Here is a 48,623-nt window from a genome sequence, read left to right as displayed (position 1 = left end):
ACCGCCAGCACCCGCAGCGTCGCCCAGGAGGAGGAGCGCGCCGTCTCGTCGCTCTCCGCCACCGCCGCGACGATCCGCCACCGCGGCGAGCGGGCCGGCAGAGGGCGGGGCCGGGTCCCGCAGGCGCTTGGTGCGACCCAGTGAGAGTCGACGTCACGCTCCAGGGGCTGCCGCGGCTACCGGCGCCGTGGGCGCCGGGGCCGGCCGCCTTGCGTGACGCTCCGCGTCACGCGTCGTGGTCGGTGGTGAGGAAGGTCGCGAGCTCCTCGAGCACGGCCTGCTCGTTGTCGCCCTCGACGCTGACGGTGAGCTCGTCGCCGTGCTCGATGCCGAGCGAGATGATCCCGAGGATCGACGCGGCGTTGACCGGGGTCGCGTCGCCCTTGGCAACGAGGACCTTCTGACCCGACTTCGCCGCGGCCTGGCTGAAGAGCGAGGCGGGGCGGGCGTGGAGGCCCTTCGACGATGCAACCTGCACGGTGCGCTCGACCATGAACGTTTCTCCTTGATCCTGCAGTCGCGACTGCATCAGTGGTGCCCGGAGTCGGGCTCGCCCGGACGGACCGGGCGGGTGGAGGAGTCCCCGTCCGCGCCTGCGACGACCGCGCGAGCGGCGAAGAGGACGGGCAGGGTCTCGAGCACGGCATCGGCACCGTGCGCTCCGAAGACATCGGGCGGGAGGAGGGCGGCCGCGGCTCCCACGAGCTCCGCACGGTGGCGGAGTCCGTCGAACTGCGACTCGAGGTGCGGCCCCACGAGGAGGACGTCGGCCTCGGGGAGGGAGTGGTCGAGACCGGTGAGGGTCTCGGAGCGGAACACGGCATCCATGCCGCGCTCCTTCGCGCCCGCTCGCAGCCGGTGGGCCAGGAACGTGCTCGACGCGCCTGCACCGCAGACGATCAGGATCTTCCGCACCTCGTTCGCCTCCTCGCGTCCGGGTCGTGATTCATCCAAGCATCCCCTCGGAGGGGCGGCACCCTCCAGCAGACAATCTTCCGCGGGGGCGGAAGACGGCCCCTTCCACCCGCGGCGCGGGGGCTCCCGGGCGCGTCGCCGGGGTGATTGACTGACGGGACGTACGACTCGCCGCCCGCGTCCTGCGGGCCCGCGGCAGGGTCGTGGCGCTCCCGGCGCCCGGTCCGACCGCACGCCTGGAGCCTGATGCCTGACAACCGCGAACGACTGCTGGAGTACCTCTCCCGCGCCGACGGCTGGGTGACGGCGCACGAGCTCGCCGACAGGCTCGGAGTCACCACCCGCAGCGTCCGGAGCTACGTCACCGCGGTGAAGGCGCAGGCCGCCCCGCTGGAGCCGGTCGAGTCCTCCGCGAACGGCTACCGGCTCGCGCGCGAGGCGTACGCGGCCTACCTGGAGGCGCAGCGCAGCCGCGACGTCGAGCCCGACACCCCGCGCGACCGGCTGTACAGCATCGTCCGCCGCCTGGTCGACTCCGACGAGGGCCTGGACGTCTTCGCCCTCGCCGACGCGCTGTCGGTGAGCGAGTCGACCGTCGACGCCGATCTGCGCCGGGTGAAGGCCCTCGCCGACGAGGCCGGCCTCGGGCTGGTCCGGCGCGGCCCGTCGGTGCGCCTCGAGGGCAGCGAGGAGGCCCGCCGCCGCCTGATCTCGCGGATGTTCCGCGACGAGAGCGCGCAGGGCGTCTTCACGCTCGACGACGTCCAGCGCGAGTTCGCCTCCCCCGGCCTCGGCGCCTTCAAGACCGAGCTGCTGGCCGAGCTCGAGACCCGCGGCTACTACATCAACGACTACGGCGTGAACAGCGTCCTCCTCCACATCGCGATCGCCGTCGACCGCGTCGCCCGGGGCATCGGGGACCCCTCCGGCTCCCGCCCCTCCCCCGCGATCCACGGCGAGCTCGCGGCCCTGCTGGCGGAGCTGGTGGAGCGGCACTTCGCGACGCGCCTGACCGACGCCGAGCTCGCCCAGCTCGCGATCCTGATGACGACGCGGGTGGCGACGCCCGGGCAGAACGAGCCGGTCGCCGCCGTGGTCGAGAACTACCTCGACCCGGAGGACCTCGCCGTCGTCCGCGAGCTCGTCGCCGACGTCAACCGCGAGTACCTGGTCGACCTGGACGACGAGGGCTTCATCGTCCGCCTCGCCCTGCACGTGCGGAACCTGATCGCCCGGGCCGCCGAGGGCGGCTACTCTCGCAACCCGCTCACCCGCTCGATCAAGACCAGCTACCCGATGACCTACGAGATCGCCGTGTTCCTGGCGAGCGGGCTGCAACGCCGGCGGGGCGTCGTGGTCAACGAGGACGAGATCGCCTACATCGCCCTCCACGTCGGCTCGTTCCTCGAGCGGGTGTCCCGGCGGGAGGAGCGTCTGTCCTGCGTGATCGTCTGCCCCAACTACTACGACCTCGCTCACATGCTGCGCCTGCGCGTCGAGCGCTCGCTCGGCACCGAGGTGGAGGTGCGCTCGCTGATCACGCGGAGCGACGTCGACTGGGACCGGCTCACCGCCGACCTCGTGATCACCACGATCGACGAGCGCCCCGCGTCCGATGACGTCGTGGTCGTGCAGCCGTTCCTCACCGACCACGACGTCGAGACGGTGCGCCGGGCCATCGCCCGCGTCCGCCGGCACCGCCGCCGCGCGCAGATCAAGGACGAGCTGCTGCAGTTCTTCGACGAGGAGCTGTTCTTCCGCAACGTGCACGCGCGCGACGAGGCGGCGATGATCCGGATGCTGGGCGAGCGGATGATCGCCGGCGGCATCATCGACGAGGACTACGTCGACGGCGCCATCGAGCGCGAGCGGATGAGCTCCACGGCGTTCACCGACAACCTCGCGGTCCCGCACGCGATGGCGATGAGCGCCCGCCGCACCTCCATCGCGATCGTCGTGAACGACACCGCGATGGAGTGGGGCGAGCAGCGGGTGAACGTGATCGCGATGATCGCGTTCGCCTCGGCCGGCCGCAGCACCTTCCAGTCGGTGTTCGACCAGTTCGTCGAGGTGTTCGCCGACCGGGCGGAGGTGCAGCGCCTCATCCGGCGCTCCACGGACTTCGGCGGCTTCATCGAGGAGCTGGTGCGGGTGATCGACAGCTAGCCGACACCCGCACTCCGGGTGGAGCCGGAGGGCGCTGTCGTCCTCCCGCTCCCGCGCTTCGTGGGCGCCCGACGGACCCCCGCCGGGCGCGAGAGGCCACGAGGAGCCTCCTCCGCATCGGATCGGAGGAGCTCCGCGTTGGGGCCTCTAGGCGAAGGGCGTCGGCACGATCCCGTAGGGGGCGAGGCCGGCCGCGCCGCCGTCGGCGAGCGTGGTGACCCAGATGCCGTCGTGGTGCACGGCGACGGAGTGCTCCCAGTGGGCGGCCATGCTGCTGTCCTCGGTCGCGACCGTCCACTCGTCCTCGCGGACGAAGGTCTCGGCGCTGCCCGCGGTGACCATCGGCTCGATCGCGACGACGAGTCCCGGCTTCACCTCGGGGCCGCGCTGGCGCACCCGGTAGTTGAAGACCGGCGGAGCCTCGTGCATGGTGCGCCCGATGCCGTGGCCGATGTAGTCGGTGAGGATGCCGTAGACGCGGCCCGAGCGCTCGGCCTCGTCTTCGATGTACTCCTCGATCGCCGCGCCGACCTCGTTCAGATGGCGGGCGGAGGCGAGGGCGGCGATCCCCCGCCACAGGGATCCCTCGGTCACCCGCGAGAGCTCGGCGCGTGCCGCGACCTCCTCCGGGCGGGAGGGATCGGGCAGGACCACCGTCATCGCGGAGTCGCCGTTCCAGCCGTCGATCTCGGCGCCGCTGTCGATGGAGACCAGGTCGCCCGGCTCGAGCACGCGCCCGCCGGGGATTCCGTGGACCACCTCGTCGTTGACTGAGGCGCAGATCGTGTGCCGGTAGCCCGGGACGAGCTGGAAGTTCGAGCGGCCGCCGAGCGCGACGATCGCCGCCTCGGCGATCGCGTCGAGCTCGAGCGTGGTGACGCCCGGGCGGACCGCCGCGCGGACCGCGTCGAGCGAGGCGGCCGTGGCGAGGCCCGGAGCGAGCATCGACCGCAGCTGCGCGGGCGTCTTGTAGAGCGAGGAGCGGAACGCCACGGCTCAGGCGGCCGGGGTGTCGAGGCGGCCCACGCGGTGGCCCTCGAGGGCGACGACGATCCGCTCGGTCACCTCGTCGACCGGCCCGAGGCCGTCGACCACGACCACGAGCCCGCGGGCCGCGTAGACGTCGATGAGCGGAGCGGTCTGCTCCTCGTAGAGCGCGAGTCGGCGCCGGATGACGTCCTCGGTGTCGTCGCTGCGCCCCTGCTCGAGCGAGCGCTTGAGCAGGCGGCCGACGACCTCGTCGGGATCGGCCGTGAGCTGGACGACCGCGTCGAGCCGGTTGTCGTCCGCGGCGAGGATGCGGTCGAGCTCGTCGACCTGCTCCGTGGTGCGCGGATAGCCGTCGAGCAGGAACCCGGTCGACGCGTCCGCCTCCTGGAGGCGGTCGTGCACGATCGCGTTGGTCAGCTCGTCCGGCACGTAGCGCCCGTTGTCGAGGTAGGCCTTCGCCTGGAGACCGAGCTCGGTCTCGTTGGCGACGTTCGCGCGGAAGATGTCCCCGGTCGAGATGGCGGGCACCCGGAGGATGTCGCTCAGCCGAGCGGCCTGGGTCCCCTTGCCTGCGCCCGGAGGGCCGATCAGCAGGAGACGGAAGCCGATCGGATGCGACGTCATCGGAGGAGTCCTTCGTAGTGGCGCTGCTGCAGCTGGGAGTCGATCTGCTTCACCGTCTCCAGGCCGACTCCGACGATGATCAGGATGGACGTGCCGCCGAAGGGGAAGTTCTGGTTCGCACCGACCAGCGCGAGGGCCACGAGGGGCACGAGCGCGATGAGGCCGAGGTAGACCGACCCGGGCAGCGTCACCCGGGTGAGCACGTAGTTGAGGTACTCGGCGGTCGGGCGGCCGGCGCGGATGCCGGGGATGAAGCCGCCGTAGCGCTTCATGTTGTCGGCGACCTCGTCCGGGTTGAAGGTGATCGCGACGTAGAAGTAGGTGAAGCCCACGATCAGGAGGAAGTACAGCGCCATGTAGAGCGGGTGATCGCCCTTGGTGAGGTAGTTCGTGATCCAGGTGACCCAGACCGGGGCCTCCTGGCCAGCGGCGGGCTGGTTGAACTGCGCGATGAGCGCGGGCAGGTACAGCAGCGACGAGGCGAAGATGACGGGCACGACGCCGGCCATGTTGACCTTGATCGGGATGTAGGTGTTGTTGCCGCCGTAGGTGCGGCGGCCGACCATCCGCTTGGCGTACTGCACGGGGATCCGCCGCTGAGACTGCTCCACGAAGACCACGGCGACCACGAGCACGAGGCCCACGCCGAGGACGAGGAGGAAGGTCTCGAAGCCGCGCGACTGCGCGATCGACCACAGGGAGGTGGGGAACTGGGCGGCGATCGAGGTGAAGATCAGCAGCGACATGCCGTTGCCGATGCCGCGCTCGGTGATGAGCTCGCCCATCCACATGATGATCCCGGTGCCCGCGGTCATGGTGATGACCATGAGGAGGATGGAGTACCACTCGTCGGTGATGATGAGCGCCGAGCACTCCGGGACACCTGAGTTGCCGAAGAGGGCGCCCGAGCGGGCGACGGTGATCAGCGTCGTCGACTGGAGGACGCCGAGCGCGATGGTGAGGTACCGCGTGTACTGGGTGAGCTTGCCCTGACCGGACTGCCCCTCCTTGTACAGGGTCTCGAAGTGAGGGATGACCACGCGCAGCAGCTGCACGATGATCGACGCCGTGATGTACGGCATGATCCCGAGCGCGAAGATCGACAGCTGGAGCAGTGCTCCACCGCTGAAGAGGTTCACGAGCTCGTAGAGACCCGAGGTGCCCTGGTTGCCGGCGAGACAGGCCTGCACGGCGCTGAAGTCGACGAACGGAGCAGGGATGAAGGATCCCAGCCGGAAGATCGCCACGATCGCGAGGGTGAAGCCGATCTTGCGGCGGAGGTCGGGGGTGCGGAAGATCCGCGCAACGGCGCCAAACACTACCTAAGGTCTCCTGCTCAATTCTGTGGTGCGGGATACAGGTCGAGCTTGCCACGCGCTCCCGGAGGGAGTCGGCGTGACAAGCTCGACCGACAAGCTGCTGGTGCTACTTGATGGATCCGCCCGCAGCGACGATCTTCTGCTCGGCAGAGCTGGAGACCTTGTCGACCGCGACGTTCAGCTTAACCGCAATGTCGCCGTCCCCGAGGACTTTGACCTTCTCGTTCTTGCGGACAGCACCCTTGGCGACCAGGTCGCCGATGGTGACGTCGCCGCCCTGGGGGTAGAGCTCCGCGAGAGCGGACAGGTTCACGACCTGGTACTCGACCCGGAACGGGTTCTTGAAGCCGCGCAGCTTCGGGGTGCGCATGTGCAGCGGCATCTGCCCACCCTCGAAGCCGACTCGCACCTGGTAGCGGGCCTTGGTGCCCTTGGTGCCGCGACCGGCGGTCTTTCCCTTGGAGCCCTCACCGCGACCCACGCGGGTCTTGGCCTTCTTGGCTCCGGCAGCGGGGCGGAGGTGGTGGACCTTGAGCACGTGCTCCTTGGTCGCCGGCGCCGCCGCGCCCTTCGTGGTGGTCGCCTGCGCGGGAGTCGTGGACTCCGCGGCGGCGGCCTTCTTCGTCTCAGCCATTAGTCAATCTCCTCGACCTTCACCAGGTGGGCGACGGTCTTCACGTATCCGCGGTTCTGGGCGTTGTCCTCGCGGACGACGCTCTGACCGATCTTCCTGAGGCCGAGCGAGCGCAGCGTGTCGCGCTGGTACTGCTTCTCGCTGACCTTCGACTTGATCTGGGTCACCTTGAGCTGGGCCATCAGGCACCTGCCTTCGCGTTGGACGCGGCGGCGAGGGCGTCGGCCTCGGCACGGACGAGACGTGCCGGCGCGACCTGGTCGAAGTCGAGACCACGACGAGCGGCGACGGCGCGCGGCTCCTCGAGCTGCTTCAGAGCCTCGACGGTCGCGTGGACGATGTTGATGGTGTTCGACGAGCCGAGCGACTTGCTCAGGACGTCGTGGATGCCGGCGCACTCGAGGACGGCGCGGACGGGACCGCCGGCGATGACACCGGTACCCGCGGCGGCGGGGCGCAGGAGCACCACACCGGCGGCGGCCTCACCCTGGACGGGGTGCGGGATGGTCGAGGCGACGCGGGGGACGCGGAAGAAGTTCTTCTTCGCCTCCTCGACGCCCTTGGAGATGGCGGTCGGGACCTCGCGGGCCTTGCCGTAGCCGACGCCCACCAGTCCGTTGCCGTCTCCGACGACCACGAGCGCGGTGAAGCTGAAGCGACGGCCGCCCTTGACGACCTTCGACACGCGGTTGATGGTCACGACGCGCTCGAGGAACTGGCTCTTCTCGGCGTCACGGCCACCGCGGTCGCGGCCACCCTGGTTGCGGTCGCGGCCGCCGCGGCGGGGCTCACGAGCCTCCTGCTGCGGCTGCGTGGACGCAGCGGTCTCGACGGGGGCCTCCGACACAGCGGCGACCTCGGGTTCCTTGTTCTCTGCGGCGCTCACAGGTTGAGCCCTGCCTCTCGTGCTCCATCGGCGATCGCGGCGACGCGACCGGCGTACTTGTTGCCTCCGCGGTCGAAGACGACCGCCTCGACACCGGCGTTCTTGGCGCGCTCGGCGACGAGCTCGCCGACCTTGCGAGCCTTGGCGGTCTTGTCGCCGTCGAACACGCGCAGGTCGGCCTCGAGGGTCGACGCCGACGCGAGGGTGCGGCCCTGAGCGTCGTCGACGACCTGCACGAAGACGTGGCGGGCCGAGCGGTTGACGACGAGGCGGGGGCGCTCGGCGGATCCGACGACCTTCTTGCGCAGACGGTCGTGACGACGACCGCGCGCAGCGGACTTGCTCTTTCCTCTGGTTCCGAGTCCCATGATCACTTACCGCTCTTTCCGGCCTTGCGGCGAACGACCTCGCCGGCGTAGCGCACGCCCTTGCCCTTGTAGGGCTCGGGCTTGCGGATCTTACGAATGTTGGCGGCCACCTCACCGACGGCCTGCTTCGAGATGCCGTGCACGGTGAGCTTGTTGTTGCCCTCGACCGTGAACGAGATGCCCGCGGGCGGGGTGACGACGACCGGGTGCGAGAAGCCGAGCGCGAACTCGATGTCCGAGCCCTTCGCCAGCACGCGGTAACCGGTTCCGACGACCTCGAGGCCCTTGGAGTAGCCCTGCGTGACACCGATGATGTCGTTCGCGATGAGCGTGCGGGTGAGGCCGTGGAGCGAGCGCGACTCGCGCTCGTCGTCGGGACGCGAGACCAGCACCTGGCCGTTCTCGACGGACACCTGGATGGGGCTGGCGACCGAGACGGTCAGCTCGCCCTTGGGGCCCTTGACGGTCACAGCGGATCCGGCGACGGAGACGTCGACGCCCGCCGGGATCTCGATGGGGAGTCTTCCAATACGCGACATGAGGGGTTACCACACGTAGGCGAGGACTTCCCCACCCACGCCCTTCTTCTCGGCCTGGCGGTCGGTCAGGAGACCGCTCGAGGTGGACAGGATGGCGACGCCGAGGCCGCCGAGCACGGTGGGGATCTCGGCCGACTTCGCGTACACGCGGAGTCCGGGCTTCGAGACCCGCTTGATGCCGGCGATCGAGCGCTCGCGGTTCGGGCCGTACTTGAGGGAGATGGAGAGCGTCGTGCCGACGCGCGCCTCCTCGACCTTCCAGTCGGCGATGTAGCCCTCGGTCTTGAGGATCTCGGCGATGTTCGCCTTGAGCTTCGAGCCCGGGAGGGTGATGGAGTCGTGGTGCGCGGAGTTCGCGTTACGGATTCTGGTCAGCAGATCTGCGACCGGATCAGTCATGGTCATGGCTGATGGTGCCTTTCTCGCCTGGTTTCGGCACCCTTTACAAGAGTGACGACCTGTGGTGTGGGACGGCGCCGACGACGTCGACGCCCATGCGGCCGCGCGAACGCAGGCCAACGAGCCATGCTACATGGCCGAGGTCCTGCGGTCGAGGGCCGATCGTGCACGGGATCCGGGGATCCCGCGTGGCGCCCGCCGCCGGCTCCGGACGGACCGGTCCGGCGGCGGACGCACGACGAGGCCGGAGGGCGGTTCTCACCGTCCCCCGGCCTCGTGGCTTGCTGCTTACGCGTTGTCCGACGACTTGAACGGGAAGCCGAGCTGCTTGAGCAGCGCGCGACCCTCGTCGTCGGTCTTGGCGGTGGTCACGACGGTCACGTCGAAGCCGCGGACGCGGTCGATGCGGTCCTGGTCGATCTCGTGGAAGATCGACTGCTCCGTGATGCCGAAGGTGTAGTTGCCGTTGCCGTCGAACTGGCGGTCCGACAGCCCGCGGAAGTCGCGGATGCGGGGCAGCGCCACCGAGAGCAGGCGGTCCAGGAACTCCCAGGCGCGGTCGCCCCGGAGGGTGACGTGAGCGCCGATGGCCTGACCCTCGCGCAGCTTGAACTGCGCGATGGACTTGCGGGCCTTGGTGACCTGCGGCTTCTGACCGGTGATGGCGGTGAGGTCCTTGACCGCGCCGTCGATGATCTTGCCGTCGCGGGCGGCCTCACCGACACCGGTGTTGACGACGACCTTGACCAGGCCGGGGACCTGGTGGACGTTGCCGAAGCCGAACTGCTCCTTGAGAGCGGGGATGATGTCGGCCTGGTACTTGGCCTTGAGCCGCGGCTGAACCTTCGCAGCCACTGCGGTGGTGTCAGTCATTACAGTTCCTCACCCGACGCCTTCGCGTAGCGCACGCGAACGGTCTTGGTCACGCCGTCCTTGGTGACGGCCACGTTGCGGTGGCCGACCCGGGTCGGCTTCTTGGTCTTCGGGTCGACGAGCGCGACGTTGGAGATGTGGATCGAGGCCTCGACGGTCTCGATGCCGCCCTCCTTCGAGCCGCGCTGCGTCTGGCCGACGCGGACGTGCTTCTTGACGAAGTTCACGCCCTCGACGACGACGCGGTTGCGCTCGACCAGCACCTCGAGGACCTTGCCCTGCTTGCCGCGGTCTCCACCGCGGGCCTGGGTAGCGCCCGAGATGACCTGGACGAGGTCACCCTTCTTGATCTTGGCCATGACTAGATAACCTCCGGTGCCAGCGAGACGATCTTCATGAACTTCTTGTCGCGGAGCTCGCGACCGACCGGTCCGAAGATGCGGGTGCCACGGGGGTCCCCGTCGTTCTTGAGGATGACGGCGGCGTTCTCGTCGAACTTGATGTACGAGCCGTCGGCGCGACGGGTCTGCTTGATGGTGCGGACGATGACGGCCTTGACCACGTCGCCCTTCTTCACGTTGCCACCGGGGATCGCGTCCTTGACGGTGGCGACGATGATGTCACCGAGGCCCGCGTAGCGGCGGCCGGAGCCTCCGAGGACGCGGATGGTGAGGAGCATCTTGGCACCGGTGTTGTCGGCGACCTTGACTCGGGATTCTTGCTGAAGCATGTGTCTCTCCTGCTAACTCAAGTAGGCCGCGGCCTACTTGGCCTTCTCGAGGATCTCGACCAGGCGCCAGCGCTTGGTGGCGCTGAGGGGACGGGTCTCGCTGATGACGACGGAGTCGCCGATGCCGGCGGAGTTCAGCTCGTCGTGGACCTTGACCTTGGACGTACGGCGGATGACCTTGCCGTACAGCGGGTGCTTCACCCGGTCCTCGACCTCGACGACGATGGTCTTGTCCATCTTGTCGCTGGTGACGTAGCCGCGACGGGTCTTGCGGTATCCGCGAGCGCCCGCCTCCTTCACGTCGTGGGCGGCCGACTCGTGGCCGGCGCTGTCATTGACGGTTGCCATTACTTGGCCTCCTCGTTCGACTCGGTCGCCTCGACCTCGGCCTTGGCGGCCTTCTTGGTCTTGGGCTTCTTCTCCGCCTTGGCCGGGGCCTCGACGGGTGCGGGGGTGGCGCGGATGCCCAGCTCGCGCTCACGGATGACCGTGTAGATGCGGGCGATGTCGCGCTTGACGGCACGCAGGCGGCCGTTGGTGTCCAGCTGACCGGTGGCCGACTGGAAGCGGAGGTTGAACAGCTCCTCCTTGGCCTTCTTCAGCTCGGTGACGAGACGCTCGTCCTCGTAGGTGTCGAGCTCGGCGGGGGCGAGCTCCTTGGATCCGATCGCCATTACGCGTCTCCCTCCTCGCGCTTGATGATGCGTGCCTTGAGGGGCAGCTTGTGGATGGCACGGGTCATGGCCTCACGAGCGAGCTGCTCGTCGACGCCGGCGACCTCGAAGAGGACGCGACCCGGCTTGACGTTCGCGACCCACCACTCCGGCGAGCCCTTACCGGAACCCATGCGGGTCTCGGCGGGCTTCTTGGTGAGCGGACGGTCGGGGTAGATGTTGATCCACACCTTTCCGCCACGCTTGATGTGACGCGTCATCGCGATACGAGCGGACTCGATCTGACGGTTGGTCACGTAGGCGGGGGTGAGGGCCTGGATGCCGAACTCACCGAACGACACCTTGGTGCCACCGGTGGCCTGGCCGGACCGGCCCGGGTGGTGCTGCTTGCGGTGCTTGACTCGACGCGGAATCAACATGGTTATGCCTCAACTCCTGCTGCGATGGGCGCCTCGCTCTGCTGGCGGGGTGCACGGCGCGGACGGTCGCTGCGCTCGGGGCGCGACGACTTGCTGTTCGCCTGCTCGCGGGCGAGCTCCTTGTTGGTGATGTCGCCCTTGTAGATCCAGACCTTCACGCCGATGCGGCCGAAGGTGGTCTTCGCCTCGTAGAAGCCGTAGTCGATGTTCGCGCGGAGGGTGTGCAGCGGCACGCGTCCCTCGCGGTAGAACTCCGAGCGGCTCATCTCGGCGCCGCCGAGACGGCCGGAGACCTGGATGCGGACGCCCTTGGCGCCGGCGCGCTGAGCGCCCTGCAGGCCCTTGCGCATCGCGCGGCGGAAGGCCACGCGGGCGGAGAGCTGCTCGGCGATGCCCTGCGCGACCAGCTGAGCCTCGGCCTCGGGGTTCTTGACCTCGAGGATGTTGAGCTGGATCTGCTTGCCCGTGAGCTTCTCGAGGTCGGCGCGGATGCGCTCGGCCTCGGCGCCGCGGCGGCCGATCACGATGCCCGGGCGGGCGGTGTGGATGTCGACGCGGACGCGGTCACGGGTGCGCTCGATCTCGATGCGGGCGACGCCCGCACGGTCGAGCTGCGTGGCGAGGAGTCGGCGGATCTTGACGTCCTCGGCGAGGTAGTCGCTGTACCGCTGGCCCTTCTTGGTGCTGTCGGAGAACCAGCGCGACACGTGGTCGGTGGTGATTCCCAGACGGAAACCGTAGGGGTTTACTTTCTGACCCATTACTTGGTCCCCTCCTCAGGAGTGGCCAGCACGACGGTGATGTGGCTGGTGCGCTTGTTGATGCGGAAGGCACGACCCTGAGCACGGGGCTGGAATCGCTTGAGGGTGGTTCCCTCATCGACGAAGGCGCGGGACACGATCAGGTCCTGGTCGTCGAGGTACTCGTTCGAGGCATCGGCCTTGACGCGAGCGTTGGCCATCGCCGAGGCGACGAGCTTGTAGACGGGCTCGGACGCACCCTGCGGCGCGAACTTCAGGATGGCCAGTGCCTCCTGAGCCTGCTTCCCGCGGATCAGGTTCACGACACGGCGAGCCTTCTGGGGGGTGACGCGGATGTGTCGCACGCGTGCGATCGACTCCACCATTTCTCTCCTCCTTCTCGTCGCCGCGTCAGCGGCGACGGCCCTTCTTGTCGTCCTTCTCGTGACCGCGGAAGGTCCGAGTGGGGGCGAACTCGCCGAGCTTGTGGCCGACCATGGTCTCGGTCACGAACACGGGGATGTGCTTGCGACCGTCGTGGACCGCGATGGTGTGGCCCAGCATCGCCGGGATGATCATCGAACGGCGCGACCAGGTCTTGATGACGTTCTTGTTGCCGGCTTCGTTGGCCGTGAACACCTTGCGGAGCAGGTGGTCGTCAACGAAGGGGCCCTTCTTGAGACTGCGAGGCATCTTCTACAACTCCTACTTGCGCTTCTTACCGGCGGTGCGGCGGCGAACGATGAGCTTGTCGCTCTCCTTGTTGGGGCGACGGGTGCGTCCCTCGGACTGACCCCACGGGCTGACCGGGTGGCGTCCACCGGAGGTCTTGCCCTCTCCACCACCGTGCGGGTGGTCGACCGGGTTCATCGCGACACCGCGGACGGTCGGGCGGACGCCCTTCCAGCGCATGCGGCCGGCCTTGCCCCAGTTGATGTTCGACTGCTCGGCGTTGCCGACCTCGCCGATCGTGGCGCGGCAGCGCGCATCGACGTTGCGGATCTCGCCCGACGGCAGGCGGAGCTGCGCGTAGGGGCCGTCCTTGGCGACGAGGCGGACCGAGGTGCCGGCCGAGCGGGCGAGCTTGGCGCCGCCTCCCGGCTTGATCTCGATGGCGTGGATGACCGTACCGGTCGGGATGTTGCGCAGCGGCAGGTTGTTGCCGGGCTTGATGTCGGCGCCGGCGCCCGACTCCACGACGTCGCCCTGCGAGAGCTTGTTCGGGGCCAGGATGTAGCGCTTGGTGCCGTCCACGAAGTGGAGCAGCGCGATGCGCGCCGTGCGGTTGGGGTCGTACTCGATGTGAGCGACCTTGGCGTTGACGCCGTCCTTGTCGTTGCGACGGAAGTCGATCAGACGGTACTGGCGCTTGTGGCCACCACCGATGTGACGCGTCGTGATGCGGCCGGAGTTGTTGCGGCCACCGGTCTTGGACAGCGGGCGCAGGAGCGACTTCTCGGGCGTCGAGCGGGTGATCTCGGCGAAGTCGGCAACGCTGGAGCCGCGGCGACCGGGGGTCGTGGGCTTGTACTTACGAATAGCCATTGTCTGTTTCCTCTACGCTTCTTCGGCTCAGCCGACGCTCGTGAAGATGTCGATGGAGCCGGACTTCAGCGTGACGATCGCGCGCTTGGTGTCCTTGCGCTTGCCGGTGCCGAACTTCGTGCGGCGGGTCTTGCCCTGGCGGTTCAGCGTGTTGATCGACGCGACCTCGACGCCGAAGATCTTCTCGATGGCGAGCTTGATCTCGGTCTTGTTCGAACGCGGGTCGACCACGAAGGTGTACTTGCCCTCGTCGATCAGGCCGTAGGACTTCTCCGAGACCACCGGGGAGATGATGACGTCGCGGGGGTCCTTGTTGAACGCGGCGGACTGGCTCATGCGTTCACCTCTTCCTTGTTGGACTCGACGCCCGACTTGGCCGCGATGAACGCGTCGAGCGCGCCCTTCGAGAACACGATGTCGTCGGAGACGAGCACGTCGTACGCGTTGAGCTGGTCGGCCGGCAGGATGTGCACGAACGGCACGTTGCGGAGCGAGAGCTCGGCGATGTAGTCGTCGCGCTCGAGCACCACGAGGACGTTGCGCGACACCGAGAGGGCGTCGAGCAGGACGAGGACGTCCTTGGTCCGGGGGGTGTCGCCGAGGGCGAGGGACTCGACCACGTGGATGCGGGCACCGCGGGCGCGGTCCGAGAGAGCACCGAGCAGAGCCGCGGCGATCATCTTCTTGGGGGTGCGCTGCGCGTAGCTGCGGGGAGTCGGTCCGTGGACCACGCCACCGCCGGTCATGTGCGGGGCGCGGATCGAGCCCTGACGAGCGCGACCGGTTCCCTTCTGCTTGAACGGCTTGCGACCGGCTCCGGAGACCTCACCGCGGTTCTTCGTCTTGTGGGTTCCCTGGCGCGCCGCGGCGAGCTGGGCCACGACGACCTGGTGGATGAGGGGGATGTTGGTCTGGACGTCGAAGAGCGCGGCGGGGAGCTCGACCGAGCCCGCCTTCTGGCCCTTGACGTCGATGATGTCGACAGAGGTAGCCATGGAACTACGCTCCCTTCACGGCGTTGCGAACGAACACGAGGCGACCGCGGGCACCGGGGACGGCGCCCTTGACGAGCAGCAGGCCCTTCTCGGCGTCGACGGAGTGCACCTTGAGGTTGAGCACGGTGACGCGCTCGCCACCCATGCGACCGGCCATGCGCATGCCCTTGAAGACACGGCTGGGGGTCGAGGAGGCGCCGATGGAGCCGGGCTTGCGGTGGTTGCGGTGCGAACCGTGCGAAGCCGAGACGCCCTTGAAGTTGTGACGCTTCATGACGCCGGCGAAGCCCTTGCCCTTGCTGGTGCCGACGACGTCGACCTTGGTGCCGGCCTCGAAGACGGCGTCCACGGTCAGCTCCTGGCCTGCCGAGTAGTCGGCGGCGTCGGAGGTGCGGACCTCGGTGAGGTGGCGGCGGGGGGTGACGCCCGCGGCGTCGAAGTGACCGGCGGCGGGCTTGTTCACCTTGCGCGGGTCGATCGCACCGGCGGCGAGCTGGACGGCGGTGTAGCCGTCCTTCTCCTCCGTGCGGACCTGGGTCACGACGTTGGGGCTGATCTCGATGACGGTGACCGGCACGAGCTTGTTGTTCTCGTCCCAGACCTGGGTCATTCCGAGCTTGGTGCCGAGGAGGCCCTTGCTGGTCTTCAGCGTGGGGGAAACAGTGACAGACATGGTGGCACTCCTCCTTAGAGCTTGATCTCGATGTTGACGTCGGCCGGCAGGTCGAGGCGCATGAGCGAGTCGACGGCCTTGGGCGTCGGGTCGATGATGTCGATGAGGCGCTTGTGGGTGCGCATCTCGAAGTGCTCGCGGCTGTCCTTGTACTTGTGGGGAGAACGGATCACGCAGACCACGTTCTTCTCGGTCGGCAGCGGCACGGGGCCGACCACCGTTGCACCGGCACGGGTGACCGTGTCGACGATCTTGCGCGCCGACGTGTCGATGACCTCGTGGTCGTACGACTTCAGTCGGATGCGGATCTTCTGTCCCGCCATGTGTGATCTCTCACTCTCTTGTTATTGCGTCGTACGCGACTCCCCCGGCCGGAGCCGGACTCGTCTCGCATTGGACGCGCTCGCGAAGGAACTCCGGTGACCCGGAAAAGTGCAACCAGTGTTCTTCTGTCAAAAGCACCGCACCCCTGGGGCGCTCCGATCGGCGTGCAGAACGCACGACGCACGGAGAGACCGTTGAGATGTCGGTTGTTGTCGTTCTGCTACCCGCCGCCTCGACGTCGCATCCGCGTGGCCGCCCTCTCGGGTCGAGCCTCCGCGATGCCGTCTCGGCACTGCCTGGCAGTGTCCCCCTCCGAGCAGCACGCCGCCCGAGAGGAAATTTTGAACTAGAAGAGTCTCCCACAGATGCCCCACCCCTGCAACCCGGGCGTGTCGCGCCGGAGGGCTCCTTCGCGAGCACGTCGTGACGGCCCCTGGGAGCCGGTCGCTCCGAGCAGCAGCGCGGGCCGGAGGGCCTCCCCCGCTACTCGAAGAGCAGCGCCCGGACGGCGGTCTCGGCCGACGCGGGGCGCGACGCGTCGATGGTCTCGCCGGCGCGGAAGTGGTCCAGAAGCCGCGGGTCGACGTAGCTGGCGCGGGCGACCGTCGGCGTGTTCCCGAGCACGTCCGAGGCGTCGCGCATCGCCTGGGCGATCGCGGAGTTCCGAGCGCGCTGTGTGGCCTGCGGGCCCGACTTCGCCAGGCTCAGCGCGGCCGCGACCGTGCCGTGCAGAGTGCGGAAGTCCTTCGCCGTGAAGTCGTCGCCGGCGCGCTCGCGCACGTAGTCGTTGATCTCGGGCGCCGAGATCGGCCGCCACTCCCGCCCGTCCTTCCAGGCGAGCAGGCGGGCGTTCGGCCCGCGACGCTTGAGAGCACGGACGACGCGCGAGAGGTCGTGGTCGAGGATCTCGCTCGTCCACGCCTGATGGCTCTTCCCGGGGAAGGCGAGGGCGACCCGGTCCCCGTGGGTCGTGGCGTGCGCGCACAGGAGCGTCGAGAGGCCGATGCTGCCGTGCTCCTTCGCGTACCTCTCGCTGCCGACGCGGAGCGATCCGGTGTCGAGCATCCGGAAGGCGGTGGCCAGCGCGCGCTCACGGCTGGGTCCGTCCGAGCGGAGGGCGATGGTCACGGCTCGGCGCGCCCCGGGCAGGGCCTCCGCGAGCCGCAGCGCCCGGTCGAACTTGATCCGGTCCTTCTGCTCGCGCCAGGTCGGATGGTAGATGTACTGGCGGCGGCCGGCGGAGTCGACGCCGGTGGCCTGGATGTGCCCGTTGGGGTACGGGGCGATCCAGACGTCCGTCCAGGCCGGCGGGATGCCGAGACGGTCGAAGCGCGCGCGCAGCTCCTTGTCGGCGACGGTCGCGCCCTTCGGGTCGCGGTAGCTGAAGCCGGAGCCCGCGCGCACCCGGGTGTAGCCGCGCCCGCTCGAATCGGTCCTGCGGAGTCGTTGCGCGCGAGTGTCAGCCATCGACCCGACGATAGGACGGCGGATCCGAGGCCCGCACCCGCTTGACGGCGGGGAGGAGCAGTCGGACGGCAGCCGCTACTCGTTGCCGATCCGCTTGTCGGCCTGGCGCTTCAGGTCCTCGATGCGGTCGTCGTACTTGCCGTTGGTGAGGCGGCTGGCGATCTCGCCCGCCTTCTCGAGGGTCTGGTCGGAGACCTGCTCGGCCTTCTCGCTCCGCAACGCGTCCTGGGCCTTCCGGCTGTTGAGCAGTTCGCCGGCCTGGCGTCCGAGCTTCCCGAGATCCACGATGATGCCTCCTTGTAAACGCGCACAGGGCGGCGCGTGCCTCAGTGTGGCGCTCCCGGCTGGGGGAACGGTGCGGGCGCGCCGGTCAGCCGGCCAGTGCGATCACCCGCTCCGCCGCGTCGGCCAGGGCGCGGCCGTAGGACGGACCGTGACCGGCGGCGTGGACGGCGAGCGGGTGCAGCTGGTGGAGCGGCACCCGCTCCTCGTAGCCGGCTTCCAGCGGATGCTGCTCGCGGTAGCCCTCGAGGACGGCGTCGAGGTGCGGAGCGCCGAAGAGTGCCAGCATCGCGAGATCGGTCTCGCGGTGGCCCCCGTGAGCGGCGGGGTCGATCAGGACGGCGCCGTCCGCCGACCAGAGCACGTTGCCGGTCCAGAGGTCCCCGTGGATCCTGGCGGGCCCCGCACCATCGTCGAAGGCTCCGGCCGCCACCCGGTCCAGAGCCTGCTCGACGAGCCGCGACTCGGCTGCCGTGAGGTTGCCCGCCTCCACGGCAGGGCCGAGGAACGGCCGCACCCGCTGCTCCGCGTAGAAGCGCCCCCACGAGTCGTCCGGGCGGCACGGCATCCCGCGGCGGCCGATGTACGCGGGGCCGGTCCATCCCGGGGGCGGCGCTCCGAACGCCGCGGCTCCGGCGTCGTGCGTCCGGGCGAGCGCGGCGCCGAAGGCCCGAGCCGACTCGGCGGAGGGTCGCGCGGAGCGGATCTCCTCCAGCTCGATGCGCCCGGGCGACACCCTCTCCACCCCGACACAGCGCGCACCGCCGTCCGCCTCGCGCAGCCAGTCCAGGCCGGCCGCCTCCCACTCGAAGAACTGCGGGAGGGCACGGGGGTCGCTCTTCACGAAGGGCATGCCGCCACGCTAGCCGGGCGTCCCCGGGAACGACGAGAGGGGCCGCCCGCCGAAGCGGACGACCCCTCTCGAGAGATCAGTAGGACGGACCTACTTGATGATCTTGGTGACCGTACCGGCACCCACAGTGCGTCCACCCTCACGGATGGCGAAGCCGAGGCCCTCCTCCATGGCGATCGGCTGGATCAGCGCGACCGTCATGTCGGTGGTGTCGCCGGGCATGACCATCTCGGTGCCCTCGGGCAGCGTGATGACGCCGGTGACGTCGGTGGTGCGGAAGTAGAACTGCGGACGGTAGTTCGCGTAGAACGGGTTGTGACGCCCACCCTCATCCTTGGACAGGATGTACGCGGTGCCCTCGAAGTCCGTGTGCGGCGTGACCGAACCCGGCTTGACGACGACCTGGCCGCGCTCGACGTCCTCGCGCTTGGTGCCGCGGAGGAGCAGACCGCAGTTCTCGCCGGCCCAGGCCTCGTCGAGCTGCTTGTGGAACATCTCGATTCCGGTGACCGTGGTCTTCTGCGTCGGGCGAATGCCGACGATCTCGACCTCGGAGTTCAGAGCGAGGGTTCCACGCTCCGCACGGCCGGTGACGACGGTTCCACGACCGGTGATCGTGAAGACGTCCTCGATCGGCATGAGGAACGGCTTGTCCTTGTCGCGCACCGGGTCCGGGATGGACTCGTCGACCGCGTCCATCAGGTCGAGGATCGACTGGGTCCAGGTGTCGTCGCCCTCGAGGGCCTTGAGGCCGGAGACGCGCACGACGGGGGCGTCGTCGCCGGGGAAGCCCTGCGACGAGAGGAGCTCGCGGACCTCGAGCTCGACGAGCTCCAGGATCTCCTCGTCGTCCACCATGTCGGCCTTGTTCAGCGCGACGAGGAGGTAGGGGACGCCGACCTGCTTGGCGAGGAGGACGTGCTCACGGGTCTGAGCCATCGGGCCGTCGGTGGCGGCGACCACGAGGATCGCGCCGTCCATCTGGGCCGCGCCGGTGATCATGTTCTTGATGTAGTCGGCGTGACCCGGGGCGTCGACGTGCGCGTAGTGGCGCTTCGGCGTCTCGTACTCGACGTGCGAGATGTTGATCGTGATGCCGCGCTGGCGCTCCTCGGGAGCGGAGTCGATCGACGCGAAGTCACGCTGGACGTTGGTCGCGGACGGGAACTTGTCCGCCAGAACCTTCGAGATCGCCGCGGTGAGCGTGGTCTTTCCGTGGTCGACGTGACCGATGGTTCCGATGTTGACGTGCGGCTTGGTCCGCTCGAACTTGGCCTTAGCCACTGTGGGTCCTCCTCAGGACTTAGGTGCAAGCATCCGCATCCGGGCGGCCGCACGGGGCGGCACGAGGACAGGAGGACTTGCGGGGGTTTTGTGTACGTATGTTACCGGCAGTGGTCGTGCGGCCGTCCCGCTGCGACAGGGGGCGCGCTGCACTCGGCAGCAAACCCGCACGACACTACCAGGCCGCCGCCGTTCCGGGGAACGGCGACGGCCCAGGGGCGGAGCTACTCGCCCTTGTTCTTTTGGACGATCTCCTCGGCCACGGCCTTGGGGACCTCGGCGTAGGTCTCGAACGTCATCGAGTAGACGGCGCGGCCCGAGGTCTTCGAGCGCAGGTCTCCGATGTAGCCGAACATCTCGGACAGCGGGACGTTGGCCCGGATGACCTTGATGCCGGTGGCGTCCTCCATCGACTGGATCATCCCGCGACGCGAGTTGATGTCGCCGATGACGTCGCCCATGTACTCCTCGGGAGTACGGACCTCGACGGCCATGAGCGGCTCGAGGAGGACCGGCTGCGCCTTGCGCGAGGCCTCCTTGAACGCGATCGAGCCGGCGATCTTGAACGCCATCTCGGAGGAGTCGACGTCGTGCGCCGCTCCGTCGACCAGGGTCGCCTTCACGCCGACCATGGGGTAGCCGGCGAGCACGCCGACCTGCATGGCGTCGCGGATGCCCGCGTCGACGGAGGGGATGTACTCGCGCGGGACGCGGCCACCGGTGACGCCGTTGACGAACTCGTAGGTCTTGTCGGCCTCGACCTCCATCGGCTCGATGGTGATCTGGACCTTCGCGAACTGGCCGGAGCCACCCGTCTGCTTCTTGTGGGTGTAGTCGTACTTCTCGACCGTGCGGCGGATCGTCTCGCGGTACGCGACCTGGGGCTTGCCCACGTTGGCCTCGACGTTGAACTCGCGCTTCATGCGGTCGACCAGGATGTCGAGGTGCAGCTCGCCCATTCCCTTGATGACCGTCTGACCGGTCTCCTGGTTCTGCTCGGTGCGGAAGGTGGGGTCCTCCTCCGCGAGCTTCTGGATCGCGGTGCCGAGCTTCTCCTGGTCCGCCTTCGTCTTGGGCTCGATGGCGACCTCGATGACGGGCTCCGGGAAGGTCATCGACTCGAGCACGACCTGCGCGGCCGGGTCGCTCAGGGTGTCACCGGTGGTGGTGTCCTTGAGGCCGATGACGGCGTAGATGTGGCCGGCGGTGACCGAGTCGACCGGGTTCTCCTTGTTGGAGTGCATCTGGAAGATCTTGCCGATGCGCTCCTTCTTGCCCTTGGTCGAGTTGATGACCTGGGCGCCGGAGTCGAGCTTGCCCGAGTAGACGCGGACGTAGGTCAGGCGGCCGAAGAACGGGTGCACGGCGACCTTGAACGCGAGCGCCGAGAAGGGCTCGGTCGAGTCCGCGTGGCGCATGATGACCTTCTCCTCGTCGCGGACGTCGTGCGCCTCGATGGCGGGGACGTCGAGCGGGGAGGGGAGGTAGTCCACGACAGCGTCGAGCATCGGCTGGACGCCGCGGTTCTTGAACGCCGAGCCGCAGAGCACCGGGTAGATCTCGGAGTTGACGGTCATCTTGCGGATGGCGCCCTTGATCTCCGCGACGGTGAGCTCCTCGCCGCCGAAGTACTTCTCGAGCAGCTCGTCGGAGGTCTCCGCGACGGTCTCGAGGAGCTTCTCGCGGTACTCCGCCGCCTTGTCGGCGAGGTCGGCCGGGATCTCCTCGATCTCGTACTTCGCGCCGAGCGCGACGTCGCCCTTCGAGTCGCCGCGCCACGTGAGCGCGCGCATCTCGACCAGGTCGACGACGCCCTCGAAAGAGGACTCCGCGCCGATGGGCAGCTGGATGACCAGCGGCTTCGCGCCGAGGCGCTTGATGATCGTGTCGACCGTGTAGTAGAAGTCGGCGCCGAGCTTGTCCATCTTGTTGACGAAGCAGATGCGCGGGACGTCGTACTTGTCGGCCTGACGCCAGACGGTCTCGGACTGGGGCTCGACGCCCTCCTTGCCGTCGAAGACGGCGACGGCGCCGTCGAGGACGCGGAGCGAGCGCTCGACCTCGACCGTGAAGTCGACGTGACCGGGGGTGTCGATGATGTTGATCTGGTTCTTGTTCCAGAAGCAGGTCGTCGCGGCGGACGTGATCGTGATGCCGCGCTCCTGCTCCTGCGCCATCCAGTCCATCGTCGCGGCGCCGTCGTGGACCTCGCCGATCTTGTGCGTGATACCCGTGTAGAACAGGATGCGCTCGGTGGTGGTGGTCTTGCCGGCATCGATGTGGGCCATGATGCCGATGTTGCGGACCTTGTTCAGGTCGGTGAGCACATCTTGTGCCACGGAGTTCCTCCGATAGGTGATGGAGCCAGCGCACCGGGTTCATGGCCGAATGGCTGGGATTCTGGTGGTGGCGGTCGCCCGGTCGCGGGGATCGGGCGATCCGCCGCCGGGACCGGGCCCGCAGCGGTGACGCCGCGGGCCCGGTGGTCGCGGTCGCCCGGGGGCGGCCGCGGGGTGCGCTACCAGCGGTAGTGCGCGAAGGCCTTGTTCGACTCGGCCATCTTGTGGGTGTCCTCGCGACGCTTGACAGCGGCGCCCAGACCGTTCGACGCGTCGAGGATCTCGTTCATGAGACGCTCGGTCATCGTCTTCTCGCGACGGGCCTTCGCGTAGCTGGTGAGCCAGCGGAGCGCGAGGGTGTTGGCGCGGTGGGGCTTGACCTCGACCGGGACCTGGTAGGTCGAGCCGCCGACGCGGCGGCTGCGGACCTCGAGGGTCGGGCGGACGTTGTCGAGCGCCTTCTTGAGGGTGACGACCGCGTCCTGGCCGTTCTTGCCGGCGACGCCCTCGAGGGCACCGTAGACGATGCGCTCGGCGAGGCCCTTCTTGCCGTCCAGGAGGATCTTGTTGACGAGCTGGCTGACGATGGGGGCGCCGTAGACGGGGTCTGCGACGACGGGGCGCTTGGGAGCGGGGCCCTTACGAGGCATTACTTCTTCTCCATCTTCGCGCCGTACCGGCTGCGAGCCTGCTTGCGGTTCTTGACGGCCTGGGTGTCCAGGGCGCCGCGAACGATCTTGTAGCGGACACCGGGGAGGTCCTTGACGCGACCGCCGCGCACGAGCACCATCGAGTGCTCCTGCAGGTTGTGGCCCTCGCCGGGGATGTAGGCGGTGACCTCGGTGCCGTTGGAGAGCTTCACGCGGGCCACCTTGCGGAGGGCCGAGTTCGGCTTCTTGGGCGTGGTCGTGTAGACGCGCGTGCAGACGCCGCGCTGCTGGGGGTTGGCCTTCAGGGCGGGCGCCTTGGTCTTGGTGACCTTCGGCGTGCGTCCCTTGCGGACCAACTGCTGAATCGTTGGCACTGGTTTTGCTCCTTGAATGCTGCACGGTGACAGCGGATCGATGGTCGACATTCGGCCCTCCCGTCTCCGGGAACGGCCGAGTTCATCTGGACCCGACGCACCCCGCGGCCCCGCGAGCGGGACCGGGAGGGTGAGGGGTATGCCGTGGGGGCCGCCCGATCGGACGAACCCGCGGATCCTCGCGGACCCGGTGGAGCGAAGTGCGGCGACCGCATCGACCCGGAGGCACGACACGAGCGCACGGCAAAGCGCACACCCGAATAATATTACGGGGAGTGACGGGGCCGGTCAACCGAGCGGCGTTCGCCCTGGGAGATGCCGCAGCGCCGCGACGAGCCGCGCCGGGACTCCGCCGTCACTCCCGCTCGTCGCCCTCCCAGCCCCAGTGGGGGCTGCGGCCGCCGGCGTCGCGACGGGCCAGGAGCAGGAGGAACAGGAGCTGGACGGCGGCCGCGAGCACGCCGGTCGCGATCGCGAAGACAGTGGGGGCGTGGTCGAGGATCCAGCCGAGGATCTCCCCCGGCTCCTGGCGGCCGAGCCCGTAGAGCGCTCCGCCCGTGACGAGGAAGAGCAGGTAGACGACGACCCCGGTCAGCAGCGACGGGCCGAGGACGCGGTGGACGGCGGGACGGGCGGCGAGGGTCACCATCGCGACCAGCACGGCGACGACGCAGACCGCCACCGACACCGGCCCCAGCAGCGGGCCGGCGTCGCGCTCGGGCACGACGTCCTGGTCCAGCAGGAGGCTGAGGACCCCGAACGCGCAGACGACCAGGGCGAGGTAGAGGAACGCGGCGAAGCCGGCCAGCGCGAGGCCGTAGCCCAGGCCGGCTCCGCGGCCCTGCCCCTGCCCCTCCGGAGTCACGACTGCGCGGCCGCTTCGCGCTCGGCGTTGCGGCGCTTGACGCCCCGGGCGCGGCCGGCGATCGCGGCGCCGCCCCAGACGCTCGCCTCCCGGCCGAGGACGCCGGCGGCGAGGACCGCCGCGAGGACTGCGGGATCGCGGACGTAGTCGAGCGCGAGGGAGCGGTCGATCGGCAGGGCGAGCGGTCCGACGGCGCTCCAGCCGCCGACCAGCGCGGCCGCGGCCGTGAGGAGGGCGACGAGGAAGCCGCCGAGGACGTAGGCCCACCAGCCCGCGCGGTTCACGACCAGCACGATCAGCGCCAGGCCGACCAGGAACGCGGCCACCGGGGCGAGGAAGAGCGCGGTCGGCGCAGCGTCGAGCGCGAGGGCGACCGGGTCGCCGCCGACGCGGTCGACGAGGAGGCGGATCGCCGTCAGGGCGACGAGGTACAGGACGGCGAAGACCGCGGTCGTCAGGAGGGCGAGCGCGAGGCCCGCGAGGCGGTTGCCGGAGCGCCGGACCGGCTCGGGCTCGGCCTCGACCGGCCCGAGGGCGCTGGGGGCGGACGCCGCGGCGGCCGGGGCGGCGGGCTCGACGGTCGGCTGCCGACCCGTCACGGGTTCGGGCCAGACGTACTCCCGGGTCGGCTGGGGTCCGGTTCCGCCGGACGTCTCGGTCGCGGAGGGGATCCGCGTGGTCTCGGCGTCGCTGCTCCAGGTCACCCGGACAGCATAGGCACGCCTTCCGCCGCGCCCGGTGCGCCGCGCGGCTCCCCGTCGACGGGGGACAGCGCCGACCGTCTACTCGAGCGGGTGGAGGAGGCGGTGCAGGAACTGCCGTGTGCGCGGCTCGCGCGGCTCCCGGAGGATCTCCGCAGGGGCGCCCCGCTCGACGACCACGCCGTCGGCCATGAAGACGACCTCCGAGGCCACCTGCCGGGCGAACTCGAGCTCGTGCGTCACGACGAGCATGGTCCAGCCCTCCCCCGCCAGCTCCCGCATCAGCGAGAGCACGTCGCCGACCAGCTCCGGGTCCAGCGCCGAGGTGGGCTCGTCGAAGAGGAGCAGATCGGGCCGCAGCGCGAGCGCCCGGACGATGCCCACGCGCTGCTGCTGACCGCCGGAGAGCTCGAAGGGGTAGGCGCTCCCCCGGCCGCCGAGGCCGACGCGCTCGAGCAGGCGCTCCGCCTCCGGGACCACCTCGGACGCGGGACGGCGCTGCACTCGCAGCGGCCCCTCCGTCACGTTCTGGAGGACGGTCAGGTGCGGGAAGAGGTTGAAGTGCTGGAAGACCATCGCGGAGTGGTCGCGCAGCCCGGTCAGCGCCTTCCGTCCGACGCCGCGGTCGAAGTCGAGGACACTGCCGTCGGCGAGCTCGACCAACCCGCCGTCCGGCACCTCGAGGCTGTTCAGCGAGCGCAGGACGGTGGTCTTGCCCGAGCCGGACGGCCCGATCAGGGCGACGACCTCGCCGCGGTGGACCTCCAGGTCGATGCCGCGCAGCACCTCCACCCCGCCGAACGACTTGCGGAGGCCGCGGGCCGTGAGCACGGGCCGGGCGTCGGTCGGAGTGTCAGCGGGCGACATAGCGGTCCAATCGCTTCTCGAGCAGGCCCTGGCCGCTGGAGAGCACCAGGCAGATGAGCCAGTAGATCAGAGCGGCCTCGAGGTAGAGGAGCATGAACTCGCTCGACGCGGTGGCGATCTTCTGCGCCTGCCGGAAGAGCTCGGTCACCAGGATGAGGGAGGCCAGCGAGGTGTCCTTCACCAGCGAGATGAAGGTGTTCGACAGCGGGGGGACGGAGACGCGCGCGGCCTGCGGGAGGATGATGCGCCGCAGCGAGAGCGAGCGGCTCATGCCGATCGTGTGCGCCGCCTCCCACTGCCCCTTCGGGACGCTGAGGATCGCCGCGCGGATCACCTCCGCCGCGTAGCCGCCCACGTTGAGGGCGAACGCGATGGTGGCGCTGGGCCAGGGGTCGATCTTCAGTCCGAGGCTCGGCAGCCCGTAGAAGATCACGAACAGCTGCACCAGGAGCGGCGTGCCCCGGATGACGGAGATGTAGGCACGCGCGATCCAGGAGAGGATCCGCACCCGGGAGAGCCTCATCAGGGCGACCGCCAGCGCGAGCACGAGCCCGATGGCGAAGCTCGCCAGCGCGAGCGGGATCGTCCCGACGATGCCCCCGGAGAGGATCGGCCAGAACGACCGGAGGACGAGGTCCATTGTGTTCTCCCGCCTTCGCGGGAGGATCCGCGGTCGGCTCGATCGGGTGGTGGCGTCGGGGGCGGATCGTCTCCGCCTCCTGGGGAATGCTGGCACGCTTCGCTCCGGGGCGGGCGCCCTTGCGGGCGGACCCGCTGCCTGAGCCGCTCCGCCGCTCCCCCGCGTCGGGGCCGCTCACGCACGAGACGGCCCCTCCCGGAAGGGGAGGAGCCGCCTCGGGGTGGGGCTACTGGGAGACGTCGGCTCCGAAGTAGCGCTCGGAGATGGAGGCGAGGGTGCCGTCCTCGCGCAGCTCGTCGAGGGCGGAGTCGAAGGCCTCGACGAGGTCGTCCGAGCCCTTCGGGAAGGTGAAGGCGCTCTCGGAGGTGTCGTCGGTGGTGACGGCGACCTTGAGGCCCGCGGCCTGGTCGGGGTAGGTCGTGGACCAGTCGAGCCAGGTGAGGCGGTCGTTCACGGTCGCGTCCACGCGGCCCTGCTCGACGAGGGCGATGGCCTGCGCCCAGCCCTCGACGCCCTCGACCTCGGCGCCGTTCTCCTGCGCGACGGTGTACCAGTTGCTCGAGAGCGACTGCGCGGTGGTCTTGCCGGAGAGGCCGGCGAGGTCGGTGATCGAGGTGTCGCTCGAGGGGACGATCACGACGCCGGGGCTGACCGAGTACGGCTCCGAGAAGTCGTACTTCGCCTCGCGCTCGTCGTTGATCGAGACCTGGTTCGCGATCACGTCGAAGCGCGCTCCGTCCAGGCCCGCGAACATCGCGTCCCACTGCGTCTCCTGGAAGTCGGGCTCGACGCCCAGCTTCTCGGCCACGGCGGTGATCACGTCGACGTCGTAGCCGGTGAGAGCTCCGGTCCCGCCGTCGGCGTGGAAGGAGAAGGGCGGGTAGGTGCCCTCGGTGCCGATGGTGAGCTTCCCCGACTCCTCGACCTCGGCCAGGGTCAGGCCGGAGCTCGCGGAGGCGGTGCCCTCGCCGCTCGAGCCGGAGACCACGTCGTCGGTCGAGGCGGGCGCGCAGCCGGCGAGGACCAGGGCGGCGGCGGCGGCGGTCGTGCCGAGCAGGACGCGCAGGGAGGTGCGGGCGGAGAGGGTCACGGTGTTGTCCTTCGGTGCATCACGGAGTCGTGGCGGTCCCGCTGCGCCGGATGCGGCGCGGGGATCGACGAGGGGACGGGTCGTCCCGGGGCGGACCGCTGCTCGGCGGAACCGCCCGGAGTGACGATAACCAGTGGAGGGGGCGGCCCTATTCCCGGATGTCGCCGTGTGACGCCGGGAGTCCGGCCAGGAAGTGCTCGGCGCCGGCGACCTCGTCGCTCGTGAGGCCCGTCGCCGACTCCGGACGCACCAGGTGGAAGGGGGTGCTCTGCTCGCGGGCCCAGTCGTAGGCGTCCTCGTGGAGGTTGTCGTCGATCCACACCACGGCGTCGATCGCGCCGCGCTCGGCGGCCGCCTCCAGCCACACCGCGACGGGCTGGAGCTTGCCCGTCCGGCCAGGGAACCGCGGGTCGCGCGGGAGGCCGCCGTCGAAGACGATCGCCTCCGTGCCCGCCGGCAGCCCGAGGTCCTGGGCGAGGACCCGCGTCAAGCGCGGCGGCCAGGTCGTGGCCCACACGATCGTGCCGACCGCGGCCAGGCGGGCGACGAGCGCCGCCCGCTCCGGCTCGAGCTCCAGGCGGTGCGAGCCCGAGGCGCGATCGCTGCGGACGGAGGGGTTCAGGACGCCGTCGACGTCGAGCAGGATCAGGGCGGCCATGCCTGTCACCGTAGCGGCGGCGGGGCGGATCGCGCGAGGAGCGCTAGCGTGACGGGATGCCTTCGTCCCTCCTGCTGCCGGGAGGCCGCACAGCCGTGCTGGGGCCGGATCCCGTGCGTCCGGAGGCGCTGCTGCTCACGGTCGACGGCGCGGAGCAGTCGCTGATCGATCCGGGCGATCCCCGTGCTCTGCTCCTCGAGTACCTCGCGCGCCTCGGCGCGGTGGTCGACGCCGCCGCCCCGCCCGGCGAGCCGCTGCGCGTGCTGCACCTCGGAGCCGGAGCCCTGGCCCTGGCCCGGTACGTCGCCGCGACCCGGCCGGGCTCCGAGCAGCTCGCGGTGGAGAGCGCGGCAGGACTCGTGGAGTTCGTGCTCGAGCACGCGCCGCTCCCCCGCGGCGCGCGCGTCCGACTCCTCACGGCCGACGCCGCAGGGCCCCTGCCGCCCTGGAGCGCCGACCTCGTCGTGCTCGACGTCTACGACGGGGACGAGATCCCGGAGCCGTTCTACCGCGCGTCCGTCCTCGCTCCGCTCGCCGCCCGCGTCGGCGCCGACGGGCTCCTCGCGGTCAACGTCGCCGACGACGCCGACCACCGGAGGCTGGACCGCCTGCGCGGGGTCGTCCGGGAGCTGCTCCCGGTCACCGCAGCGGTCGGATCGACGGCCTTCGTCGAGGGGCGCACCGGCGGGAACGCGATCCTGCTCGCCTCAGGCTCGGCGCTCGCCGACCACGTCGCCGGCCGCCTGCTGCGCGCCGGCCCGCACCCGGTCTCCGCCGCGGCGGATGGCGACGTCGTGGTCGCCGAGGTGGCGGTAGAAGTCGACCCGTGAGTCGAGAGTGACGCCGGTCTCGAGGTACTTGGCGCGGATCCGCTTGATGTAGGTGCGGACGGTGTGCTCGGCGACGCTGAGGTCGACCGCGACGGTGCGGACCGCGGCACCCGCTCCGTAGGCGCGCATCACCCGGCTCTCCTGCGGGCTCAGCACCGGGCGGCGCTCCTCGCGCCCGTGCACGAGCCGGTGGCGGGCGGTGTCCGAGATCCAGGTGCGGCCGGAGGCGACCGAGACGACCGCCGCCGCGAGCTCGCTGGGGTCGTCGCCCTTCCAGACGTACGCCGCCCTCTCCCGTCGCAGCACGGCCCGCACCGGCTCCAGGGAGTCGGAGGAGGAGAGCACGACGAGGCCGACGGTCCAAGCCGCCGCACGCTCGAGGGCGTCGGCCACCTCCTCGCCGGGCACGCCGTCCAGGTCGAGGACCGCGATGCGGTCGACGCCCTCCTCGTCGTGCGAGAACTGCGGCAGCAGCTGCGCGAGCAGCGCCTGCAGCGCGGCACGCTCGATCGCTGGTCCGTCGACGACGGCCAGCGTGAACCGATCGAATCCGGTCACGGGGGTCCCCTAGCAGGGGCAGGTTCGGGTCCGCCCCGGCTGCACCGTAGCGGTCCGCGACGTCGTCGTGCACGTGATGGGACATTCCGTCTCAGTGGGAGGACGCCCCAGAGCACTCCGGATCGGCTCACGGAGCGCGTGGAGGACCACCCGCGGCACCGTCTCCGGCTAGTGTCCCTCTCCATGGACGACAGCGCAGAGGGCTCCCGGCGGGCCCGGAGGATCCCCGCGGAGCAGGTCCGCAGCCGCATGATCGCCACGGCGCGCGACGTCGTCTCGAACCACGGCCTCACGGTGAGCTTCGCGCACCTGCCCATGGAGGAGTACATCCGCCTGGCCGGCGTGCCGCGCAGCTCCGTCTACCGGATCTGGAGCACGCGCGAGGAGTTCGTGGCCGACCTGGTCGGCGAGGTCTTCGTGCGGGACCGGTACGCGGAGGGCGCCGATCCCGAGGCCCAGCAGGAGATGCGCGAAGTCTACGAGCGCTCCACCGATCTGCTCTCCACGGCCGCCGGCCGCCGCCGGGTCGCCTGGGAGACCATCCGCATCGGCGCGCGGGCCAATGCCGAATCGCTCCGCCGCTCCGCCGACTGGTCGTCGTACAACGCGCTGCTCGCCTGCACCTTCTCGATGGAGGAGGGGCCTGCACGCGACGCCGTGCGCGCCACGGCGAAGCGGATCGAGGGCATGCTCACGCGCCGGATGCGCGACTTCTACGAGGAGACGCTGCAGGTCTTCGGCGGGACGATGCGCCCGGGATTCACGACGCTCCAGCTCGCCCACCTCACCGCGATCGTGATCGACGGGCTCGCCCACCGCGGCCGGCTCCTCGACGACGACCTCGACGCTCCGGTGACCGCCCCCGGCCTCGACGGCGAGCCGGTCGAGTGGACCCTGGCGGCCTGGACGATCCGCTCGATCGTCGACGGGATGCTGGAGCCGGTCGCGGAGGACTGAGCGGACCCCGCGACCCGGATCACTCGTCCGGTTCGGTGAACCCGTCGATCAGCAGCAGCACCGACACCACCGCCAGTGACGGTCCGTCGGGATCGGCCGGGTCGAGCGGGCCGGTCACCAGCTCCGGTGCCGCGATCCGCGCGATGCACAGACCCTCGATCAGGGCCGAGACGGCGGAGGCGAGAGCGGCGGCGCCGCGGTCCGGGCGCAGCCGGAGCCCCGCCTCGGCGAGGGTGTGCTCGTAGTACTTCGCCATGTTGTCGATGAAGTGCAGCTGGCGGGACCGCAGAGCGGATCCGATGGCGGTCCGCGCCGGCTCCTCGTGCGAGCCCACCGCGCCGGCGAGAGCGATGAAGTTGCGCCAGTGCTGCGACGAGAAGATGTTGTCGACGTTCGCGTCGACGGCGACCCGGACGGAGGCGATCAGGGCCTCGCGGCGCTGCGCCGGGGTCGGCTCGGGGTCGAGGCTGCGGTGGAGGTGGGAGTTCCCGGCCCGCAGGGACGGCTGGTCGAGGCGGGTGGCGAGGACCCGCTCCGGGATCGCGGCGATCAGCTCGTCGTAGAACGACTGGCGAGTGGGCCAGATCCGGTAGACGGTGCTGCGCGGAACACCCGCCGAGCGGATGACGTCCTCGAGGGGCAGGTGGGCGACTCCGACGCGCAGGCCCTCGGCGCGGACGACCGCGAGAGCGGCGTCCAGCAGGCGGGTGCGGACCTGCTCGCGGGTCAGGCGGGGAGGACGCGCCGGCTCCTCCGCATCGAGGGGGTCGTCGCTCATCAGGCCTCCGGCGCCGGGATGCACGGAGGAGCCTCCGACATCTACTGTCCAGCCGAGCGTACCCGGAGGGAGCGCGGAACGTGAGAGGAGATCGGAGACGGGCGCGGCCCGCGCATGCGGCTCGGGTGCCGCGCGGGCCGCGCTGCCTGTCCCCCAGGCGGCCTCCCCATGGGCCGGTCCGACCGTATGCTTCCCGACAGACGTCCGTCAACTGACGCGACATGGTGTCTCCTCGGCGGTGTCCGCCGACCGGTCACGAGGACCGCCTCCGGGACTCCTCCGCCGCCGGGAGCGCCCTCGCCGCGGTCTGCGCTCGAGAGGCGTGCGGAGCGGACAGCTCGCCCGCGACGACGTCCGACACGACGACGGTGGCGTGCTCGACGAGGTCGACGTTCCGGGTCAGCCGCGCGTGGTGGCACGGGCTCGCGTCGACGTCGACCACGAGCTTCGCGAAGCGCAGAGCATCGCCGAGCCGCGCGAACGGCGAGAGCTCGGCGACGAGGGACGGCACGTCCGCCGCGGCGAGGTAGGTGTAGCGGCAGGTCGAGACCACGTAGTCGTCGACTCCGGCCGTCGCCGATCCGGTCGCGACCATGATGTCGCCGAGGTCGACCGGCGCGGTGGCGAGGCCGAGCGCCACCGCGGCGGTCACCTGGATGTCACCCACCAGCGCCGTCACGTGCACGCCGGCGGGCCAGGGCGGCAGGGAGCCGAGCTCGGTCGATCCCGTCCGCAGGCCCTTGCCCGCCGCCGAGGCGAGGGCGTCGATCATCGGCACTCCCGTGCACTCCCCCGCGTGCTCGGCGTCCTCCGAGACGGCGTCCCCGCAGGAGGCGAGCATCGCCGAGACGCTCAGCCGGCTCTGCGGGTCCAGTCCTGCGATCACCGCGGGGCTGACCTGGCCGGAGTCGTCGACCATTCGTCCGAGGCGCTCCGCGACGTCGGATCCCGTGTTCGGGGTGCCGAAGGTGAGGACGGACGAGACCATCGAGGCGACGGCGGTCCCGTCGACCGAGCCGCTCAGCGCCTGGCGGGCGGCGAGCCCTCCCATCGAGTGCGCGACGACGACGGCGCGGTGCCCGGTCGCGGAGACGAGGCAGGCGATCGAGGAGGCGAGCGCGTCGCTGATCCCCGGGTCGGTGACCCAGCGCGCGGCGAGCCGGCGGTAGTCGAAGGTGTAGACCGCGGCGCCGTCGATCTGCTGCAGCCGGCCGAGGAGGGACGGCTCGGAAGCGTCGAGCGGAGCGGTCGCCGACTCCGACGACACCATGTCGACGAGATGGGAGAAGGCCCCTGTGCGGTCGGCGTCGTGCGTCGCCGTGCCCAGCCAGCCGTGCAGCATCACGATGGGGACCAGCGCGGCGGCGGAGCGCGGCCGGACGTCGTCGCCCGCGAGCACGGGAGCCAGCTCCGCGACGCCGCAGGACGAGGGTGCGACCGCCTCTGCCGCCTCCGCCCGCCCCGCGGGCACCACGACGACGCCGACCACCACGAGCAGTGCGGCCAGCACGACGATCACGAGTCTCATCCGCGCGTTTCCTCACGTGCCGCGACCAGGACGGGGAACGGGTACAGGCTCGACCCGACGAGCACCCATCGAGTCAATCACCCCGCTCCTGCGGGGAAGGCCGCTCGTCGCGAACGGGCGGCCCCCCGTGCGGGTGACCGCGGGTCGGGGACGACGAAGGCCCCGCCGGTGTCCCGACGGGGCCTTCGATCGTTCAGCTCACCTGGATCAGCTGTAGTTGCCCGGCTCGTAGCCGTCGCTCGAGAACGAGTCGAAGTCGACGAACGAGAGGTCGGCGTCGCTGAACGCGGCGTCGTCCGCGAAGATGCGGTTGGGGTACCGCTCGGCCTTCGCCTCCTCGGTCGCCTCGACCGACACGTTCCGGTACTTGGGCAGACCGGTTCCCGCCGGGATCAGCTTTCCGATGATCACGTTCTCCTTCAGGCCCATCAGCGGGTCGCGCTTGCCCTCCATGGCCGCCTGCGTCAGGACGCGGGTGGTCTCCTGGAAGGACGCGGCCGACAGCCACGACTCGGTCGCGAGCGAGGCCTTGGTGATGCCCATGACCTCCTGGCGGGCGGACGCGGTCCGCTTGCCCTCGGTCAGAGCCGCACGGTTGACCTCGCTGTAGCGCGAGCGGTCGACGAGCTCGCCCGGCAGCAGCTCCGTGTCGCCGTGGTCGACCACGGTGACCTTGCGGAGCATCTGACGCACGATGACCTCGATGTGCTTGTCGTGGATCGGCACACCCTGCGAGCGGTAGACGCCCTGGACGCCGCCCACCAGGTGCTTCTGGACCTCGCGGACGCCCAGCACGCGCAGGACCTCCTTGGGGTCGACCGTTCCGACGTGCAGCTGCTGCCCGAGCTCGACGTGCTGGCCGTCCTCGATGAGGAGCTGCGAGCGCTTGAGCACCGGGTAGATGACCGCCTCGTCGCCGTTGTCCGGCTGGAGGATGACGCGGCGGGCACGGTCGGTGTCCTCGATGGTGATCCGGCCGGCGGCCTCCGCGATCGGCGACGCGCCCTTGGGGGTGCGGGCCTCGAAGAGCTCCTGCACGCGGGGAAGACCCTGCGTGATGTCGTCGGCCGAGGCCGATCCACCGGTGTGGAAGGTGCGCATCGTGAGCTGCGTGCCGGGCTCGCCGATCGACTGAGCCGCGATGATGCCGACGGCCTCTCCGATGTCGACGAGCTTGCCGGTGGCGAGCGAGCGGCCGTAGCAGGCCGCGCAGACGCCGACGGCGGACTCGCAGGTCAGGACGGAGCGCACCTTGATGTGGCGCACGCCCGCTCCGACCAGCTTCTCGATGAGCACGTCGCCCACGTCCTCGCCGGCCTCGGCGACGAGCTCGCCGGCCTCGTTCGACGCCGGGGTGGCGAGCGAACGGGCGTAGACGGAGTTCTCGACGTTGGAGTCCTTGATCCAGGCGCCGGTGGCGTCCTGGAGCATGATCGGCAGGTCGAGGCCCTTCGAGGTGCCGCAGTCCTCCTCGCGGATGATGACGTCCTGCGAGACGTCGACGAGTCGACGCGTCAGGTAGCCCGAGTCCGCGGTGCGGAGCGCGGTGTCGGCCAGGCCCTTGCGGGCACCGTGCGTGGCGATGAAGTACTCGGCGACCGACAGGCCCTCGCGGTACGAGGAGATGATCGGTCGGGCGATGATCTCGCCCTTCGGGTTGTTCACCAGGCCTCGCATGCCGGCGATGTTGCGCACCTGCAGCCAGTTGCCGCGGGCACCGGAGGTGACCATGCGGTTGATGGTGTTGTCCGTCGGGAAGTTCGCGCGCATGGCCTTGGCGACCTCGTCGGTCGCCTCGGTCCAGATCTTCACGAGCTCCTGGCGGCGCTCGGCCTGAGTGGTCAGACCCTTGTCGTACTCGGACTCGACCTTCGCGGCCTTCTTCTCGTAGCCCGCGATGATCTCGGGCTTCGACGGCGGCGTGAGGATGTCGGACAGCGCCACGGTGACACCCGAGCGGGTGGCCCAGTAGAAGCCGGCGTCCTTGATCCGGTCGAGGGAGGCGGCGACCTCCACCTTCGGGTAGCGCTCCGCGAGGTCGTTGACGATCCCGGAGATGGTCGTCTTGTCGGCGACCTGCTCGAAGTAGGGGTAGTCGACCGGCAGCGCCTCGTTGAAGAGGGCGCGGCCGAGCGTGGTCTCGAGGAGGACCGGCGCGGTGACCTTGCCGTTCTCGTCGATCTCGACGCCCTCGGGTGCCTGACCCTGCGCGAAGTACACGTCCGACATGCGGATCCTGACCTTCGAGTTCAGGTGCAGCGAGCCCTGGTCCTTCGCGAGGATCGCCTCCGAGACGGAGGAGAACGCGCGGCCCTCGCCGGCGGCGCCCTCGCGGATCGTCGTCAGGTGGTGGAGGCCGATGATCATGTCCTGCGTGGGCAGGGTGACCGGACGGCCGTCCGAGGGCTTGAGGATGTTGTTCGACGCGAGCATCAGGATGCGCGCCTCGGCCTGGGCCTCGACGGACAGCGGCAGGTGGACGGCCATCTGGTCGCCGTCGAAGTCCGCGTTGAACGCGGCGCAGACGAGCGGGTGCAGCTGGATCGCCTTGCCCTCGACCAGCTGGGGCTCGAAGGCCTGGATGCCGAGACGGTGCAGCGTGGGCGCGCGGTTCAGCAGGACGGGGCGCTCGCGGATGATCTCCTCGAGCACGTCCCACACCTGCGGGCGCGAGCGCTCCACCATGCGCTTGGCGGCCTTGATGTTCTGCGCGTGCGACAGGTCGATCAGGCGCTTGATCACGAACGGCTTGAACAGCTCCAGCGCCATCTGCTTGGGCAGACCGCACTGGTGCAGCTTGAGCTGCGGGCCGACGATGATGACCGAGCGGCCCGAGTAGTCGACGCGCTTGCCCAGCAGGTTCTGGCGGAAGCGACCCTGCTTTCCCTTGAGCATGTCGCTCAGGGACTTCAGGGCGCGGTTGCCGGTTCCGGTGACGGGGCGGCCGCGGCGGCCGTTGTCGAAGAGGGCGTCGACCGCCTCCTGGAGCATGCGCTTCTCGTTGTTCACGATGATCTCGGGGGCACCGAGGTCGAGCAGGCGGCGGAGTCGGTTGTTGCGGTTGATCACGCGACGGTAGAGGTCGTTCAGGTCGCTGGTCGCGAACCGGCCTCCGTCGAGCTGCACCATCGGGCGCAGCTCCGGCGGGATGACCGGGACGACGTCGAGGACCATCGCGGCCGGCGAGTTGCCGGTGGCGAGGAACGAGTTGACGACGCGCAGGCGCTTGATGGCGCGGATCTTCTTCTGACCCTTGCCCTCGGCGATCTGCAGGTGCAGCGTCTCGGCCTCGGCCTGGAGGTCGAACTGCTCGAGGCGCTTCTTGATCGCCTCGGCGCCCATGTAGGCCTCGAAGTAGACGCCGTACCGGTCGACGAGCTCGTTGAAGACCGCGTCCTCGGGCTTGAGGTCGCCGACCTTGAGGGTGCGGAACTGCTCCCACACGCTCTCGAGCCGCGCGATGTCCTCGTCGAAGGACTTGCGGATCTGGCCCATCTCCTTCTCGGCGCCGTCCTTCGTGCGGCGCTTCTGGTCGCTCTTGGCGCCCTCCGCCTCCAGGGCGGCGAGGTCGGTCTCCAGGCGCGCCAGGCGGTCCGCGATGCGGGAGTCGCGCTGGTCCGAGAGGGTCTTGATCTCGAGCCGGAGCTCGTTCTCGAGCCCGGGCATGTCGGCGTGACGGCCGTCGTCGTCCACGTCGATGATCATGTACGCCGCGAAGTAGATGACCTTCTCGAGGTCCTTCGGCGCCATGTCCAGCAGGTATCCGAGGCGCGAGGGGACGCCCTTGAAGTACCAGATGTGGGTGACGGGGGCGGCGAGCTCGATGTGGCCCATCCGCTCGCGGCGGACCGAGGACTTGGTGACCTCGACGCCGCAGCGCTCGCAGACGATGCCCTTGAAGCGGACTCGCTTGTACTTGCCGCAGGAGCACTCCCAGTCGCGAGAGGGTCCGAAGATCTGCTCGCCGAACAGGCCGTCCTTCTCGGGCTTCAGGGTGCGGTAGTTGATGGTCTCGGGCTTCTTCACTTCACCGTGCGACCAGCGACGGATGTCATCGGCCGTTGCGAGGCCGATGCGCAGCTCATCGAAAGTGGTTACGTCGAGCAATGTTTTCTCCTTGTCGGAAAACAGGGTGTCTCGTCAGAGACGGGAGGTCGTCAGATGCTGGCGCGGATCAGATGTCGTCGACGGAGGACGACTCGAACCGGGAGGAGATGTTGATGCCGAGCTCTTCCGCGGCGCGGTAGACCTCGTCATCGGTGTCGCGCAGGCTGACCGCGGTGCCGTCGGCCGAGAGGACCTCGACGTTCAGGCACAGGGACTGCATCTCCTTGATGAGGACCTTGAAGGACTCCGGGATGCCGGGCTCCTGGATGTTCTCGCCCTTGACGATGGCCTCGTACACCTTCACGCGGCCGAGGATGTCGTCCGACTTGATGGTGAGGAGCTCCTGGAGGGCGTAGGCGGCGCCGTAGGCCTCGAGGGCCCACACCTCCATCTCGCCGAAGCGCTGTCCGCCGAACTGCGCCTTACCACCGAGCGGCTGCTGGGTGATCATCGAGTACGGGCCCGTCGAGCGCGCGTGGATCTTGTCGTCGACGAGGTGGTGCAGCTTCAGGATGTACATGTAGCCGACCGAGACCGGGTCCGGGAAGGGCTCCCCGGAGCGGCCGTCGAACAGCTGCGTCTTGCCGGACGAGCCGATCAGGCGCTCTCCGTCGCGCGTCGGGGTGGTGGAGTCGAGGAGCCCTGCGAGCTCCTCCTCCGCCGCGCCGTCGAAGACGGGGGTCGCGACCTTGGTGCCGGGCGCCGCCTCGCGGGCGTGCTCGGGCAGGCGCGCGGCCCACTCCGGCTGACCCTCGACCTTCCAGCCCTGCTTCGCGATCCACCCGAGGTGGATCTCGAGGACCTGGCCGAAGTTCATGCGGCCGGGGACGCCGAGCGGGTTGAGGACGATGTCGACCGGGGTGCCGTCGGCGAGGAACGGCATGTCCTCGACCGGCAGGATCTTCGAGATGACGCCCTTGTTGCCGTGGCGGCCGGCGAGCTTGTCGCCCTCGGTGATCTTGCGCTTCTGGGCGATGTAGACGACCACGCGCTGGTTGACGCCCGAGCCGAGCTCGTCGTCGCCGTCCTGCGCGTCGAACACCTTGACGCCGATGATCGTGCCCTGCTCGCCGTGGGGCACCTTCAGCGACGTGTCGCGGACCTCGCGGCTCTTCTCGTTGAAGATCGCGCGGAGCAGGCGCTCCTCGGCCGAGAGCTCGGTCTCGCCCTTGGGCGTGACCTTGCCGACGAGGATGTCGCCGGGGCGGACCTCGGCGCCGATGCGGATGATGCCGCGCTCGTCCAGGTCGGCCAGGAGCTCCGGGCTGACGTTGGGGAGGTCGCGGGTGATCTCCTCCTTGCCGAGCTTGGTGTCGCGGGCGTCGACCTCGTACTCCTCGATGTGGATCGAGGAGAGGACGTCGTCCTTCACCAGGTTCTGGCTGAGGATGATCGCGTCCTCGAAGTTGTGGCCCTCCCACGGCATGAACGCGACGAGCAGGTTCTTGCCCAGCGCGAGCTCGCCGTTCTCGGTGGCGGGGCCGTCGGCGACGACCTCGCCGACCTCGATGCGCTCGCCGGCCGAGACGACCACGCGGTTGTTGTACGAGGTGCCCTGGTTGGAGCGGTCGAACTTGCGGAGGAAGTAGGTCTGCGTGCCGCCCTCGTCCAGCTGGACGGTGACGGAGTCGGCGGAGACCTCCTGGACGACACCGGCCTTGTCGGCGGTGATGACGTCGCCGGCGTCGATGGCCGCGAAGCCCTCCATGCCGGTTCCGACGACGGGCGACTCGCTGCGCAGCAGCGGGACGGCCTGACGCTGCATGTTCGCGCCCATGAGCGCGCGGTTCGCGTCGTCGTGCTCGAGGAACGGGATCAGCGAGGTCGCGACCGAGACCATCTGGCGCGGCGAGACGTCCATGTAGTGGACGCGCTCGGCGTCGACGAGCTCGACCTCTCCGCCCTTGGGGCGGACCAGGACCTTGCCCTCCGCGAAGCGGAAGTCCTTCGTGAGGGGGGCGTTCGCCTGGGCGACCAGGTACTCGTCCTCCTCGGACGCGGTGAGGTAGTCGATCTGCGAGGTGACGGTGCCGTCGACGACCTTGCGGTACGGGGTCTCGATGAAGCCGAACGAGTTGATGCGCGCGAAGGACGCGAGCGATCCGATCAGGCCGATGTTCGGGCCTTCCGGGGTCTCGATCGGGCACATACGGCCGTAGTGCGAGGGGTGGACGTCGCGGACCTCGACGCCGGCGCGCTCGCGGGAGAGTCCGCCGGGGCCGAGCGCCGACAGGCGGCGCTTGTGGGTCAGACCCGCGAGCGGGTTGTTCTGGTCCATGAACTGCGACAGCTGGCTGGTCCCGAAGAACTCCTTGATCGCGGCGACGACGGGGCGCACGTTGATCAGGGTCTGCGGGGTGATCGCCTCGATGTCCTGCGTGGTCATGCGCTCGCGGACGACGCGCTCCATGCGGGACAGTCCGGTGCGGACCTGGTTCTGGATCAGCTCGCCGACCGCGCGGATTCGGCGGTTGCCGAAGTGGTCGATGTCGTCGACGTCGAGACGCAGCTCGACCGACTCGCCGTCGCGCACGCCGGGGAGGGCGGTGCGGCCGTCGTGCAGGGCGACCAGGTACTTTATGGTCGCGATGATGTCCTCGACCGTGAGCACCGAGTCGGACAGCGCCTTGTCGATGCCGAGCTTGCGGTTGATCTTGTAGCGGCCGACCTTCGCGAGGTCGTAGCGCTTGGAGTTGAAGTAGAAGTTGTCCAGCAGCGCGCGGGCGGCCTCGGCGGCGACCTGCTCGCCCGGACGGAGCTTGCGGTAGATGTCGCGGAGGGCGTCCTCCTTGGTGAGGATGTTGTCCTTCTCGAGGGTCAGCTCGATCGACTCGTAGCCGGCGAACTGCTCGAGGATCTCCTCGCTCGTGAGGCCGAGGGCCTTGAGGAACACGGTGACCGACTGCTTGCGCTTGCGGTCGATGCGCACGCCGACCTGGTCGCGCTTGTCGATCTCGAACTCGAGCCAGGCGCCGCGGCTCGGGATGACGCGGGCGGAGTAGATGTCCTTGTCGGACGTCTTCTCCTGCTGGCGCTCGAAGTAGACGCCGGGGCTGCGCACGAGCTGGGACACGACGACACGCTCGGTGCCGTTGATGATGAACGTGCCCTTCTCGGTCATCAGCGGGAAGTCGCCCATGAAGACCGTCTGGGTCTTGATCTCACCCGTGAGGTGGTTCATGAACTCGGCCTCGACGTACAGCGGAGCGGCGTAGGTCTTGCCGCGCTCCTTGCACTCCTCGATCGTGTACTTCTCGGGCTCGAGGTACGGGTTCGTGAAGCTCAGCTGCATCGTCTCGCTGAGGTCCTCGATCGGGGAGATCTCCTCGAAGATCTCGTCGAGGCCGGAGTTGGCGGGGAGGTCCTCCCGGCCGGCGGCCTTCGCCTCGGCGACGCGGGTCTTCCACGCCTCCGAGCCGACGAGCCAGTCGAAGCTCTCGGTCTGCAGCGCGAGCAGATCCGGAACGGTCAGGGTGTCGCTGATCTTGGCGAACGAGAGACGCGAAGCTCCGCGTCCGTTCTTGGGTGAGGTGGTGGTCGCGGTGGACGCAGCAGCCAAGGAAGGAACCTCCGTAGACCCTCGCGGGTCTCAATCTGTGGGATGTGTGGAGTGGGCTCCCGCCGGACGGGCCGCCACCCCTGCCCGCACGCCGTGCGGACCGAGGCGACTCGGTCTTGGGGGCGGGGCTAGAGTGTGGCAACGGCATCCACCATCTGATGCCGGGTTCCGGTGACCTGCCGACCGCGATATGAGGGCATGGGTACTCGGGAGCGCAAAGTACGAATATAGCCGCATCGCGCCACGCCGCGCAAGTGCGGATGCTTGCGCCGCCCCGCGGGGTCCGGTATACGAGGCCACGGCCTCCCGGACCGATAAGACCGGGCCGGGCGCGGAGCCCCGCCGTCCCGCCGCCGCGGCAGACTGGTCGGATGCAGGAACGCACCGGCCGCCGACGCGGAGACGACTCCGAGCACCCCCGCGCCGTGCTCGCCAGCGGGTACACCGCGCGGATCGAGCCCGACCGCCACTCGCCCGAGGCGGCGACCCTGGTCGTCGACGGCACTCCGCAGTCGCACGTCGACCTCGCGGATCCGACGCACCTCTCGTTCGAGTACGTCCGCCGGATCGGCCACGCGATCGACCTCGTCGCCCCCGAGGGCGAGAGCGTCACGGCGCTCCACCTGGGCGCCGGAGCGCTGACCCTCCCCCGCTACGTCGCCGCGACCCGGTCGGGCTCGCGCCAGCAGGTCGTCGAGATCGAGGGCGCTCTGGTCGAGCTGGTGCGCGAGGCGCTCCCGCTCCCCCGCGGGGCGCAGATCCGCATCCGCCAGGGCGACGCCCGCGAGGTGCTCGGCAAGCTGCCGCCCGGGCTGCGCGGCACGGTCGACGTGGTCGTCGTCGACATCTTCTCGGGCGCGCGCACTCCCGCGCACGTGACCAGCGCCGAGTTCTACGGGGCGATCGCGCCGCTGCTCGCCCCCGGCGGCCTGGTCGCGGTGAACGTGGCCGACGGCGGCGCGCTCGCCTTCGCCCGCGCCCAGGCCGCGACGCTCGCCTCCGTCTTCGCGCACACCGCGATCATGACCGACACCCAGATGCTCAAGGCCAAGCGCTTCGGGAACGTGGTGATGCTCGCCTCGGCCGATCCGCTGCCGCTCGACGGCCTGCCGCGGCGCCTCGCCTCCGACCCCGCGCCCTCCAAGCTGGTGCAGGGGCGGGAGCTCGAGAACTTCATCGCCGGCGCCCTCGTCGTCACGGACGAGACCGCCACCCCGTCGCCGCTGCCGGCGCGGAGCGTCTTCCAGGTGCGACGGGGCTGACCCGGGCCGCGCGTCGGGGCGCCGTCCGGGGACCCGCCGGTACACTCGACGCCGGGGTCAGCGACCCCGACCGTCCTCTCGTCCGCCGCGCGCGACGATCCGGATCCGCACTCCACGAGGAAGCATCGCCCTGAGCATCATCATCCGCCACGACCCCGCGACCCTCCACGAGGAGATCGACGTCGACGCCGCCCAGGAGCGCCTGGAGGAGATCGGCGCGCTGCGCAGCCTCGCCGCGCTCACCGAGAAGGCGGAGCTGCTGCGCCTGCTCGGGCGCGTCGACGAGGCGTGGGACCTCGCGAACGAGGCCGTCCGCCGCACCCGCTTCTCCGGCGACCGCGCCGAGCTGCTCACCGCCCGCGTCCGCCGCGCCCGCCTCATGCAGCTGCGGGGCCGCACCGACGAGGCCCTCTCGGAGCTCGCGCTCTGCGTCGAGGAGGCCCGCACGCACGAGTGGCACCTCGAGCACTCCTTCGCGCTCAAGCACCGCGGCCTCACCTTCTTCGAGCTGGGCGAGTACGGCCGGGCGATGCGCGACTTCGACGCCGCGACCGCCCTCGGCGAGCGCGTCGGGGTCCCCGAGGAGGAGCTCGAGGTCGCCCGCCTGGGCTACGCCGCCGCCTCCGAGTTCCAGGACGGGACCGACCGCGAAGCCCGCACCGACGGCACCGCCCGCGGCCGCCGCCGCGCCGACGGCGACGAGTCCTAGGCAGCGCCACCGTTGGCCGACCTCGAGGACGTGGCCCGCTGGGCCGACGCGCTGATCGAGGAGCACCTCGACCCCTCCTGGTCCTTCGCGCTCGACCACGCGCGCACCCGCGGCGGCGCCTGCCACTGGACGCGCCGCCGGATCACGGTCTCGCGCCACCTCGCCGCCCGCTGGAGCGACGAGGAGGTCCGGCAGACCCTCCTGCACGAGGTCGCTCACGCGCTCGCGGGGCCCGACGCCGGGCACGGACCGCAGTGGCGGCGGATCGCGGCGCGGCTCGGCTACACGGGATCGCGCACCCACAGCAACCCGACCGCGGACGAGCTCGCACCGTGGGTCGGCACCTGCCCGGGCGGATACCTCTTCTACCGCCATCGCCGGCCCACCCGGCCCCTGGCCTGCGGCCGCTGCGCGCGCCGGTTCGAGCCCGCGAACGCGATCCAGTGGCGGCGCCGACCGGTCCCGGCGCCGTGACCCCGGACGAGGCCCCGCACGGCGGGCGCACGCCGGTCACCGGGCAGTGGCTCCCCGAGGCCGACGGCCGGCGCTGGTGGTTCGACTCCGGGAGCCTCGCACTCGACTTCGCCACGACCGGAGCACTGCCTCCGGGAGCGGCCGAGCACCTCGACTCCGATGCCGCCCTGGCCGCCTGGCTCGCCGAGCGCTTCGAGGCGGTCGTCCCCGAGAGCCGGGACGCGCGCCTCGACGACGCGCTGATGCTCCGAGGCGCTATCGCCCGGCTGGCCGTCGCGGCCGAGGCGGGCACCGCGCTCGACCCGCGCGACGTCGACGTGGTCAACCTGGTCGCGGCGATGCCCGACATCCCACCGGTGCTGGGCGGAGGGTCGCGGCAGGCAGGACGGCTCCATGCGGCGGGCAGGCAGGCGCTTGCGTCCATCGCCCGGGAGGCCGTGGGGCTGCTGGGCCCGGCCGTGGCCGGACGGCTGAGGCGCTGCGCGGATCCGGAGTGCCGGATGCTCTACCTCGACACGTCCCGCGCCGGCTCGCGCCGCTGGTGCTCGATGCAGCGCTGCGGGAACCGGTCGAAGGTCCGGGCCTACCGGGCGCGCGCCGCAACCCCGCGCGGCTGACGCACCGCCGCGGCACCGGGAGCGGCGCCGCGGCGGGACGGGTCAGTCGGAGACGCGGACCGAGCGGTCGAAGGCGACGTAGCCCGAGAAGTCCTTGCCGACGCGGTCGAACGCCGTCGGGTAGGGGTGCGGGTACGACCAGGCCTTGTCCTTCTGCAGGCCGTCGCCGGTCTGCACCGAGAAGTACTGGCACTCGCCCTTCCACGGGCAGGTGTAGGGCGTGGGGCTCTCGACGAGCACGCCCTCGGCGATGCTCGACGGCGGGAAGTACCAGTTGCCCTCGATCGAGATCAGGTCGGAGTCGGGGGCGTCGGCGAGGACGACGTCGTTGAGGACGGCTTTCATGCGGGCCAGCTTTCGGTCGGGGCGGGGGGCGGAGGGACCGCCTCCGCCGAACGCTACGCCGGGGGCGGGCGAGTGGTCGAGGCGGCGGCTCGGATCCGCAGGGGCTTGTGCGCTCCGCGGACGCCCTGCACCTCTCGGAGGCCGCGCCCGCCGGAGCGGCGGGTCAGCGGAGGACCGCCACCTCGTCGACGGTGTCGACCCGGGCGGCGGCGCGGACCTCGTCCGCCCGCCCCTCGGCGGCGAGCAGGCGGCCGGACTCGGACGCGGTGAGCAGATGCGCGCACGCCCGGCGCAGGCCCTCGTAGGACGCGCAGGCCACCGCGGCCTCGGGCGAGACGTGGTCGATGCCCAGCCCGATGAGCGCGTCGACGACGGCGCCGGCCGCCAGCTGGTCCTCCATCGCGAACCGCGCCGCTCCGCTGTCGTCGACGTCGCCGAGTGCGATCACGTTGACGCTGGTGCGCCCGCCGTTCTCGTGCTGGCGCTCCAGGATCCAGCGGGCGACGGCCGAGCGGTCGGCCAGGCCCGCGCGGACGACGCGGCCCTCCACTCCCCCGAGGTCGGGGCTCTCGCCTCCGGGCAGAGCGTCGACGAGCACCGTGACGTGGGCTGGGGCGAGCACGCGGAGGGCGCGGGCCCCCCACTCGAAGCGGATCTGGTAGGTCGACTGGTCGACGGAGGCGGCGGGAGCGGTCACCCTGACACGGTAGCGAGCCCCGGAGGCGCATACACGTCCGGGGCTCCGCGCGCACCCGGTTCCCGCGCAGGGGCGGGCGGAGGAGGATGTCCCTCGTGAAGGTGATGCTCAAGCACGTGCTCGACACCGACGCCGACTCCGCCTGGCGCGCCCTGCAGAGTCCGGCCGTGTTCCGGGAGGTGATGTCCCCGCTCCTGACCGCCGCGTCGCTGGACGAGGGCGGCTTCCGCCCGACCTGGGGGCTCGGCTCCCACGAGGTCGCGATGGACGCCCTCGGGATCGTGCCGATGGGCGCGCAGGAGATCGACCTCTCCTACCGCCGCGTCCCCTCGATGCCCGACGTGCGGATCCTGCGCGACAGCGGCGGGCCCCTCACGGGCTCCCTCCGCCTCATCACCGCGTGGGACCACCGCATGGCCGTGGCCCCGCTCCCTGACGGGCGCACGCTCTTCCGCGACCGCCTCGAGTTCTCGGCGGGTCTCGCCTCGGCCGCGCTCTGGCCTTCGATGTGGGCGTTCTGGCAGTGGCGCGGCATCCGCATCCGCTCCCTCGCCCCGTCCTGGCGCCACGATCTCGGTGCCGACACCCGCCCGCGCGGGGAGTCCGCCGCATGAGCCCCGACGGCGTCGCCGAGGAGGAGACCGAGCTGTCGCGCTCGGAGCTCCTGCGCCTCCAGTGGCCCTCCGCCGACGAGGAGGAGCAGGACGACGACGGCGTCTCGCCCCGCCGCCGCCTCACGACGGCGGTCGAGGTGTCGGACTGGCGCCGCCATGTCCAGGCCCTCTACGCGGAGGTGCGCCGGCTCTCGAACGTGGACCTGCTCGCCGCGCACGCGTCCTGGATCCGCGGACGCAACGCGCTCTTCGCGCAGCACCCCTCCACCCCCCTCCTCCCGGCCGACCGCGCGCACTTCCGCTCGCTGCCGATCGCGCCCTACGACGCGGCCTGGCGCTTCGAGCTCGAGGTGGCTCCGGCCGAGGAGGCGCGGCGGATGGACGTGGAGACCGGCACCGACGGCACCGTCCCCTTCGAGCTGATCGGCACGGTCGAGGTGCCGGACGCCGGCAGCCTCGACGTCTGGCGCCTCGCGTCCTACGGCGGAGGCCTGTTCCTGCCGGTCAAGGACGCCCTCGCGGGGACACCCGGCGGCACCTACGGCGGTGGCCGCTACCTCCTGGACACCGTGAAGGGCGCCGACCTCGGTCCGGGCTCCGCCCCGGGGACGCTGGTCCTCGACTTCAACTTCGCCTACAACCCCTCCTGCGCCTACGACCCGGCCTGGGCCTGCCCGCTCGCCCAGGCGGGCAACCGGCTGCCGGTCGAGGTGCCGGTCGGCGAGCGCTACCGGGGCTGACACCGACCCTGGACGTTCTCGGAGGGGCGGCCGATAGCCTCCGGGCGGCGCCGTCGTGCGCCGGAAAGCAGGAAAGCCGCATGCCCCGTCCCGTCCTCCTCGTCACCGGAACCTCCACCGGCATCGGCCGCGCCACCGCGATCGAGGCCGCGCGCGCGGGCTGGCGGGTGGTCGCCACCGTGCGGGATCCGGAGCGGGCGGAGGGCCTGCGCGCCGCCGCCGCCGAGGCACGCGTCGAGCTCGACCTGCGGCCGCTCGACGTGACCGACGCGGACTCCGTCGCCGGCTGCCTCCGCGCCGTGGAGGAGGAGCTCGGCGGTCTCGACGCCCTCGTGAACAACGCCGGAGCCGGCCATCTCGGCACCCTCGAGCTGGAGGATCCGGAGGAGCTGCGCCGCGTGATGGAGGTCAACTTCTTCGGCACCGTCGCGGTCACCCGCGCCGCGATGCCGATGCTGCGCTCGTCCCGCGGCCGCATCGTCACCGTCTCGAGCGTCGGCGGCGCGATCGGGCAGCCGTTCAACGAGGACTACTGCGCGGCGAAGTTCGCGGTCGAGGGGTTCTTCGAGGCGCTCGCCCCGGTCGCCGCCTCCGTCGGCGTCCACGTGTCGCTGATCGAGCCGGGAGCGGTCCGCAGCAGCTTCGTCGAGAACGCCGGCATCGACGCGGCGGCGATGCTCGCGCAGGCCGGCCCCTACGCGCCGGCGCTCGGCGCCTACCTCGACCGCGCCGCGTCGTCCTTCTCCTCGACCCACGCGCAGGACCCGTCCGACGTCGCCGCCGTCATCCTGAAGACCCTGCGCGACCCGGAACCGGCCTTCCGCGTGCAGACCTCGGACTGGGCGGGCGACTTCGTCGGGACCAAGCTGAGCGACCGCGACGGCTCCCGCGTGCAGGCCGCGATGCGCGGATGGATCGGCATCCATTAGAGTGGGACGGTGCGAGCGCAGCGACTGCGCTCCCCCGCGTCGTAGAACGCCCCTTGTCCCCTAGGACTCTGACCGTCGAGGATCCGTCCCGACCATCTGGCGCACGTGCATGAGGCCCCCGGCCGCGCGCACCGAATCGTACGGCGAACGGATGTGACCACCGTCACCTTCGCCCGAACGCCGATCACCCGCGCCCCGGCCACCGCCCGCGCGTCCTCGATCGGCATGATGCCCCCGAAAGGCACCACTCCATGTCGAACACCCCCCTCTCCTTCAGCGCCCTCGGCGTGCCGGCCCCCCTCGTGGCCGCGCTCACCGCGAGCGGCATCACCGAGCCCTTCCCGATCCAGGTCGACACGCTGCCCGACACCCTCGGCGGACGCGACGTCCTCGGCCGCGGCAAGACCGGCTCCGGCAAGACCCTCGCCTTCTCCATCCCGATGATCGCCCGACTCGGCGGCTCGCTCGCCGGCGGACGCCGCCGCCCCGGCCGCCCGCTCGGACTCGTCCTCGCGCCGACCCGCGAGCTCGCCACGCAGATCACCGCCGCGATGCAGCCCCTCGCCGACGCGTACGGCATCGTCACCACCACGATCTTCGGAGGCGTCTCGCAGCAGCGCCAGGTCGCCGCGCTCAAGCAGGGCGTCGACATCGTCGTGGCCTGCCCGGGCCGCCTCGAGGACCTGATGAAGCAGGGCTTCGTGAACCTCGACGCCGTCGAGATCACCGTCCTCGACGAGGCCGACCACATGGCCGACCTCGGCTTCCTGCCGGTCGTCACGCGCATCCTCGACAAGACCCCCCGCGGCGGGCAGCGCCTGCTGTTCTCCGCGACGCTCGACAACGGCGTGGACAAGCTGGTCAAGAAGTACCTCCAGAACGAGGTGCTCCACTCGGTCGACGAGGCCAACTCGCCGGTCGCGCTGATGACCCACCACGTGTTCGAGGTCGACGGCCTCGACGCCAAGAACGCTCTCGTGAAGACGCTCGCGTCCGGCACCGGCCGCCGCATCCTCTTCATGCGCACCAAGCACCACGCGAAGAAGCTCGCCAAGCAGCTCACCGGCCAGGGCATCCCCGCGGTCGACCTGCACGGCAACCTCTCGCAGGTCGCCCGCGACCGGAACCTCGCCGCGTTCGGCGCCGGCACCGTCAAGGTCCTCGTCGCCACCGACGTCGCCGCCCGCGGTGTGCACGTCGACGACGTCGAGCTCGTCATCCACGTCGACCCGCCGATGGAGCACAAGGCGTACCTGCACCGCTCGGGCCGCACCGCCCGCGCCGGCAGCGAGGGAGACGTCGTCACCGTCGTCCTGCCCACGCAGCGCAGCGACGTGAAGACCCTCCTCCGCAAGGCCGCGATCCAGGTCGCGCCCCAGCAGGTGACGGCCGACTCGGCCGCCGTCGCGAAGCTCGTCGGCGACGTCGCTCCGTACGTCACCCCCAGCGCCGTCGTCGAGCCCGTCCGCGGCCAGTCGCAGGGCGGACGCTCGCAGGGCGCCAACGCGCAGCGCAAGCGCGCGGCCCGCACCGAGGGCACCGCCGCACCCCGCGGCGGACGCTCGACGGGTGCCGCGACCGGCGGAGGCGACCGCCCCCGCCGCGACCGCACCGCCGCCGAGGGACCCGCCCGCGGCGGCGCCCGCGGAGGCCGCAGCCGCTCGGCCGCCGGTGCCCCCTCGACCTCGGGCGGATCGCGCTCGTTCTACAGCACCGCGACCGGCGGAGCGGCCTCGGCCGCTCCCGCCCGCGAGTCCGCCGGCGGCGGCGCCCGCCGCGGCGGCCGCCGCGCGCAGGGCTGAACCGTTTTGTGCGCCGCGGAGCGGCGCACCGCGGTCGGCTTCAAGCACGATCGCGACGCGCAGAGCGTGTCGCGACCGGCTAGGCCGATCCGCTCACACGCGGATCGACCGTTCGCCTCGCTGGCAGCCGCGGAACGGCGCACCGCGGTCGGCTTCAAGCACGATCGCGACGCGCAGAGCGTGTCGCGACCGGCTAGGCCGATCCGCTCACACGCGGATCGACCGTTCGCCTCG

At 70.5% G+C, this 48,623-nt stretch carries 55 protein-coding genes; 10 read left to right on the top strand and 45 right to left on the bottom strand.

The window, feature by feature from the left end:
* Positions 1-226 precede the first annotated feature (226 nt).
* Both C5C33_RS08640 and C5C33_RS08635 read right to left on the bottom strand, forming a co-directional pair.
* Positions 227-493 (bottom strand): HPr family phosphocarrier protein, encoded by a 267-nt coding sequence (locus tag C5C33_RS08640; protein WP_104224553.1) that lies wholly within the window; start codon positions 491-493, stop codon positions 227-229.
* A gap of 35 nt (positions 494-528) precedes the next feature.
* Positions 529-954 (bottom strand): PTS sugar transporter subunit IIB, encoded by a 426-nt coding sequence (locus C5C33_RS08635; protein WP_181065531.1) that lies wholly within the window; start codon positions 952-954, stop codon positions 529-531.
* Between the two features lie 207 nt (positions 955-1,161).
* Here C5C33_RS08635 and C5C33_RS08630 point away from each other — a divergent pair, with 207 nt between their 5' ends.
* On the top strand, positions 1,162-3,081 hold the full coding sequence (locus C5C33_RS08630) for a BglG family transcription antiterminator (protein ID WP_104260916.1): 1,920 nt from the start codon (positions 1,162-1,164) through the stop codon (positions 3,079-3,081).
* Positions 3,082-3,228: 147 nt separating this feature from the next.
* Here C5C33_RS08630 and map read toward each other — a convergent pair whose 3' ends face one another.
* The 37 genes from map to C5C33_RS08445 all read right to left on the bottom strand — a co-directional run bounded on the left by map (position 3,229) and on the right by C5C33_RS08445 (position 29,271).
* Positions 3,229-4,074: a type I methionyl aminopeptidase gene (gene map, locus C5C33_RS08625; protein WP_104260915.1), complete on the bottom strand. Its 846-nt coding sequence runs from the start codon at positions 4,072-4,074 to the stop codon at positions 3,229-3,231.
* A 3-nt stretch (positions 4,075-4,077) separates the two neighbouring features.
* Entirely contained in the window at positions 4,078-4,695 is a 618-nt protein-coding gene (locus C5C33_RS08620) for an adenylate kinase (RefSeq protein ID WP_181028829.1), read from the bottom strand.
* Complete coding sequence (secY, locus tag C5C33_RS08615; protein WP_104224557.1) at positions 4,692-6,014, bottom strand: preprotein translocase subunit SecY; 1,323 nt, start codon at positions 6,012-6,014, stop codon at positions 4,692-4,694. Before secY ends, C5C33_RS08620 begins: the two co-directional genes overlap by 4 nt.
* A 106-nt stretch (positions 6,015-6,120) precedes the next feature.
* Complete coding sequence (gene rplO / locus C5C33_RS08610; RefSeq protein WP_104226755.1) at positions 6,121-6,648, bottom strand: 50S ribosomal protein L15; 528 nt, start codon at positions 6,646-6,648, stop codon at positions 6,121-6,123.
* On the bottom strand, positions 6,648-6,830 hold the full coding sequence (rpmD, locus tag C5C33_RS08605) for a 50S ribosomal protein L30 (protein WP_181024623.1): 183 nt from the start codon (positions 6,828-6,830) through the stop codon (positions 6,648-6,650). Before rpmD ends, rplO begins: the two co-directional genes overlap by 1 nt.
* The gene (gene rpsE / locus C5C33_RS08600; protein ID WP_104224559.1) at positions 6,830-7,534 is read right to left on the bottom strand and encodes a 30S ribosomal protein S5; all 705 of its coding nucleotides are present in this window, start codon (positions 7,532-7,534) and stop codon (positions 6,830-6,832) included. The genes rpmD and rpsE overlap by 1 nt, the downstream gene beginning before the upstream one ends.
* The gene (gene rplR / locus C5C33_RS08595) at positions 7,531-7,902 is read right to left on the bottom strand and encodes a 50S ribosomal protein L18 (protein WP_056037296.1); all 372 of its coding nucleotides are present in this window, start codon (positions 7,900-7,902) and stop codon (positions 7,531-7,533) included. The genes rpsE and rplR overlap by 4 nt, the downstream gene beginning before the upstream one ends.
* A gap of 2 nt (positions 7,903-7,904) precedes the next feature.
* On the bottom strand, positions 7,905-8,441 hold the full coding sequence (gene rplF / locus C5C33_RS08590) for a 50S ribosomal protein L6 (RefSeq protein ID WP_104224560.1): 537 nt from the start codon (positions 8,439-8,441) through the stop codon (positions 7,905-7,907).
* Positions 8,442-8,447: 6 nt separating this feature from the next.
* Positions 8,448-8,846: a 30S ribosomal protein S8 gene (rpsH, locus tag C5C33_RS08585; RefSeq protein WP_068209423.1), complete on the bottom strand. Its 399-nt coding sequence runs from the start codon at positions 8,844-8,846 to the stop codon at positions 8,448-8,450.
* A gap of 282 nt (positions 8,847-9,128) precedes the next feature.
* Positions 9,129-9,713, bottom strand: a complete 585-nt coding sequence (gene rplE, locus C5C33_RS08580; RefSeq protein WP_068209425.1) for a 50S ribosomal protein L5 — start codon at positions 9,711-9,713, stop codon at positions 9,129-9,131.
* Entirely contained in the window at positions 9,713-10,072 is a 360-nt protein-coding gene (gene rplX, locus C5C33_RS08575) for a 50S ribosomal protein L24 (RefSeq protein WP_104224561.1), read from the bottom strand. The genes rplE and rplX overlap by 1 nt, the downstream gene beginning before the upstream one ends.
* A gap of 2 nt (positions 10,073-10,074) precedes the next feature.
* The gene (gene rplN, locus C5C33_RS08570) at positions 10,075-10,443 is read right to left on the bottom strand and encodes a 50S ribosomal protein L14 (protein ID WP_104224562.1); all 369 of its coding nucleotides are present in this window, start codon (positions 10,441-10,443) and stop codon (positions 10,075-10,077) included.
* Between the two features lie 33 nt (positions 10,444-10,476).
* Positions 10,477-10,791 carry a 30S ribosomal protein S17 gene (gene rpsQ / locus C5C33_RS08565; RefSeq protein ID WP_104224563.1) on the bottom strand — a complete coding sequence of 105 codons (315 nt, stop codon included), beginning with the start codon at positions 10,789-10,791 and terminating at the stop codon, positions 10,477-10,479.
* Positions 10,791-11,117, bottom strand: coding sequence for a 50S ribosomal protein L29 (gene rpmC, locus C5C33_RS08560; protein WP_104224564.1), 327 nt, complete (start codon positions 11,115-11,117; stop codon positions 10,791-10,793). The genes rpsQ and rpmC overlap by 1 nt, the downstream gene beginning before the upstream one ends.
* Positions 11,117-11,536 (bottom strand): 50S ribosomal protein L16, encoded by a 420-nt coding sequence (rplP, locus tag C5C33_RS08555; protein ID WP_068209436.1) that lies wholly within the window; start codon positions 11,534-11,536, stop codon positions 11,117-11,119. The genes rpmC and rplP overlap by 1 nt, the downstream gene beginning before the upstream one ends.
* A 2-nt stretch (positions 11,537-11,538) precedes the next feature.
* Entirely contained in the window at positions 11,539-12,297 is a 759-nt protein-coding gene (gene rpsC / locus C5C33_RS08550; RefSeq protein WP_104260914.1) for a 30S ribosomal protein S3, read from the bottom strand.
* Positions 12,297-12,662 carry a 50S ribosomal protein L22 gene (gene rplV, locus C5C33_RS08545; protein WP_077221988.1) on the bottom strand — a complete coding sequence of 122 codons (366 nt, stop codon included), beginning with the start codon at positions 12,660-12,662 and terminating at the stop codon, positions 12,297-12,299. The genes rpsC and rplV overlap by 1 nt, the downstream gene beginning before the upstream one ends.
* A 25-nt stretch (positions 12,663-12,687) precedes the next feature.
* On the bottom strand, positions 12,688-12,969 hold the full coding sequence (gene rpsS / locus C5C33_RS08540) for a 30S ribosomal protein S19 (RefSeq protein WP_055787078.1): 282 nt from the start codon (positions 12,967-12,969) through the stop codon (positions 12,688-12,690).
* 12 nt (positions 12,970-12,981) lie between these two features.
* Complete coding sequence (gene rplB / locus C5C33_RS08535) at positions 12,982-13,821, bottom strand: 50S ribosomal protein L2 (RefSeq protein ID WP_068251462.1); 840 nt, start codon at positions 13,819-13,821, stop codon at positions 12,982-12,984.
* Positions 13,822-13,848: 27 nt separating this feature from the next.
* Entirely contained in the window at positions 13,849-14,157 is a 309-nt protein-coding gene (gene rplW / locus C5C33_RS08530) for a 50S ribosomal protein L23 (RefSeq protein WP_068209445.1), read from the bottom strand.
* Positions 14,154-14,816 (bottom strand): 50S ribosomal protein L4, encoded by a 663-nt coding sequence (gene rplD / locus C5C33_RS08525; protein WP_104224565.1) that lies wholly within the window; start codon positions 14,814-14,816, stop codon positions 14,154-14,156. Before rplD ends, rplW begins: the two co-directional genes overlap by 4 nt.
* A gap of 4 nt (positions 14,817-14,820) precedes the next feature.
* A complete protein-coding gene (rplC, locus tag C5C33_RS08520; RefSeq protein ID WP_104224566.1) occupies positions 14,821-15,489 on the bottom strand; it encodes a 50S ribosomal protein L3 in 669 nt (222 codons plus the stop codon).
* A gap of 14 nt (positions 15,490-15,503) precedes the next feature.
* Positions 15,504-15,812, bottom strand: coding sequence for a 30S ribosomal protein S10 (rpsJ, locus tag C5C33_RS08515; RefSeq protein ID WP_005050520.1), 309 nt, complete (start codon positions 15,810-15,812; stop codon positions 15,504-15,506).
* Positions 15,813-16,296: 484 nt separating this feature from the next.
* On the bottom strand, positions 16,297-17,280 hold the full coding sequence (locus C5C33_RS08510) for a DNA topoisomerase IB (RefSeq protein ID WP_104247600.1): 984 nt from the start codon (positions 17,278-17,280) through the stop codon (positions 16,297-16,299).
* A 75-nt stretch (positions 17,281-17,355) separates the two neighbouring features.
* The gene (locus C5C33_RS08505) at positions 17,356-17,565 is read right to left on the bottom strand and encodes an antitoxin (RefSeq protein ID WP_159939075.1); all 210 of its coding nucleotides are present in this window, start codon (positions 17,563-17,565) and stop codon (positions 17,356-17,358) included.
* Positions 17,566-17,650: 85 nt separating this feature from the next.
* The gene (locus C5C33_RS08500) at positions 17,651-18,415 is read right to left on the bottom strand and encodes a fructosamine kinase family protein (protein WP_104260913.1); all 765 of its coding nucleotides are present in this window, start codon (positions 18,413-18,415) and stop codon (positions 17,651-17,653) included.
* A 90-nt stretch (positions 18,416-18,505) separates the two neighbouring features.
* A complete protein-coding gene (tuf, locus tag C5C33_RS08495; RefSeq protein ID WP_104224570.1) occupies positions 18,506-19,699 on the bottom strand; it encodes an elongation factor Tu in 1,194 nt (397 codons plus the stop codon).
* A gap of 224 nt (positions 19,700-19,923) precedes the next feature.
* A complete protein-coding gene (fusA, locus tag C5C33_RS08490; protein ID WP_104224571.1) occupies positions 19,924-22,038 on the bottom strand; it encodes an elongation factor G in 2,115 nt (704 codons plus the stop codon).
* A 179-nt stretch (positions 22,039-22,217) separates the two neighbouring features.
* Positions 22,218-22,688 carry a 30S ribosomal protein S7 gene (gene rpsG / locus C5C33_RS08485; RefSeq protein ID WP_068251443.1) on the bottom strand — a complete coding sequence of 157 codons (471 nt, stop codon included), beginning with the start codon at positions 22,686-22,688 and terminating at the stop codon, positions 22,218-22,220.
* On the bottom strand, positions 22,688-23,062 hold the full coding sequence (gene rpsL, locus C5C33_RS08480) for a 30S ribosomal protein S12 (RefSeq protein WP_011186743.1): 375 nt from the start codon (positions 23,060-23,062) through the stop codon (positions 22,688-22,690). Before rpsL ends, rpsG begins: the two co-directional genes overlap by 1 nt.
* A gap of 355 nt (positions 23,063-23,417) precedes the next feature.
* Positions 23,418-23,927: a DUF6121 family protein gene (locus tag C5C33_RS08475; protein WP_104247596.1), complete on the bottom strand. Its 510-nt coding sequence runs from the start codon at positions 23,925-23,927 to the stop codon at positions 23,418-23,420.
* Positions 23,924-24,631, bottom strand: coding sequence for a hypothetical protein (locus tag C5C33_RS08470; RefSeq protein ID WP_104260912.1), 708 nt, complete (start codon positions 24,629-24,631; stop codon positions 23,924-23,926). The genes C5C33_RS08475 and C5C33_RS08470 overlap by 4 nt, the downstream gene beginning before the upstream one ends.
* Before the next feature lie 78 nt (positions 24,632-24,709).
* Entirely contained in the window at positions 24,710-25,495 is a 786-nt protein-coding gene (locus C5C33_RS08465) for an amino acid ABC transporter ATP-binding protein (RefSeq protein WP_104260911.1), read from the bottom strand.
* Positions 25,482-26,135, bottom strand: coding sequence for an amino acid ABC transporter permease (locus C5C33_RS08460; RefSeq protein WP_104224574.1), 654 nt, complete (start codon positions 26,133-26,135; stop codon positions 25,482-25,484). The genes C5C33_RS08465 and C5C33_RS08460 overlap by 14 nt, the downstream gene beginning before the upstream one ends.
* 226 nt (positions 26,136-26,361) lie before the next feature.
* On the bottom strand, positions 26,362-27,225 hold the full coding sequence (locus tag C5C33_RS08455) for an amino acid ABC transporter substrate-binding protein (protein ID WP_374953822.1): 864 nt from the start codon (positions 27,223-27,225) through the stop codon (positions 26,362-26,364).
* A gap of 148 nt (positions 27,226-27,373) precedes the next feature.
* On the bottom strand, positions 27,374-27,883 hold the full coding sequence (locus tag C5C33_RS08450; protein WP_104224575.1) for an HAD domain-containing protein: 510 nt from the start codon (positions 27,881-27,883) through the stop codon (positions 27,374-27,376).
* A gap of 707 nt (positions 27,884-28,590) precedes the next feature.
* Positions 28,591-29,271, bottom strand: a complete 681-nt coding sequence (locus C5C33_RS08445) for a LuxR C-terminal-related transcriptional regulator (protein ID WP_104247592.1) — start codon at positions 29,269-29,271, stop codon at positions 28,591-28,593.
* Positions 29,272-29,454: 183 nt separating this feature from the next.
* On the opposite strand from C5C33_RS08445, the gene C5C33_RS08440 reads away from it, so the two are divergent.
* Entirely contained in the window at positions 29,455-30,228 is a 774-nt protein-coding gene (locus C5C33_RS08440; RefSeq protein ID WP_146076607.1) for a hypothetical protein, read from the top strand.
* A gap of 19 nt (positions 30,229-30,247) precedes the next feature.
* On the opposite strand, the gene C5C33_RS08435 is transcribed toward C5C33_RS08440, so the two are convergent.
* From C5C33_RS08435 to rpoB, 4 genes are all read right to left on the bottom strand, one after another.
* A complete protein-coding gene (locus tag C5C33_RS08435; protein WP_104247591.1) occupies positions 30,248-31,006 on the bottom strand; it encodes a TetR/AcrR family transcriptional regulator in 759 nt (252 codons plus the stop codon).
* A gap of 253 nt (positions 31,007-31,259) precedes the next feature.
* Positions 31,260-32,534 (bottom strand): triacylglycerol lipase, encoded by a 1,275-nt coding sequence (locus C5C33_RS08430; RefSeq protein WP_104260910.1) that lies wholly within the window; start codon positions 32,532-32,534, stop codon positions 31,260-31,262.
* 207 nt (positions 32,535-32,741) lie between these two features.
* Positions 32,742-36,641: a DNA-directed RNA polymerase subunit beta' gene (locus C5C33_RS08425; RefSeq protein ID WP_104224580.1), complete on the bottom strand. Its 3,900-nt coding sequence runs from the start codon at positions 36,639-36,641 to the stop codon at positions 32,742-32,744.
* A 67-nt stretch (positions 36,642-36,708) separates the two neighbouring features.
* Positions 36,709-40,200: a DNA-directed RNA polymerase subunit beta gene (gene rpoB, locus C5C33_RS08420; RefSeq protein ID WP_104260909.1), complete on the bottom strand. Its 3,492-nt coding sequence runs from the start codon at positions 40,198-40,200 to the stop codon at positions 36,709-36,711.
* Between the two features lie 371 nt (positions 40,201-40,571).
* Here rpoB and C5C33_RS08415 point away from each other — a divergent pair, with 371 nt between their 5' ends.
* From C5C33_RS08415 to C5C33_RS08400, 4 genes are all read left to right on the top strand, one after another.
* On the top strand, positions 40,572-41,462 hold the full coding sequence (locus C5C33_RS08415; RefSeq protein ID WP_104260908.1) for a spermidine synthase: 891 nt from the start codon (positions 40,572-40,574) through the stop codon (positions 41,460-41,462).
* Positions 41,463-41,841: 379 nt separating this feature from the next.
* Positions 41,842-42,171 carry a hypothetical protein gene (locus C5C33_RS18475; protein ID WP_181027192.1) on the top strand — a complete coding sequence of 110 codons (330 nt, stop codon included), beginning with the start codon at positions 41,842-41,844 and terminating at the stop codon, positions 42,169-42,171.
* 12 nt (positions 42,172-42,183) lie between these two features.
* A complete protein-coding gene (locus tag C5C33_RS08405; RefSeq protein ID WP_104260907.1) occupies positions 42,184-42,645 on the top strand; it encodes a SprT-like domain-containing protein in 462 nt (153 codons plus the stop codon).
* Positions 42,615-43,262: a CGNR zinc finger domain-containing protein gene (locus C5C33_RS08400; RefSeq protein WP_258065684.1), complete on the top strand. Its 648-nt coding sequence runs from the start codon at positions 42,615-42,617 to the stop codon at positions 43,260-43,262. The genes C5C33_RS08405 and C5C33_RS08400 overlap by 31 nt, the downstream gene beginning before the upstream one ends.
* A gap of 42 nt (positions 43,263-43,304) precedes the next feature.
* Here the strand turns inward: C5C33_RS08400 and C5C33_RS08395 are convergent, their stop codons facing one another.
* Positions 43,305-43,607 carry a DUF427 domain-containing protein gene (locus C5C33_RS08395; RefSeq protein WP_104224584.1) on the bottom strand — a complete coding sequence of 101 codons (303 nt, stop codon included), beginning with the start codon at positions 43,605-43,607 and terminating at the stop codon, positions 43,305-43,307.
* Positions 43,608-43,770: 163 nt separating this feature from the next.
* Positions 43,771-44,304, bottom strand: coding sequence for a 2-phosphosulfolactate phosphatase (locus tag C5C33_RS08390; protein WP_104233930.1), 534 nt, complete (start codon positions 44,302-44,304; stop codon positions 43,771-43,773).
* A gap of 86 nt (positions 44,305-44,390) precedes the next feature.
* On the opposite strand from C5C33_RS08390, the gene C5C33_RS08385 reads away from it, so the two are divergent.
* From C5C33_RS08385 to C5C33_RS08370, 4 genes are all read left to right on the top strand, one after another.
* Positions 44,391-44,918, top strand: a complete 528-nt coding sequence (locus C5C33_RS08385; RefSeq protein WP_244248113.1) for a hypothetical protein — start codon at positions 44,391-44,393, stop codon at positions 44,916-44,918.
* The gene (locus C5C33_RS08380) at positions 44,915-45,658 is read left to right on the top strand and encodes a DUF1684 domain-containing protein (RefSeq protein WP_104260906.1); all 744 of its coding nucleotides are present in this window, start codon (positions 44,915-44,917) and stop codon (positions 45,656-45,658) included. Before C5C33_RS08385 ends, C5C33_RS08380 begins: the two co-directional genes overlap by 4 nt.
* Before the next feature lie 80 nt (positions 45,659-45,738).
* On the top strand, positions 45,739-46,587 hold the full coding sequence (locus C5C33_RS08375) for an SDR family oxidoreductase (protein WP_104260905.1): 849 nt from the start codon (positions 45,739-45,741) through the stop codon (positions 46,585-46,587).
* A gap of 251 nt (positions 46,588-46,838) precedes the next feature.
* Positions 46,839-48,389, top strand: a complete 1,551-nt coding sequence (locus C5C33_RS08370) for a DEAD/DEAH box helicase (RefSeq protein WP_104225114.1) — start codon at positions 46,839-46,841, stop codon at positions 48,387-48,389.
* Positions 48,390-48,623 lie beyond the last annotated feature (234 nt).

It is taken from the genome of Rathayibacter sp. AY1H3 (genome assembly GCF_002932015.1).
The sequence above is the reverse complement of the archived record's forward strand: the minus strand, read 5'-3'. Positions and strand labels throughout refer to the sequence as shown.

What these genes read in the sequence shown, in the direction of transcription:
- C5C33_RS08640 (WP_104224553.1), bottom strand. Translation starts at nt 493, where the DNA reads ATGGTCGAGCGCACCGTGCAGGTTGCATCGTCGAAGGGCCTCCACGCC.
- C5C33_RS08630 (WP_104260916.1), top strand. Translation starts at nt 1,162, where the DNA reads ATGCCTGACAACCGCGAACGACTGCTGGAGTACCTCTCCCGCGCCGAC.
- C5C33_RS08620 (WP_181028829.1), bottom strand. Translation starts at nt 4,695, where the DNA reads ATGACGTCGCATCCGATCGGCTTCCGTCTCCTGCTGATCGGCCCTCCG.
- rplO (WP_104226755.1), bottom strand. Translation starts at nt 6,648, where the DNA reads ATGGCTGAGACGAAGAAGGCCGCCGCCGCGGAGTCCACGACTCCCGCG.
- rpmD (WP_181024623.1), bottom strand. Translation starts at nt 6,830, where the DNA reads ATGGCCCAGCTCAAGGTGACCCAGATCAAGTCGAAGGTCAGCGAGAAG.
- rplR (WP_056037296.1), bottom strand. Translation starts at nt 7,902, where the DNA reads ATGGGACTCGGAACCAGAGGAAAGAGCAAGTCCGCTGCGCGCGGTCGT.
- rplF (WP_104224560.1), bottom strand. Translation starts at nt 8,441, where the DNA reads ATGTCGCGTATTGGAAGACTCCCCATCGAGATCCCGGCGGGCGTCGAC.
- rpsH (WP_068209423.1), bottom strand. Translation starts at nt 8,846, where the DNA reads ATGACCATGACTGATCCGGTCGCAGATCTGCTGACCAGAATCCGTAAC.
- rplE (WP_068209425.1), bottom strand. Translation starts at nt 9,713, where the DNA reads ATGACTGACACCACCGCAGTGGCTGCGAAGGTTCAGCCGCGGCTCAAG.
- rplX (WP_104224561.1), bottom strand. Translation starts at nt 10,072, where the DNA reads ATGGCCAAGATCAAGAAGGGTGACCTCGTCCAGGTCATCTCGGGCGCT.
- rplN (WP_104224562.1), bottom strand. Translation starts at nt 10,443, where the DNA reads ATGCTTCAGCAAGAATCCCGAGTCAAGGTCGCCGACAACACCGGTGCC.
- rpsQ (WP_104224563.1), bottom strand. Translation starts at nt 10,791, where the DNA reads ATGGCAACCGTCAATGACAGCGCCGGCCACGAGTCGGCCGCCCACGAC.
- rpmC (WP_104224564.1), bottom strand. Translation starts at nt 11,117, where the DNA reads ATGGCGATCGGATCCAAGGAGCTCGCCCCCGCCGAGCTCGACACCTAC.
- rplP (WP_068209436.1), bottom strand. Translation starts at nt 11,536, where the DNA reads ATGTTGATTCCGCGTCGAGTCAAGCACCGCAAGCAGCACCACCCGGGC.
- rpsC (WP_104260914.1), bottom strand. Translation starts at nt 12,297, where the DNA reads ATGGGTCAGAAAGTAAACCCCTACGGTTTCCGTCTGGGAATCACCACC.
- rplV (WP_077221988.1), bottom strand. Translation starts at nt 12,662, where the DNA reads ATGGTGGAGTCGATCGCACGCGTGCGACACATCCGCGTCACCCCCCAG.
- rpsS (WP_055787078.1), bottom strand. Translation starts at nt 12,969, where the DNA reads ATGCCTCGCAGTCTCAAGAAGGGCCCCTTCGTTGACGACCACCTGCTC.
- rplB (WP_068251462.1), bottom strand. Translation starts at nt 13,821, where the DNA reads ATGGCTATTCGTAAGTACAAGCCCACGACCCCCGGTCGCCGCGGCTCC.
- rplW (WP_068209445.1), bottom strand. Translation starts at nt 14,157, where the DNA reads ATGAGCCAGTCCGCCGCGTTCAACAAGGACCCCCGCGACGTCATCATC.
- rplD (WP_104224565.1), bottom strand. Translation starts at nt 14,816, where the DNA reads ATGGCTACCTCTGTCGACATCATCGACGTCAAGGGCCAGAAGGCGGGC.
- rplC (WP_104224566.1), bottom strand. Translation starts at nt 15,489, where the DNA reads ATGTCTGTCACTGTTTCCCCCACGCTGAAGACCAGCAAGGGCCTCCTC.
- rpsJ (WP_005050520.1), bottom strand. Translation starts at nt 15,812, where the DNA reads ATGGCGGGACAGAAGATCCGCATCCGACTGAAGTCGTACGACCACGAG.
- C5C33_RS08510 (WP_104247600.1), bottom strand. Translation starts at nt 17,280, where the DNA reads ATGGCTGACACTCGCGCGCAACGACTCCGCAGGACCGATTCGAGCGGG.
- C5C33_RS08500 (WP_104260913.1), bottom strand. Translation starts at nt 18,415, where the DNA reads ATGCCCTTCGTGAAGAGCGACCCCCGTGCCCTCCCGCAGTTCTTCGAG.
- rpsG (WP_068251443.1), bottom strand. Translation starts at nt 22,688, where the DNA reads ATGCCTCGTAAGGGCCCCGCTCCCAAGCGCCCCGTCGTCGCAGACCCC.
- C5C33_RS08465 (WP_104260911.1), bottom strand. Translation starts at nt 25,495, where the DNA reads ATGTCGCCCGCTGACACTCCGACCGACGCCCGGCCCGTGCTCACGGCC.
- C5C33_RS08460 (WP_104224574.1), bottom strand. Translation starts at nt 26,135, where the DNA reads ATGGACCTCGTCCTCCGGTCGTTCTGGCCGATCCTCTCCGGGGGCATC.
- C5C33_RS08450 (WP_104224575.1), bottom strand. Translation starts at nt 27,883, where the DNA reads ATGGCCGCCCTGATCCTGCTCGACGTCGACGGCGTCCTGAACCCCTCC.
- C5C33_RS08440 (WP_146076607.1), top strand. Translation starts at nt 29,455, where the DNA reads ATGGACGACAGCGCAGAGGGCTCCCGGCGGGCCCGGAGGATCCCCGCG.
- C5C33_RS08435 (WP_104247591.1), bottom strand. Translation starts at nt 31,006, where the DNA reads ATGAGCGACGACCCCCTCGATGCGGAGGAGCCGGCGCGTCCTCCCCGC.
- C5C33_RS08430 (WP_104260910.1), bottom strand. Translation starts at nt 32,534, where the DNA reads ATGAGACTCGTGATCGTCGTGCTGGCCGCACTGCTCGTGGTGGTCGGC.
- C5C33_RS08415 (WP_104260908.1), top strand. Translation starts at nt 40,572, where the DNA reads ATGCAGGAACGCACCGGCCGCCGACGCGGAGACGACTCCGAGCACCCC.
- C5C33_RS18475 (WP_181027192.1), top strand. Translation starts at nt 41,842, where the DNA reads ATGCAGCTGCGGGGCCGCACCGACGAGGCCCTCTCGGAGCTCGCGCTC.
- C5C33_RS08395 (WP_104224584.1), bottom strand. Translation starts at nt 43,607, where the DNA reads ATGAAAGCCGTCCTCAACGACGTCGTCCTCGCCGACGCCCCCGACTCC.
- C5C33_RS08385 (WP_244248113.1), top strand. Translation starts at nt 44,391, where the DNA reads ATGTCCCTCGTGAAGGTGATGCTCAAGCACGTGCTCGACACCGACGCC.
- C5C33_RS08380 (WP_104260906.1), top strand. Translation starts at nt 44,915, where the DNA reads ATGAGCCCCGACGGCGTCGCCGAGGAGGAGACCGAGCTGTCGCGCTCG.
- C5C33_RS08375 (WP_104260905.1), top strand. Translation starts at nt 45,739, where the DNA reads ATGCCCCGTCCCGTCCTCCTCGTCACCGGAACCTCCACCGGCATCGGC.
- C5C33_RS08370 (WP_104225114.1), top strand. Translation starts at nt 46,839, where the DNA reads ATGTCGAACACCCCCCTCTCCTTCAGCGCCCTCGGCGTGCCGGCCCCC.